Raw genomic sequence first — 57,671 nt, 5'->3', positions numbered from 1 at the left:
GTCCAGGAACTCCTCAATCGGATGAATGCCGCCGGCTCGTCCGGACGCGCCGCACCATCGCCTTCGTCTCGTGCCGCATCCGACGTGCCGTCGCAGCCGCCGGTCGGCGAACCCCGATCCTCGACCGACCGGTCCCCGGCACCTCCGTCCGACGGACCGTCGGTTCCGCCGCCGCGCCCGCGCCGCGTCCGCCCCGCCGATGCCCCCACCGAGACCATCAGCCGTGCGGTGGATCCGGGGCCGCCGTCCGATCCCGACCCACGCGATAGCCGCACCCAGGCCGGTGGGCCGCCCTCCCCGCCTGCGACCCAGCCGAGCCATCCCTTCGCGCGCACCGACCCTCCGCAACGGGACGACGACGACTCCCAGACAGAGGTCATCCCGGCCGCCAAGGACGGTCCACCCGTCTACCTGGCCGCCGATCGCGAGCCGGATCCGAACCCGTCGCACGACAGCGTGGCCGACCGTGTGCAGCCGGCGGTGGTTCCCGAATCCGGCGCGGGTACGGCCCGTGGCCGCCGACATGCCGCGGCGCCAAAAGGACGCGACCGAGCGGCGCTGACCAGAAATGCCCGGATGGGTGGCCGGGTCCTCCTCGCTCTCGCCTGCGTCATGACACTCCTGGGCACCGGCGCGGTGTGGGGCTATCAGAAGGTCAAGGACGGCAACTGGAACATCGTCGATGCCGTCAACCCGGACAACAGCGAGATCCGTGGCAAAGAACTGCAGACCGGCGACGAAACCTACTTGATCGTCGGCACCGACACCCGGTCGGGAAAGAACGGGCAGATCGGCGCCGGTACCACCGAAGACGCCGGCGGTGCCAGGTCGGACACAGTGATCCTCGTGAACATCCCGGCCGACCGCAGCCGCGTGGTCGCGGTGAGTTTCCCCCGGGACCTGCAGATCAACCGCCCCGAGTGCACAACCTGGGACAACGACAAAGGCGAATACACCGGCCAGATCGTGCCCGCCGAGACGGGCGCCAAGCTCAACACCGCCTACGGCGACGGCGGCCCCAAGTGCATCGTCGACACACTCACCGCGATCAGCGGCCTGAACATCAACCACTTCATCGCGATGGACTTCTCGGGTTTCGAAAAGGTCGTGAACAAGATCGGTGGTGTCGAGGTCTGCTCGCCGGTCCCGCTCAACGATTTCGAGCTGGGCCCCATCCTCACCAAGCCCGGTAAGCAGAAGGTCCGCGGTAAAGCTGCCCTCAACTACGTGCGCGCCCGCACCATCGACACCGAGGGCAACGGTGACTACGGGCGCATCAAACGCCAGCAGCTGTTCCTCTCGTCGCTATTGCGCGGAGCGCTCTCCAGCAAGGTCTTGTCCAATCCTGCGACGCTCAACGGCATCGTCGACACCTTCATCCAGAACAGCTTCGTCGATCAGGTGGACACCGACGACCTGCTCCAATTGGCCCAGTCGATGCAGGGGCTCGACGCCGGCCGCGTCACCTTCCTCACCGTCCCCACCTCGGGCACGGCCGAAGACGGCTCGGGCAACGAGATCCCCCGCGATGCCGACATCCGCGCAATCTTCGACGCGATCATCAACGACGAACCGCTGCCCGGGGAGAAGGAAGAGAAACCGGCCGGAACAACAACCAGCACAACAACTTCTTCGACAACCTCGCGGTCGGCAGACGTCACCGTCAGCGCGCTCGATCCGTACTCGGTGAGCATGCGGGTGCTCAACGGCACCGGTACCGCCGGAGTCGCCACCGGCATCGCCGAGAGTCTGGCCAATCAGGGCTTCGGCGTCCAGGGTGTTGCCGACGCCTCCGAGAACCGCACCGACACCGTCGTCCGGTACGGCGAGGGGCAACAGGCTGCGGCGGCCACGGTTGCACAGTTGTTCCCCGGGGCGAGCATCCAGGCGGACAACACCGTGCAGTCGGGCATCGAGGTCATCGTCGGCAGCGACTACAGCGGGAACCTGGGGTCGCCGGTTCTCGCCGGGGGCCAGATCACCGTCGCCGAACTGCCTCGCGAGTCGGGAACAGACGAGTTGCCCAACGACCTCACGGTCACGAACGCCGGGGATACGACCTGCGCATGAGTCGGACCGACGACGCCGACATCGAGCCTGTGCCACTCGTTCATTCGCAGTTCACCACCTGACCACCATTCCCACCGATCGTGGCAGTACCGTTGGCTCATGCGTAGTGCCTACATTGAGCAGATGGCCGAACTCAACGGAGTTCTGGGACAAATGTGTGCGTTGGCCGGGATTGCGATGGAGCGATCCACCCAGGCCCTGCTCCAAGCCGATCTCGCGGTCGCCGAGTCGGTGATCGGCGACCACGAGCAGTTGACGCAGTTGTCGACGCAAGCCGAAGAACGGGCATTCGCCCTCCTCGCGTTGCAGGCGCCGGTCGCCGGCGATCTGCGTTCGATCGTGAGTGGATTCCAGATCGTCGCCGACATCGACCGCATGGGTGCGCTTGCGCTGCACGTCGCCAAGGTCGCTCGCCGTCGCCACCCCGCCAAAGCGCTGCCCGAAGAGGTCAACGGTTACTTCGCCGAAATGGGCCGGCTCGCCATCACCATGGCGACCAACGCGCGTGAGGTCCTCACCAGCCAGAACCCCGAGGACGCGCTCAAGCTGCAGGACGACGACGACGCGATGGACGACCTCCACCGCCATCTGTTCACGGTGCTGATGGACCGCGAGTGGCGTCACGGCGTCGCCGCCGCAGTGGACGTCACGTTGCTCGGCCGGTACTACGAGCGCTTCTCCGACCACGCTGTGCTCATCGGACGTCGCGTGGTGTTCCAGGCGACGGGACAGACCCCGGAACAGTTCACCGAGGTCTAGTGGCTTCTACCGGGGTGCAGTTCGCCGCACCTCGGAGATCCGGTCGGCCAGTTCTGCAGCCGTCCTGAACCGATCACTGTGCGGGGCAAGGCATTCCGACACCAGGTCGCGTTCAGCCGGTGAAAGTGTCGGACTGATCCTGGGTTTGGTGGACTGCACCGTGCGGATCGCCACCAGCGGCTGCATGTCGGGCAGTTCACCGTAGAGGCCTTCACCGGTCAGCGTGCGGTGGATCGTCGCTCCCAGAGCCCAGATATCCGTTGCCCGCGAAGGTGTTTGGCCGACAAGGGTGTCGGGGTCGGCATATTCGAGTGAAGCGGACGACCCGATGCCGGTGACCGCGGTCGCCGCGGTGATCACCCGGGCCAGACCCAGATCGGACAGTACTCCTGCCGGTGATGCCGTGGTACCGGCGCCATCACCTCCCGCGATCAACACGTTCGCCGGTTTGATGTCGGAATGGACCAACCCGGCCTCGTGCATGTCGTGTGCCCCCCTGGCCGCGCATTCGAGCACGGCGAGTGCCTGGTCACGCTGCAGCGGCATCGATGGGGCCGCCATCGACCCACCCGGGAAGTAGTCCATCGCGTACATGAAGAGGTCACCCAGAGCCGCTTCGTACAGATGCACCAGATGCGGGGACCGTACAGCGGCGAAACTGCGGAGTTCGCGCACACCACGATGAAAGGCGTCCTCACCGCAGGGGTTCGAAAACACCTTCAGCGCAACGTGATCGACGTCCAGTTGCAGCCGGGCCGGAGGCACCGCCAGATAACACGTACCGTGGCTGCCCGCACCGAGCGCCCGGACTGTCCGATAATCGGCGATTGCCGGAGGCAGCCGACGAGCGTCGGTGCCCGACGTCTGGTCAACGAACATCGCTGATCCTCCCGTGCGGCGCCTCGAACAGCAACGACCGGCTTCCCACCCGCAGTTCGGAACCCGGATACAACACCGCTTCCTGCCCCCGGCGCAACGTGATCCAGCCAGGCGCGCGCGGCAACCGGACATACGTCCCGTTCACCGAGCCGGCATCCACCACCCGGACATCCCAATCCACAAGTCGCAGTTCACAATGCGCGCGCGACATCGACCCCGAGGTGTCGTTGATGCGAATGGGATCAAGCGGTCCGATACCCGTACCTGCGACACCACCCCTGGCTGCGACCATCGGCTCGGGATCACGTCCGATCATCAGGTCACCGGCCACCACATAGGTGGTGCCGTCGTCGATGACGAGTAGCCCCAACGGCGGTCGCGGCCCCTGCACCATCGCCCCCGTCATCCGGTTGATCCGAATACCGCATCGGGTACAGACCGGTGACCGCGGGTCGTTGATGTGACCGTTCTGGCACAGCAGACCCTGGATCTGCACCTGCTGTTCGCGCGCCGAGACCTTCGGATCAGATGGACGCACAGGACGATTCGCGACATCGGTCGGCGCCGATGCCAGTGCGGCATCGGCCGGTCCGACCACGTCACGCGGCGGGACCAGTGTCGGCTCGGCGATTCCCCTCCGAACCGAGGCAGCTCTGCGCCGGCCACCGACGATCGGCAACGGTGCCCGTCCGGCTGCGGTGTAGTTGTCGAAGTCGTCCAGCCTCACCGAGAGAGCCGGTGGTAGCAAAGGCGTTTCGGCTACCGCCATCGCGGTGTCGACGAGTTCGGGACTCACCACCACCGGGGCACCTGTGGGCTCGTCGGCAGCCGACGTCATCGGTGTCGCTGCCGGTACGGCATATACCGCGCTGTCGGTGGAAGGCGATGCCGATGGCCACAACACAACCCCGGCGCCGGGTGCCGCACCCTTTTCGAGCGAGAAGATCTCCGACGGGGCCAGACCACCCGACCCGATCGGTCCACCGCCCAGCGGATCGTCTTCGTCGATGGTCAGGGCCACCGCGAACACACTGCTCGGATAACTGCGCTGTACCAGGAACCCGGCGTCTGCTCCCCTGATGACCTCCGGCGTGGCGAACTCGGTGACGTACACCCTCGCACTCGCGGCACCGTAGACGAAGACCTCCAGACCCCCGTGCCGGTCGGTGGAGACCACCGCGAAGTCCGGGCTGCTGTCCTCGTTGGCCAGCAACCACTTGGTCAGCGAGCGAAGCCGCGACCCGTCGACGCGGCCGGCCTGTTCGAGCGGCTCGGTGGCGAGATGCGCCAAATCTGTGAGCGTTGCGCTACTCCGGATCGGATCGGCGTCGATGAGCAGGAGCGACGGTCCGCGGCGGAGCACGATGCCACGACCAGGCAGCACACTCACCGGATGTTTTGCCGTCACGGGGACCATTCTGGCAAGGAAACGGCCCCATGCGCAGACATGGGGCCGTTTTCTTCAGGTACTTGCGAGGATCAGCCGAAACGGCCGGAGATGTAGTCTTCCGTCGCCTTCTGCGTCGGGTTGGAGAACATCGTCTCGGTGTCACTGAGCTCGACCAGCTGTCCGGGCTGGCCGACAGCCGCCAGGTTGAAGAACGCGGTCTGGTCGCTGACGCGGGCAGCCTGCTGCATGTTGTGCGTCACGATCACCACCGTGTAGTCCTTCTTGAGTTCGGTGATCAGGTCCTCGATGGCGAGCGTCGAGATGGGGTCGAGTGCCGAACACGGCTCGTCCATCAGGAGCACGTCAGGCGACACCGCGATCGCACGCGCGATGCACAGACGCTGCTGCTGACCACCGGAGAGGCCACCGCCGGGCTTGTTCAGCCGGTCCTTGACCTCTTCCCAGAGGTTCGCTCCGCGCAGGCTGCGCTCGGCGGTCTCGTCGAGCACCTTCTTGTCGCGCACACCCTGCAGTCGCAGACCGGCCACCACGTTGTCCTTGATCGACATCGTCGGGAACGGATTGGGGCGCTGGAACACCATGCCGATCGTGGAGCGGACCGACACCGGGTCGATGCCCTTGCCGTAGATGTCGTCGCCGTCGAGCAGGACCTTGCCCTCGACGCGAGCACCGGGGGTCACCTCGTGCATGCGGTTGAGCGTGCGCAGCACGGTGGACTTACCGCAGCCGGAAGGGCCGATGAACGCCGTGACGCAGCGGGGCGGCACTTCCAGGCTCACGTCCTTGACGGCGTGAAAGGCGCTGTAGTAGATGTTCAGATCTTTGAGGTCGAGTCTTTTTGCCATTGCTTATCTCATTTCGTCTTCGGCGCGAGCAGTTTAGAAGCCAGCGCCGCGAGTGCATTCGCCAGCGCGATCACGATGACCAGGGTCAGCGCTGCACCCCAGACGCGGTATTCCCCGGCGGGATTGGGGTTTGCCAACTGGTTGTAGATGAACAACGGCAGCGACGTCATGTTGTTCTGGAACGGGTCGTAGTTCACCGAAGCGGTGTAGCCCACCAGGATCAGCACCGGGGCGGTCTCACCCATGATTCGCGCGGTGGCGAGGAACACTCCGGAGATGATTCCCGACATCGCCGTCGGGACAACAATTTTCACGATGGTCTTGGACTTGCTGATGCCCAGCGCGTACGAGGCCTCACGCAACTCGTCGGGGACGAGCTTGAGCATCTCCTCGGTGGAGCGAACAACCACCGGGAGCATCAGCAGCACAAGTGCCAGGCTGACCGCGAAGCCACTCTGAGGCAGACCGAACGTGGTCACCCACACGGTGAAGATGAACAGCGCCGCGACGATCGACGGGACGCCGGCAAGGATGTCCACCATGAACGAGGTGGGCTTGACCAGCTTGCTGTTCGGATACTCCACCAACATGATCGCGGCCATGATGCCGATCGGTACGGCGATCACGGCGGCGATCAATGCCGTGAGGATCGTGCCCAGGATCGCGTGTCCGACACCGCCGGAGAAGCTCGTCGGCCCGATCAGGAACTGGTCGCCCGACCACCACTCCGGCTTGATGATCGCTTCGAAACCCTTGCTGATGACGGTGAAGAGCACCATCACCAGGGGAATCATCGCGATCAGGAAGCACAGGGTGAAAACGATCGTGGCCGACTGGTTCTTCAGGCGCCGGGCGGGCGAGACCGGCTTGTACAGACTGCCGGCCTTGACCGGGCTGCTGCCATCGATGGTTGAGGTGCTCATCCGTTTACCTTTCCGCCGGAGAGAACCCGGGCGATGGCATTGACCACGAAGGTCAGCAAGAACAGCACCAAACCTGCGGCGATGTACGCGCCGGTCGGCAGGGGCTGGTTGAACTCGCCTGCGCCAGAGGCGATCTTGGAGGCGAATGTGTATCCACCATCGAAGAGGCTGAACCCGGACGTCGATGTCGCGGCCCGCAGGATGATGAGGACGGCAACCGTCTCACCCAGTGCGCGACCGAGCGCGAGCATCGACGCCGCGATCATTCCACTACGTGCGTAGGGGAATGAGGTCATCCGCAGCATCTCCCACTTCGTCGCGCCCAGTGCCAGGGCCGCTTCCTTGTGCAGCACAGGTGTCTGCTGCAGCACCTCACGCGAGATCGAGGTGATGATCGGAAGGATCATGATCGCCAGCACGATTCCAGCGGTGAAGATCGTCCCACTCGAGACGTTGCCGTCGGCGAAGAGGAAGAACCATCCGAGGTTGCTGTTGAGGAAGTCGGCGACCGGCTGGAGCTTGGGTCCGAGAACCGCCATGCCCCACAGGCCGAAGATGATCGACGGCACTGCGGCAAGCAGGTCGACGACGGCGCCGAGCGGTCGGGACAACCGCGCCGGTGCATACGACACGAGGAATGTCGCGATACCGATCGCGATGGGCACCGCCAACGCCAGTGCGAACACCGAGCTCAGAACCGTGACCTTGAGCAGGTCGAGGATTCCGAACCGGAGGTTCAGGGCGTTGGTGGTGTCCCACACCGAACTCGTCAGGAAGTTGACGTTGTCCACTCTCAATGAGGGGATGGCCTCGAAGAGTAGGTTCAGTGCGATCAACAGGATCACCAGGCAGACGAAGCCACCGGCTGTCAGAGCCAGCACCTTGAACGCCTGATCGTAGAACCGACTCCGATTTTGTCGGGAGTTCGACTTCAGATCCGATTGACTGTCCGAAGGCTCGGGAGCTGATGCGCTTGGGCTCACCGCGCCTACTTTGTCAGATTGCCCGACCGCGTCATGCACCGTCATCGCTTTCCTGCCCTAACTTATGAGAGAGATCAGTCACTGAATGGAATCGATGGCTGTGTTCAGTTGAGTGCTGAAGCCCTCGGGGATCGGGATGTATCCCTCGGCCTCGAGTGAGCTCTGCACGTCGGTGCTCGCGGCGACCTTGAGGAACGACTTCACGGCCTGGCCGGTGGCATCGTCCGAGTAGTTGCTGCAAACGATTTCGTAGGTGGCAAGCACGATCGGGTAGGCACCTGCGACGGACGGCTTGTAGAAGCTCGAGGTGTCGAGGACCAGGTTGTTCGAGCCCGGGTTCTTCAGCGTGGCTCCGTCGATGGTCTTGCCCACGGTCTCGACCGAGAGCGGCACAGCCTCAGGACCGGCCGAGGTGATGATGTTGGCGATGCTCAGGCCCTGGTTGGTGGCGTAGGACCACTCGTTGTAGGTAATCGATCCGGGCGAGTTCTTGATGGCGGCCGAGGTGCCCTCGTTGCCCTTCGCGCCCTCACCGACACCGCCGGCGAACGACTTGCCCGCACCCTGGGTCCAGGTGCCGTCCGATGCGGCTTCCAGGTACTTCTGGAAGTTGTCGGTGGTGCCGGACTCGTCCGAGCGGAAGATCACGATGATGTCCTGGTCGGGCAGGGACACGCCTGAGTTCTCGGCGGCGATGGCCGGGTCGTTCCACTTCTTGATGGTGCCGTTGAAGATCTTGCCGAGGGTGGGGCCCGACAGGTTGACCGCGTCGACGCCGTCGAGGTTGTAGGTGACGGCGATAGGGCCGAAGACGAGGGGAAGGTTCCATGCCTCGGACCCGCAGGTGGTCGCCGCGGCGGTGGCCTCGTCTTCCTTCAGCGGCGAGTCGCTGCCACCGAAGTTGGTGAGGCCGCCGGTGAACTCCTTGACGCCGGCGCCGGAGCCGTTGGAGTTGTAGTCGATGGTCTTGCCCTCGCACGTGGTGGCGTAGGAGTTGGCGAACAGGGTCATGGCGTTGGCCTGTGCGCTTGATCCACTGGCCTTCAGATTCGCCTGGCCTTCACACGTGACGCCTTCGACCTTCTTGGCCGTGTCGGAGTCTGATGCGGAGTTTCCACACGCCGAGATCAGCAGCGTTGAGGCAGCAAACACGCCCAGGATTGCTCCACTGTTTTTCAAGTTCACCTGAAGAAGTCCTTCGATTGGTGCATCGGCAGTCTGCTCGACACAGGTCGCAATGATTCACAGGCAGCCACGACGCCGTAGCGCATCGCGTCCTGCTGCGGTTTGGAAGCTACAGAGCGAGAGTGAAGCGATACCCCTGGAGAGGTGAACGAGAGGTGAACAGCCATGGTGACGAATCGGACATTGCGCCGGGCCGACGCCCGGGGTCGTCACTCAGCCGTACGCGACATCGATCGCGTACCGGGTGAACCCGAGCTTGGCGTAGGTGTTGAGCGCAGCCTTGTTGTCGCCCTCGACGTAGAGTTCGACCTCCGCGAGGCCACGCTGCTGGAGATGGTGCAGGCCGGCCAGGGTGAGCAGTCGCCCCAGACCTCGCCCCTGGGCGGTGGCGTCGACACCGACGATGTACACCTCACCCAGTGCGGGGGTGTCGCCCTCGGGAGGGTGCACTTTTGTCCAGTGGAAGCCCAGCAAGGTGTGAGGATCAGACGCATCGAACACGAGGAACAACCCTGCGGGGTCGAACCACTCGGCGCCCGTACGCGCGGTGATCTCGTCGTCGCTCCAACCGCCCTGCTCCGGATGCCACTCAAAGGCCACGTTGTTGACCCGCAAGATCTCCGCGTCGTCCGACGGCCCCGCGTACGTTCGCAGAACGAGGTCGTCGGGCACGGTGAGCGACGGGAGTTCGGCCCCGGCCAGAGGCCGTCGCAACTGCAGCAGCTCGCGCCGGGCAGTGAGTCCCAGTGAAGCCGCCAGCGCCTGCGCGGCAGGCAGATTCCCATGCGCCCACACCCGACGGTTGTCGGGCACGTGCTCGAGAGTTGTTGTCAGCAGCCGTTTCCCGTGACCGCGTCGGCGGTGTTCGGGGTGCACCGCCAGCTCGATCATCGCCGGTTCGCCCTCTCGGGCAGGGGTGACGTTCGCATACCCGACAACGGTGTCGCCGGACGAGACGGTGAACTCCTTGACGCCCTCGCGGCCGATGACGGCCACCGCCTGCTCGCCCATCGGCGCGACACCGTCAGTGCAGGCGGCGGCAGTCAAGAGTTCGTGGACGGGCCCGGCGTCAGCCCCCATTGGCGCTCGAACTCAGTTCCGGGTCCGGGAACTCGACCTCGTCCGATCCACCCAGATCGTCGAGATCTCCGTTGTCGGTGGAGGTCTCGCCGCCGCCGCGACCGCCCCGGCTGGGACGCACTGCCTTGTAGCCGACGTTCCGGACGGTACCGATCAACGACTCGTACTCGCTGCCGAGTTTGGCGCGAAGGCGCCGGACGTGCACGTCGACCGTGCGGGTGCCGCCGAAGAAGTCGTATCCCCACACCTCTTGGAGCAGTTGAGCCCGGGTGAAGACGCGACCGGCGTTCTGCGCGAGATACTTCAGGAGTTCGAACTCCTTGTAGGTCAGGTCGAGGGGGCGTCCACGTAGCCGTGCCGTGTAGGTGCCCTCGTCGATCACCAGGTCACCGAGGGTGACCTTTCCACTGGCCTCCTCGGCGGTGACACCTCGGGTGCGCACGACCAGAAGACGCAAGCGCGCATCGAGTTCGGCGGGACCGGTGTCGGGTAACAGGAAGTCGTCGAGGCCCCATTCGGAGTTCACGGCCACCAGGCCGCCCTCGGTCAGCACCGCGACCACAGGGACCGATGAACCCGTACTCCCGAGCAGTCGGCACAGGCCGCGCGCGGCGGCAAGGTCAGAACGCGCATCAACGATGGCTACATCTGCGTTTCCGGCTTCCATCAATGAGGACACCTCGGTGGGCGCCACTCGAACGGTATGAGCCAGCAGTGACAACGACGGCAATACAGACTCAGGGGTGGGATCGGCTGTCAGTAACAAGAGATCCACAAACCACTCCGATCTCGATTATTCGTATATGTACGCTGTCTTACCAACGTGTGCGAGATAGATGACAGAATAGCGTCATATCGGTCGCTACCCGTTAACAAGTCGCCAGCGGGAGTCTTCACCGGCGGTCGCCGGCCGCGTCGCCGGATGGACTGAGTCCATTCACAGAGGGGAATCGTTGCGCAAGCTGGCAGTCGGTGTGCTCATCACCCTCTTGGTCGCCACGATCGCCGATTTCGCATCCGCGGCCTACGCAGAGTACCGCTATTCCACCGCGTTGCGGGAGGCTTCCGACCTGGAGTTCGATCCCGAGATCACCATCTCCGGCTTTCCCTTCGTCGACCAGGCCACCGGCGACACGTACGACCAGATCGGCATCACTGCGCGGGGCGCTGACCTGGGCGATGGGCGCCGGGGCGACCTGCGGTCGAAGCTGTCCGACGTGCGCCGAGCAGACGGCGAATGGGTCATCGGACAGAACACGGAACTGACCGCGGACAAGGCCACCGCGTCCCTGAAGATCGACTCGGTCAACCTCGGCCGGTTCCTCGGCATCGTCGACCTCACCGTCACCACGCCGGCGCCCGAAGACAAGGCCGGCGGTGGTGGTCCGGGCGACGGGATCCTCTCGACCAGCAACGGCGTCATCATGACCGGGACGGTCAATGTGAGCGATCCACGTAATTCCCGTCACAGTTCCGCGCAACGTCGCGAAAAGGTGAGCGTCGCGGTTGATCTGTCCGTACGTGGCGGTGCTCTTCACATCGATGCCCGCAACCTCTACTCCGGTCCCGCCGAGCACGTGAAGTCCGACGTTCCGTCCGGGGCCGAGCCGATGGTGCTCGCCCAGTTCACCAAGACGCTGCCGGTACTGCCACTTCCGTGGTCGATGCCGGCAGTGAAGGCGGCCTCACAGGGCAGCGATGTGGTGCTCGAGGCCGAGCCCGCGCCGTTGGTCGCAACCGCCCGGGACTTCTGGCAAGGGCCATCTCGGGGTGGTCGCACGCTGCGGTAAGCTGTCGGCCATGCAACTGGGCTGTGAGTTGATGCTCACCCGCCGTCGGGCGATCGACTTCTGTCGTATCGCCAATTGTTGCTGTCTGAGCCGGTAACCGGCGGGCCGTTCCGAGATCTTCCGCGTCCCGCACGTCCGGCGTGCCCCTGGTTCGCGTTCTTCGCTCCAGCGATTCATCACGCCCCCAGCACCACCTCCCGAGCTTCATCCTCCAAGCACCACCACAGTTGTATCTACTGCGGATCGCTTCTCGATGCCGCATCCACCACGAAAGGAAAACCATGGCTCGCTCCGACGTCCTGGTCAGCGCCGACTGGGCTGAGCAGAACCTGAAAGCAGACAAGACCGTCTTCATCGAGGTCGACGAGGACACCACCGCCTACGAAGGCGGACACATCGAAGGCGCCATCCGCCTCGACTGGCGCAAAGACCTGCAGGACGGCGTTCGCCGCGACTTCCTGAACCAGGAGCAGTTCTCGGAGTTGTTGTCGGCCAAGGGCGTCTCCAACGACGACACCGTTGTTCTCTACGGCGGCAACAACAACTGGTTCGCTGCCTATGCCTACTGGTACTTCAAGCTCTACGGCCACAAGGACGTCAAGCTCATCGACGGCGGCCGCAAGAAGTGGGAGCTCGACGGCCGTCCACTGTCGACCGACGAGGTGACCCGCCCGGCAACCACGTACACCGCATCCGCGCCGGACACGAGCATCCGCGCATTCCGCGACGAGGTCATCAACGCCATCGGCAGCAAGAACCTGGTCGACGTGCGCAGCCCCGACGAGTTCTCGGGCAAGATCCTCGCTCCCGCTCACCTGCCGCAGGAGCAGGCCCAGCAGCGTGGCCACGTCCCGGGCGCGATCAACATCCCGTGGAGCACCACCGCCAACGAGGACGGCACCTTCAAGACGGACGATGACCTCGAAAAGCTGTACGCCGAAAAGGGTTTCGACGACAGTAAAGAGACCATCGCCTACTGCCGCATCGGTGAGCGCTCGAGCCACACCTGGTTTGTGCTCGATCAGCTCCTCGGCAAGAAGAACGTCAAGAACTACGACGGCAGCTGGGTCGAATACGGCTCACTCGTCGGCGCCCCGATCGAACTGGGAGAGAGCAAGTAATCATGTGTGCTGCGCCTAAACAGGGACAGAAGATGCCCGCCGGTGTCGATACCGAGAAGGAAACAGTGTTGACAGGTCAGGTCGTCGACACCGACGGCAACCCCGTTGCCGGCGCGTTCGTCCGCCTCCTCGACAACACCGGCGAGTTCACCGCAGAGGTCGTCGCCAGCGGTACCGGTGACTTCCGGTTCTTCGCCGCTCCCGGGACGTGGTCGTTGCGTGCGCTCTCGTCCATCGGCAACGGTGATGCCACCGTGAGCCCGGAGGGCCCCGGCGTGCACGAGCAGAACGTGACCGTCAGCAAGTAGAAGGTCGGATCAGACGAGCCCGGCCCGCCTCTCGAGGCGGGCCGGGCTTCTTGCTGACTGCCGTGTGCCTCCGTGCACACAACTCACCTGACCGGGGCCGGATGTGACCGCACTGATGGATCTGTGTGCACTCACGCACGCGGCCAGACTGAGGGAATCCCCACACGCACCCGCCCATCATCGCGAGCTAGAATGCTCTGGTGGTCATATTCTTCGAAGCGTTGCTGGTGCTGGCAACCATCCTGATTTCCTGGTTTGGCCTGTACGTCCTCTACCGGCTGGTCACTGACGAATCGTGACCCGTTCGGGCGACGAGGCGATCAACCAGGCGGCGATCCGCGCGCAGGAAACCGCGGCGCGTAACGTCCCGTCGCTGCCCGATCTGCCGCTGCCGGACGACACGGCCAACCTGCGTCAGGGCCCTGACCTGCATCCCGGGCTGCTGGCGCTCCTACCCATGGTCGGTGTGTGGCGCGGCGAAGGGGAAGGCTACGACCCCGAGAACGGTGACCACCACTTCGGCCAGCAGGTCATCATCAGCCACGACGGCGGCAACTACCTCGTCTGGCAATCCCGCACCTGGGTCATCGACGCGGACGCCAATTACATCGGCCCCGGTGACCGCGAGGCAGGGTTCTGGCGAATCGGCGAAGACGACGTCATCGAACTCCTCCTCACCCATGCCGAGGGCTGGGTCGAACTGTTCTACGGCAAGCCGCTCAATCAGACGTCGTGGGAATTGGCCACCGACGTCGTGATCAAAGCTGCGTCGGGTCCTCGTGCCGGAGGCGCCAAACGTCTGTACGGCCTCGTCGAGGACGGCGATCTCGCCTACGTCGAGGAACGGGTCGACGCGGACGGCGACCTCGTTCCCCGCGCATCAGCCAAACTGCGCCGCTACGCCGGCTAGATACCGACGTTCGCGGTCCGAGACCAACTGTCATCGGATCATCGAGGCGGGCTCGGCTGCCGATTCGAAGCAAACCGCCTGACCCGCCGACAAAGGAACGCCGGGGAAATGGATAGACCCCCGCACCACCCACTTCTCAGCGGGCTCTCTCGGCCTGGACAAGGCCGAGGTGCGGGGGTCCGGTGACCATTGTGGATTCAGCTGACGACCGCTGGGACGCAACTGATGTGCGGTCCCGATCGGGCCAATCCACGAAAAACGGTCGTTAGCTGATGGTCACCTCACGTGTCCAAGAATTCAACTTCAGACCACCTCCTTCCTCGTGTACGGACGAAGTTACCCCCGGTTCGATACCTCGGCAACCGCTTTTTCTCGTAGCGAATTCGCCCCCAGATCGATGACCCTGTCGGCACGATGAGAGGCCGGTAGTCGGTGCGAGACAACAACGACCGCGCGTTCACGGTCGACGAGCCCGCCACCGACATCGAGGAGTCCGGCCTGCACTCTGTCCGCATCGGCACGGTCGAGATTGTCGCCGGGTTCGTCGATGAGCAACACCGGCGAGGGGTTGATCAGGGCGCGCGCCACGAGCAGCCGCCTCCGCTGTCCTCCGCTGATGGCGTCCGCACCCCCTTCGAGGGTCGTGCCGAGTCCATCCGGCAATCCGCCGACCCAGGTGTCGAGGCCGACGGATGCCAACGCCGACATCAGCACCTCGTCGGTCGCGTCGCCGCGTGAGACGAGCAGGTTCTCGCGGACACTGGTGGTGAACACGTGACCGTCCTCCGCGAAATATCTTGGGTTCGAATCGTTCTCACTCGAAACGGCGACGCTTCCCGACACCGGCTCCAACAACCCGGCCAACGTCAGCAAGAGTGTGGACTTCCCACAGCCACTCGGACCCACGAGGGCGATCCTGGACCCCGGTTTCACGTCCAGGTCCAGGCCGGCAGACCCGCCGAACACCGCCCCGCCGGGCCACCCCCATCGCAGGCCACGGACCGTCAGGTGCCCGGTCGGCAGGGCAGTCGACCGGTTCGGGAGCGCGTTTCGGTAGTCGTGCGCGCGGTCGACGAGGGTCATGATCCGCCGGGCCGCAAGGCGACTGCGCGACAGTGTCATCGCAGCGTCTGTCATGGTGCTGGTGGAGTCGAAAGCACTCAGGGGCAGGAGGATCAGAACGCCCAGTGTCATCGGAGACACCGAATCAGCCATGCCGATGCCGATCAGCCCCGCCACGATCACCGAGACCCCGACGGCAAGTGGTGTGGCAGCCGCCGCCCATGCGCTCTGCCGGGCTCCCCGGTCGGTGGCGCTGCGGGCGTCGGCCTCGGCAGATGCCAAGTCGGTCAACACCTCTGCGCGACGACGTGTCACTGCCAGCTCTGGTCCGTGGTCAAGAAGATTCATCATCGCCTCGGCGCTGCGCGCCTGCGCCACGGCAGCATCCACTGCGGCGCGGCGAGCACCGCGCGCGGCACCCCACGGCGCAACTGCGCCGCTGATCAGCAGACAACCGGCCAAGGCGACCGCCGCCCACAACGAGACACACGCCATGACCACGATCGCGGCGCCGGACACCACCATCGACACCCCGATGGGTATGAGGGCCCGGATCAAGGCATTGCCCACCTCGTCCACATCGGCACCCGTGCGCGACAACAACTCTCCGCGGCGCAATCCCACCGAGTAACCAGACGGTCCACCCGCGAGGACGACGTACAGTCGGCGGCGCGCAGTCGACATCGCATCGAGCGCCACATCATGTGTGGCCAGCCGCTCGAGGTAGCGGAACAGCCCCCGCGAGATGCCGAGCGCTCGCACAGCTGTCACTGCGAGCGACAGATACAGAACCGGCGGCATCTGCCAGGCGCGGGTGATCAACCATGCCGACAGCGCGGCAAGCGCCAGTGCGCTACCGGCACCGAGCATTCCCAGCAGCAGCGACTTCGCCACCAACTGTCTGCGCAGGCCGAGCAGCCCCATCGCACGCCAGAGTGGATCCTCACGCACCGCCGACCACTTCTCAACGACGGACATCGACATGCGCTCCGATCTCGACCACGTCGTCGGCTGCTGCGACCAACGCCGGACGGTGAGCGACAACAACAACGGTGTCACCGGCGCGGGCGCGGGCCTGCAGCACCCGGCACACCTCGGTCTCGGCCACCGCATCGAGGTGAGTGGTCGGCTCATCGAGCAACAGCAGCGGAGCGGGCGACGCCAGCACACGGGCAAGCGCCAGGCGTTGCCGCTGCCCCGCCGACAGCCCCACTCCCCCATGCCCGAGCTGGGTGTCCCACCCCTGCGGCAAGCCGGCGACCACTTCATCGAAACCACTTGCTCGGCACGCCAACTCACGATCCGCATCGGGGACCGGCCCACCGAGGAGAAAGTTCTCCCTCACGGTGCCCGGTACCAGCACCGGGTGCTGTGGTAGCCAAGAGACCTGCTCCCACAACGCTTCCCGGTCGAAGTCGGCGACCGGCACGTCACCGATCAGGATGGAGCCGGCGTCCAGGCCTTGCAGACCCAGGATGGCTGCCAGCACAGTCGACTTCCCTGTCCCGTTGGGCCCGATGACCACGGTCAGTCGTCCCGGCCGGATGGTCGCCGTCACATCGTCCGGGGTCCAGCCGTCGCGGCCCTGGATGCCGACGCCGGACAAGGTGATGGCGGCTCCGGCGACCGGTACCGACCGGCCGACTGTTGCCGACGCGGCAGATTCCGCCTCGATGATGTCGAATATCTCATCAGCGCTGGCCGTCCCGGCCTCCGAGTTGTGGAACTGAGCCCCCGCGGCCCGTAGCGGCAGGTAGATCTCCGGTGCGAGCACCAGGGCCAGGACACCCCCGTACAGCCCCATGTCACCGAAGACCAGGCGCAGTCCGATGCTCACGGCGACCAACGCCACGCACAGGGTGGCGAGGAACTCCAGCACCGCACCCGACAGGAAGGCGATCCGAAGCGCCTTCATGGTGCTGCGCCGATGAGCCTGCCCCAACTCACCGATACGACCCGCCGGCTCCAGCTCGCGCCCCAGTGCGCGCAGTGTGGGTATCCCGGCGATGAGGTCGAGCAATTGTGACGAGAGGCGACTCATCGCCGCCAGACGGTCAGCCGTGCGATCGCGGGTCATCACCCCGATGAGGATCATGAAGATCGGTATCAGCGGCAGTGTGATGGCCACGATGATCGCCGACGTCATGTCGGCGATTGCCATCACCACGATCAGCACCGGGATCGCCACCACCGAAAGAACAAGGGCAGGAACGTATCCGGCCAGGTACGGACCCAGCGCCTCGATGCCGCGGGTCAGGATGGTGGCAAGACGCTCGCGACGGGTGAGCAGATCACGCGGTGCGGTACGAGCTGGGTCTGACACCACCGCCAGGGCCGCCTCACGCAACTCGGCGATCACCTGGGCGCCCGCGCGATGGGCGTAGCGGTCGTGGAGGTAGGTCGCGGCAACCCGCACCACAACCGACGCCGCCAGCCAGACCAGATGGGACGCTTGCGCATCGAGGCTGCGCAGCCCAGGAGATACGATCAATTCCGACACTATCGAGGCCACCATCGCCGCGGTGACGATGACGGTCGCGACTGACATCACGGCCATGAGCACCGTGATCACCAGGTAGCGGCGCGAGGTCCGTGAGTACTTCCACAGGCGCGGATCGATCGGCGGTCTGGCCCGCCGCCGCCCCGACGCGGTCATCGCGGTGCCTCGGCAGTTTTTCGTTCGCGTAGTGCCAGCCCGATGGACGGAGGAATCTGGGATGTCGAGATGCGCTGCCGGAACACCCAATACGTCCACCCCTGGTAGGCGAGCACCACGGGGGTGATGAACGCTGCCGCCCAGGTGATCACCACCAACGTGTGATGACTCGACGCACTCCCCTCGATGGTCATGTGGAAGGCCGGGTCGGTTGTGGACGGGATGACGTTGGGGAACATCGACCCGAGGATCAGTACCACCACACCGAAGATCGCGAAGCACGTGGCGACGAATGCCCATCCCTCCCTCCGCATCCAGGCCAGCGCCGTGGCGGCGACGACGGCCACCGCGGCGACCGCCAGTGCCGCCCACGTCCATCCCTTGCCGTAGGCCAGCTGGGTCCACACACCCCACACCGCGGCGACCACGGTGGTCGGAACGGCGAGCCAGGCTGCGGTCCTCATGGACTCACGCTGCATGTCGCCACCCGTCTTGAGCGCCAGGAACACCGCGCCGTGGGTGATGAACAACAATGCGGTGGCAGCGCCGCCGAGCAGTGCGTACGGCGACAGCAGGTCGAGGATGTTGCCGGTGAACTGCTCCTCACCGTCGATGGGAAGTCCGCGCACCAGATTGGCGAAGGCGACGCCCCACAGAACGGCCGGCAGCCACGAGCCGAGCCCGATACCGACGTCAGCCCACCGACGCCACCGCGGGTCGTCGATCTTCCCACGCCACTCGATGGAGACGACCCGGGTGATCAGCCCGACGAGGATGAGCAGCAATGGAAGATAGAAAGTACTGAACATCGTTGCGTACCAGGCAGGAAAGGCCGCGAACAAGGCACCGCCGCCAGTGATCAACCACACCTCGTTGCCGTCCCACACCGGGCCGATGGTGTTGAGCATGACCCGTCGCCTGGTGTCCCCGGGCACGCCGTCCTTCGCCCGGCCCAGAAAAGGCATGAGCATCCCGACCCCGAAGTCGAAACCCTCGAGTACGAAGTAGCCGAGGAACAGCACCCCGACGAGTGCGAACCAGAACTCAGCAAGGCTCATCACGTCACCTCGGCCTTTCAGTAAGCGAACGAGAGTTGTTTGACGTCATCGGCGTCGTCGTCACCGCGACCACTGCCGTCGTCGTCGGTGCCCGACCCACCGACCGGGGGCCCGGAGTCGGACGGTTGTGGACCCTCGCGGGTGTACTTGCGCAACAACGTGAACCAGATCAGGCCGAGCACTCCGTAGAGGAGGGTGAAGATGATCAACGACGTGAGGACGAGGTAGCCCGAGTGTCGGCTGACGCCCTCTTGCACGGTCAGGTGCACCTGCGACAGACCCGTCGGATTGGGTGCCACCATCCAGGGCTGACGCCCCATCTCGGTGAAGATCCAGCCGGAACTGTTGGCCAAGAACGGGGTTGGGATCATCCAGATGGCAAATGTCCCGAAGCGCTTCGAGTCGGGGATGCGGCCACCGCGCGTGAACCAGAGCGCGAGAAGCGCCAGCGCCGCCGAGCCGAGGGCCCATCCGATCATCGCACGGAACGCCCAGTACGTGACAAAGAGATTCGGCTTGTAGTTGCCGGGACCGAAGTTCGCCTCGTGCTGCGCCTGCAGGTCTTCCACACCCTGCAGGGTGGAGTTGAAGTCGTAGTCGGCCAGGAACGACAACGCCTTGGGCACCTCGATCAGATGCGTGACGGATTCGCAGTTGTTCTGGGTGCCGATGGCAAGGATGGAAAAGCTTGCACCGCTTTCGGTCTCGCACAACGACTCGGCCGACGCCATCTTCATCGGTTGTTGCTCGAACATGAGCTTGGCCTGCGCGTCACCGGTGATGGCGAGGGCCACCCCGCTGACGATCATCACCCACAGGGCCAATCGGGTCACCGGGCGGTACAGCGTCCGCGCATCGGCCTCCAGTCGGTCCGCCTCGGCACCTTCGGACCGCTTGGCCTGACGCATGTTTCGCACCATCCACCAGCAGCCGATCCCCGCGACGAAGGTGCCGGCGGTGAGGAACGCGCCGGCGATGGTGTGCGGGAACGCCGCCAACGTGGTGCTGTTGGTCATCACGTCCCAAAGGCTCTTGAGCTCTGGACGCTGCTTTTCCTCGTTCCACTGCGCCCCGACAGGGTGCTGCATCCACGAGTTCGCAGCGACGATGAACCACGCGGACGCGTTGACGCCGATGGCAACCATCCAGATCGTCAGCAGATGAATCTTCTTGGGCAGGCGATCCCAGCCGAAAATCCATAGACCCAGGAAGGTCGACTCCATGAAGAATGCGACGAGGCCTTCGAGCGCCAGCGGACCGCCGAACACGTCCCCGACGAATCTGCTGTACTCGCTCCAGTTCATCCCGAATTGGAACTCCTGGACGATGCCGGTGGCGACGCCGAGGGCGAAGTTGATCAGCAGCAACTTCCCGAAGAACTTGGTGGCGCGATACCACTGCTCGCGGCCGGTGACGACCCACACGGTCTGCATCACCGCAACCATCGGAGCGAGTCCGATCGTCAGCGGTACCAGGATGAAGTGGTAGACGGTGGTGATCCCGAACTGCCACCGCGAGACGTCAAGAGCGTCCATTTTTGCCTCATTCGCCGAGTCGCTACTACGAGAGGTAGTAGATGCAGCGTACGCCCGGGCGCAGATGACGAACAAGCAAAATAGGTGTGGCGCCGGGCACCATCACCGATGTCGAACGGCGGGTCGAATCAGCCGATTGCGCGGTCTACCAGAGCCGAAAAGTCATGTGGGCGAGCAGGAGTCGTCATCGAATAACCGTTGAGCTCGATGACGCGGGTGGCCAACGTGATGCTGGACACCAACCACACCGATTCGGCGCAGATGAGGTCTGCCGGCCGCAGGGCGTGAACTTCGGTCTCCCAGCCGTCCTTTTCGGCCTGGGCGAACAGGGCCTGCTGGGTGGTGCCACTGAGGATGCCGATCTCGGGTGGCGGTGTGATCAACCGTTTTCCTTCGACCGCGATGACCGTGGACCGCGGGCTCTCGAGCACATAGCCCTCGCTGCTGGTGTAGATGACGTCGTCGGCGCCTTGCTCGGCGGCGTACCGCAGCGCAGCCATGTTCGTGGCGTAGCTGAGCGTTTTGGCACCGAGCAACTGCCACGGGGCCACCGCGGCGAGATCGACCGAGTATCCACGGGGAGCGGTGATGACCTTCACCCCGTTCTCGCGGACCTTCGCGGCCCGTTCGGCAACGGGTCCGACGGTCAGATATTCGGTGGCCGCGTTCGCCTCACGGGTGAGCCCGGTCTCGTCGCGGTCCCGCGGAGGCGCAGCGTCGACGGGCGCCGACTCCCGTCCGCGTGAGTAGACCAGCCGCATGAGTCCCTCGGCGTTGCCGTTGGCCTCCGCCCAGACCCTGGCACCAGTCGCAATCGCATCGGCCCATTTCTCCTCGTCGGGAGCAGGCAGATCGAGCGCCTTGGCGCTGCGCGAGAGCCGCTGCAGATGCAGATCGACCACGCGCGCCCGCCCATCACGGACGAGCAGGGTTTCGAAGATGCCGTCGCCTCGGACCGCAGCAAGGTCGTCCGCATGCAGGATCGGCACGTCAGGGTCGAGTACCGCGCCGTCGACAGTCACCAAGATCGGTTGAGCCATGACGGCAAGAGTAGCGAGCACGCTCGTACGATGATGACGTGACTGTTTTGTTGGATTCATTACGCGCCTCAGGCGCAGTCGGTGGCCTGGAAAATTCCCCAGACGAAGCAGTGGCGTGGCACTTCGGTGACCCGTTCGGTGAGCAACGCGCCGCGACCACCTCTGCGGTGGTGATCGACCGTTCGCATCGCAGCGTCATCGCCCTCACCGGCGACGAGCGGCTCAGTTGGCTCAACACCATCTCCAGTCAGTTCGTCACCGACCTCTCGGACGGACGCAGCGCAGAGAACCTCAACCTCGACGGCAACGGCCGGATCGAGGATCACTTCATCCAGACCGACCTCGACGGCACCACGTGGATCGACACCGAGGCGCATCGCGGCGAGCCGTTGGCCGCGTTCCTGACGAAGATGATCTTCTGGGCGAAGGTCGAGGTCGCCAGACGCCCGGACATGGCGGTGCTGAGCCTGCTGGGACCGCAAACCCGCGGGGGTGCTGTCGCACAGTTGCTCGGCGTACCTCCGACGGCATCGGTCTACGACGCGGGGCCGTTGGCCGACGGCGGGTTCTGGCGCGTGATGCCGGCTCTCGGTGAGCATGCCTCCGTCGAGGCCATCGACCTGGTCATCCCGGTCGGTCAGCTGATCACGTGGTGGTCCAGCCTGACCGCGGTCGGCGTGCGCCCGACAGGTTCCTGGGCTTACGAAGCTCTTCGGGTCGCCGCACTGCGACCCCGACTGGGCATCGACACCGATGACCGCGCGATCCCTCATGAGGTGAACTGGATCGGGTCGCCGGATGAGATGGGTGCGGTGCACCTGAACAAGGGGTGTTACCGGGGGCAGGAGACGGTTGCCCGCGTGCACAATCTCGGTAAGCCTCCCCGGCAACTGCTCCTGCTGCACCTCGACGGCAGTGCCGACAGCCGTCCCGTCACCGGTGATCCCGTCACCGCGGGTGGACGTGCAGTCGGGCGGATCGGCACCGTTGTCGAACACTTCGAGTACGGGCCGATCGCGCTTGCGTTGGTCAAGCGGGGCGTGCCTGCCGACACGGCCCTCGAGACCGGCGGCACCACCGCGGCCATTGATCCCACTTCGGTACCAGCTGATGACCGAGTGCAGGCCGGACGGGCAGCGATCGAAAAATTGAGGGGCAGATGATGACGGTGAGCACCTGCCTGGTCGGCCGGCACAGCGAAAAATTGAGGGGCAGATGATGACGGTGAGCACCTGCCTGGTCGGCCGGCACAGCGAGAAATCGAGGGGCAGGTGAGCTTGGCCGAGGGCACGGTGCTGGCCGTGTGCGCGGTGCACGAGGAGCATCGCCTGGCGGGTGGTGTCGGGATCAGCGCCATCGACAAGCGGGCGATCGACGGTCCGGTGGATGTGAACGAGAACGGCCTCGACATCGATCACGTCTGCGACGTCAAACACCACGGCGGAGTGGATCAGGCTGTTTACGCCTACAGCGAAGACGAGGCCCGGCGATGGGCAACGGAACTGGATCGAGAGTTGCCCTATGGATGGTTCGGCGAGAACCTCAGGATCGCAGGCGTGGCCACGACCGATGCAGTGATCGGAGAGCGCTGGAAGGTCGGTGACACTCTCGAACTGGAGGTCACGATTGCGCGTACCCCGTGTCGCACCTTCGCCGACTGGGCGCAAGAGGAGAACTGGATCAAGCGCTTCAATGCCCAGGCCGACGTGGGCTGTTATCTCCGTGTGGTCCAGCCGGGTGCCGTGACGGCGGGTGATGTGGTCAGGGTCATTTCCCGGCCAGATCATGGGGTTCTGGTCCGGCATCTGATCACCGGCCCCGACCGTGATGCTCTGGTGGAACTACTGGCCGCCGACAGTCTTCCGCCGAAGGTCGTGCGGGACGCAGAGCGGTGGCTTCGCAAGAAGAGCAGGTAAATTCCGCGGGCCCCCGACGAGCCGGTCCGCATCACGCTTGCGAGCACGCTAGACTGTGTTTCACGACCATATTTGTAAACACAGAATGGGGCCGCCACGTGTTTGGCCGCCCCTTCATTGCGCGAGGGGGTCCCCTATGGGCCGCGGCCGGGCGAAGGCGAAGCAAACTAAAGTTGCTCGTGAACTTAAGTACAGCTCACCGAACACCGACTTCGACAGCTTGCAGCGAGAGCTGTCGGGTGGCGATTCCGCTGAACCGAACGATGGGTTCACGGACGATCGGTGGTCCGATGAGGAGAGTTGGCGGCGAGCCTGACGGCGAGCCGGGGGTTCGGGCCATCTGGTTCGAACCACCACTCTTGACAACCCCCTGAGGCGACTCCGGTCAGGGCGGGCCACTCGGCATATCCGTGATCGGGTCGCAATCCTGATCGGGCACATCCCTGATCAGGCCGCAGCTCCCATTCAGGTCTAGAACCGCGGGTGCTCGCCCATCAGCTCGGCAACCCCGGTCTTCTTCTTGTGATCTCCAGGGCTTGTCGTGTGGGACTTCTTGATCGATCCCAGCACCCAGCAATCCAGGTGGCGAGCAGTCAGGACGGCCAATGCGCGGTCGGTGTCTTCGGGCGCCACCACGGCGACCATTCCGACGCCCATGTTGAAGGTCCGTTCCATCTCGATACGTTCCACGCGTCCGCGCTGGGCGATCATCTGGAAGATGGGTGCCGGCGACCAGGTGCCGCGGTCGAGTTCTGCGACCAGGCCGCTGGGGATGACGCGGGCCAGGTTGTCGGCCAACCCGCCCCCGGTGACGTGTGAGAACGTCCGGACGTCGGTCTCCGCAGCCAGGGCAAGGCAGTCCTTGGCGTAGATACGAGTGGGCTCCAGCAACTCTTCGCCAAGGGTGCGCTCGAACTCTTCGACGTGCCCACCGAGGTCCATGTGGCCCCACTCGAGCAACACCTTGCGCGCCAGTGAGTATCCGTTCGAATGCAAGCCACTGCTGCCCATCGCGATAACGACGTCACCGGGCCGCACGCGGTCCGGCGAGAGCACTGCGTCGGCCTCGACGATGCCCACGCCGGTGGCAGACAGGTCGTAATCGCCCTCTGCCATCAAACCCGGGTGCTCGGCCGTCTCGCCGCCGAGCAGCGCGCACCCGGCCTCGACGCAACCATCGGCGATTCCCTTGACCAACTCTGCGACGACCTCGGGCACAACCTTGCCGACGGCGATGTAGTCCTGGAGGAACAGCGGTTCGGCACCGCAGACGACGAGGTCGTCGACCACCATCGCCACGAGATCGCGACCGAGCGTGTCGTGCTTGCCCATGGCCTGTGCCACCGCGATCTTTGTCCCCACACCGTCTGTGGACGACGCGAGAACCGGCTCGCGGTAGCCACCCTTGAGCTTGAACAGGCCGGCAAAGCCTCCGAGTCCACCCATGACCTCGGGACGCAGCGTGCGCTTGGCATGCGGGGCGAACAGCTCCACCGCTCGCTCACCGGCATCGATGTCCACTCCCGCCGCAGCATATGAGGCGTTGCTGGGCTCGTTGTCGGTCATCGGCGTGTGGTTCCCGTTCTCGAAGTCCGGCAGCAGGGGCTGCCGTGGTGGCGAATAATCCGGTCTCACGCTACCCGAGGTGTACCCGATGAGTTCTGGCGACGTGCATTGCCTACATCGGCGGACAACGGGGAACTGCGCAAGGCAGACCCTCGACGGGTTACCGAGTCATCCTCACGCCATAGACGACTCGCGACCGAGAACGGTGACTGCGGCCTAGGGCCGGCGGATTGCGCTCACGTTGTCGTTGTCGGCGAGCACGTCGGAACCCGTCGCGGCATTCTTGAGCATCGTCTCGAGAACCGCCTTGCCCATGGACGTCTCCTTGGGCAGCTCGATCGGGTACTCACCGGTGAAGCATGCGGCGCAGAGGTTGTCGGCGGGCTGCTCGGTGGCGGCGATCATCTCGTCGGTACTGATGTAGCCCAGGGAGTCTGCCCCGATGGCGTGCCGGACGCCTTCCACGAGATGTTCTTCGGAGTCCGTGCCGTTGGCGATCAGTTCGGCGGGCGACGCGAAGTCGATGCCGTAGAAGCACGGCCAGCGCACGGGGCTCGATGCGATACGCACGTGCACCTCGGCCGCACCTGCCTCGCGGAGCATTCGGATCAACGCGCGCTGCGTGTTACCGCGGACGATCGAATCGTCCACGACCACAAGCCGTTTCCCGCGGATGACCTCTTTGAGAGGATTGAGTTTGAGTCGGATGCCCAGCTGACGGATGGTCTGCGACGGCTGGATGAAGGTGCGACCCACGTAGGCATTCTTCATCAGCCCCTGCCCGTAGGGGATCCCCGATTCCTGGGCGTATCCGACCGCGGCGGGTGTGCCCGATTCGGGTACGGGGATGACGAGGTCGCCTTCGGCCGGGAACTCGCGCGCCAGCCGGCGACCGATCTCCACCCGGGTGGTGTGCACCGAGCGTCCGTTGATGACGCTGTCGGGCCTGGCGAGGTAGACGTATTCGAAGACGCACCCCTTGGGCGTGGCCTCGGCAAAGCGTGAGCTGCGGACGCCGTCGGCGTCGATGGCGAGCAGTTCGCCCGGCTCGATCTCACGGACGTAGGACGCGCCGACGATGTCGAGGGCTGCGGTCTCGGATGCGACGACCCATCCGCGGTCGAGACGGCCGAGGCAGAGTGGCCGAACACCATGAGGATCACGCGCCGCGTAGAGCGTGTGCTCATCCATGAACGTCAGGCAGAACGCACCCCGAAGGGTCGGGAGCAACTCCATCGCGGCCTGCTCGATGGTCGAGTCCGCCGCGCCGTGGGCCAACAGCGCCCCGACGACGTCCGAGTCCGAGGTGGCGCCGCCGGCGCGCCGTGAATCCATCAGACCGAAATCGCGAGCCTTGCTGGCCAGGTCGGAGGTGTTGACGAGGTTTCCGTTGTGACCGAGCGCCACGCCTGTGCCTGCGGCGGTGGTACGGAAGATGGGCTGGGAGTTCTCCCAGGTGGTGGAGCCGGTGGTGCTGTAGCGACAGTGGCCGATGGCCACGTGGCCCTGCATGGCGCCGAGGGTCTGCTCGTCGAACACCTGCGAGACGAGCCCCAGGTCTTTGAACACCAAGACCTGCGAGCCGTCGGCCACGGCGATGCCCGCTGCCTCCTGGCCTCTGTGTTGCAAGGCATACAGACCGTAATAGGTGAGCTTTGCAACATCCTCACCGGGTGCCCAGACACCGAACACGCCACATTCTTCGCGTGGCTCGTTCTCAGGCTCGTCGGCGTCTAACAGGTTCTTGCTGTTGATCGACAGCTCGGTCACTGGCACTCCCATGAGGTGGGCTGGTGGAGGGCGTGGGCTCAAGTCTACGGGCAGCCGAATCGCGTTAGCGAATCGCCGGAGTGTGTGTCTGTCACAACTGTCTCACCAGCACCGGAATCTAGACGAGCGGTAGCCAGTGATTGATCTCCCTGGCGCGACTCCCCGATGCGGTGACCATCCCCGAGTCGATTGCGTCGACGAGTTCGAGCTGTCCCGTCACCAACAACAGCCAAGTGCGCGAATTTGTTTCCACCACATTCGGCGGCGTGCCCCGGGTGTGTCGAGGTCCCTCGATGCACTGCACCGCGACGAACGGGGGAACCCGCACCTCGACCGATGAACCAGGTGCGACCTGAGCGAGGGTGCGGGCAGAGGTTCGCACGGCATCGGCCAGTTCGGCTCGTGTCGGCTCGGCGGCCGCGGGATCGTTCAGCCACGGTACGACCAGCGCCACCGCGGCACGCATGGCTGCCGGGTCGACCGGCTTACGAGAAGGCACACCCAATCGTGGCACGCCCACCGATGCACGTGTCCTTGCCCCTTCTAATTTATAGCGCACCCAGGGGCTTGCGGCAAGGCCCGGTAGAGGGCGCAAACTCACTGTCCACGGCCAACTTTCGGCCCTTCCGTGCAGTGGCAGCAAGCCGTCGCGATGCGGAGCCGTCAGAGGAGATGAGCGCTTGAACCCGTTGTCCACCAGTGTTTTCGACCTACCCCACCACCTGGCACGCAAGGCCGACCCCGTACTGATCGCGGACGATGAGCACCATTTCACCCACGTCGCGAGGAGTTTGGAAGAGACGATCTCGAACCTGCGGGATCGCATCGACGCCGAACGGAAGGCGCCGGGAGGCGAGGGCCGGGCGGCCATGGACCGGGACATGGAGGTCCACCGGCTCACTGCGCGCCTGCGCACACTGCGGCGGTTCGGCGTCGACCTGTGTCTCGGGCACATGGTGGGCGCGGACGGTTCAGAACCGGTGTATGTCGGGCGACTGGGACTGACGGACAGCTCTGGGCGGCAACTGATGGTCGACTGGCGCTCCCCCGTCGCCGAGCCGTTTTTCGGTGCCACCCATGCCGATCCGATGGGCCTGACCCGCCGCCGTCGCTACCGATGGTCCGGCGAGAAGATCACCGACTACTGGGATGAGGTCTTCATCATGGAAGGTCAGGGGGTCGCAGACGCGGAACGCAGCGCAGCGCTCGATGACCAGTCGGCGTTCATCGCAAGTCTGGGACAGAACCGATCGGCCAAGATGCGCGACGTCCTGGGCACGATCGCGGCGGATCAAGATGCCATCATCCGTGGCGGATCGCGCGGTGCACTCGTCGTCGACGGTGGACCGGGCACCGGCAAAACCGTTGTCGCACTGCATCGAACGGCCTACCTCCTCTACTCGGACCCGCGCCTCGGCCATCAACGGGGCGGCGTTTTGTTCGTCGGTCCACACGAGCCCTATCTGTCCTACGTCGCCGATGTCCTGCCCAGCCTCGGAGAAGAGGGGGTGCGGACGTGCACCTTGAGAGACCTCGTGCCGGAGGGGGCGACGGCTCAGGTCGAAGCCGACCCGGCGGTGGCGCGACTCAAAGCATCGGTGGACTTGGTGAACGCCGTCGAGGTGGCCGTCCGATTCTACGAGAAGCCGCCGCTGAAGGGCATGACCGTCGAGACCGACTGGAGCGAGACCTGGCTGAGCGCCGAGGACTGGGCGGCGGCTTTCCGGTCACCGGACCGCGGCACACCCCACAACGAGGCACGCGAGGCGATTCTGGAGGAACTGATCGAGATCCTGATCGACAGGTACCGGGGTGACGTCGGAACCGATCAGGTTCGAAAGTCGCTGCGGCAGAATGAAGATCTACGCGCCGCGCTGAATCGGGCCTGGCCGATGGTGGACGCCGCCGACCTCGTCGGGGATCTGTGGTCAGTTCCCGCCTACCTCCGCATGTGTGCGCCCTGGCTCGACTCCGAGGAGGTCGCTGCACTGCAACGTCCTGATCCGCGGGCGTGGACTGTCTCTGACCTGCCTCTTCTCGACGCCGCCCGACACCGACTGGGCGACCCGGAGGCAGCCTCACGCATCCGCCGCCGACGTGCAGACCTGCGGGCCGAACACGAACGCCGATCCGGGGTGGTCGACGACCTCATCGCATCCGACGACTCCGAACTGCGCGTGATGTCGATGTTGCGCGGCCACGATCTGAGCCAGGCTTTGGTCGACGACACCGACCGGCAGGACGACTCGGGCGATCCCCACGCGGGCCCGTTTGCCCACATCGTCGTCGACGAAGCCCAGGAGTTGACCGACGCCGAATGGCAGATGTTGTTGCTACGGTGCCCTTCTCGTAGTTTCACCATCGTCGGCGACCGCGCGCAGGCACGGCACGGCTTCACGGTGACCGACCCCGGAACGTCTGAGGTTCGGATGGAGTCCTGGCGGGAAAGACTCGAACGCGTCGGACTCGACCGCATCGATGTCGCGACGCTCGGTATCAACTACCGCACGCCCGAAGAGGTCATGACCGAGGCCGAGCCTGTGATCCGGGCCGTGGTGCCCGATGCCAACGTGCCGATGTCGGTCCGTCGCAGCGGCTTCCCGGTGGAGCACCAGTCCGTCACCGACCTCGTCGCGATCATTGAACTCGGCCCCATCATCGAGCCCTGGCTGGCGGAGAACCCGGACGGCACGGTCTGTGTCATCGATGACGACGAGGTGGACACAAGCAGATTCGGGGAGCCTGCGCGCGTCCGATGGTTGACGCCACAGCTGTCGAAGGGGCTCGAGTTCGATCTGGTCATCCTGATCGACCCGGAGTCGTTCGGTGTCGGTGTCGAGGGCGCGGTGGATCGCTACGTCGCGATGACCCGCGCGACGCAACGACTGGTGGTGCTCACCGGTTCGTGACGGCACGACCGGCGGAACCGGGCCGCCGCGTCGAGGCGATATCCTGCGGACAGCCCAGAATCCGAGAAGGAGCGTCACCACCATCAGCGCCACCCTGCATGCCGCCGGACTGTCCGCAGGTCACGGTGAGCGGACGTTGTTCTCCGATCTGGATCTGACCGTTGCGGAGGGCGACGTGTTCGGGCTGGTCGGCGCCAACGGTGCCGGCAAGTCGACGCTCCTGACGCTGCTCGCCGGCCAGGGCACAGCCGACTTCGACGGCACCATCACCCTCAGTCCCCCGGATGCCGAGGTCGGCTACCTCGCCCAGGAGGCCGAGTTCGTCTCCGGGGAGTCGGTCCGGCACTTCCTGTGCCGCCGGGTGGGGGTGGCGCAGGCGCAATCGGCGATGGACGAGGCCGCCGCCGCACTGGCGGACGGCGGCGACGACCTGTATTCGCCGGCGCTCGAACGCTGGCTGCACCTGGGTGGGGCGGACTTCGACGAGCGCGCCGAACAGGTCACCTCGGAGCTGGGCCTGACGATCGACCTGGACGCACCGATGACCACCCTGTCGGGTGGACAGGTGGCCAGGGTCGGCTTGGCGGCGTTGTTGTTGTCCCGCTACGACATCCTCCTTCTCGACGAACCGACCAACGACCTCGACCTCGACGGGCTCGATCAACTCGAGATCTTCGTCCGCGGTGCTCGCACACCGCTGGTGATCGTCAGCCACGACAGGGAATTCCTGGCCCGGACCGTCACGGGCATCATCGAGCTGGACCTCGCGCAGCAGCAGGTGTCGGTGTACTCCGGCGGTTACGAAGCGTTCCTCGTCGAACGCGAGGTGGCCCGTCAGCATGCGCGCGACGCGTACGACCAATACGCCGACACCAAGAACGCGTTGACCGAACGCGCACAGATGCAGCGCGGCTGGATGGAGCACGGTGTGCGCAACGCGCGCCGTAAGTCCAAGGACAACGACAAGATGGGTCGCGCGGTCCGGTTGGAGTCGACCGAGAAGCAGGCGGCCAAGGCCAGGCAGACGCAGCGCCGCATCGAACGCCTCGACGAGGTGGCCGAACCCCGGAAAGAGTGGGAGCTGCGGATGGAGATCGCCACCGCTCCACGGTCGGGCACCGTGGTGGCCACCCTCAACGACGCGGCTGTCGTCCGCGACGGCTTCACACTCGGACCCATCAGCACACAGGTCAACGTCGGCGACCGCATCGTGATCACCGGAGCGAACGGTTCAGGCAAATCGACACTTCTCGGGCTACTCCTGGGCACCGTCACCCCTGACCAGGGCACGGCTGTATTGGGCGCCGGAGTCCTCGTGGGCGAGGTGGATCAGGCACGTGCGTTGTTCACCGGCGAGACCCCACTGGCCGACGCCTTCGCCGTGCAGGTCCCCGATCTCACCGAGGCCGACGTGCGTACCCTGCTCGCCAAGTTCGGTCTGCGCGGTCACCACGTGATGCGGCCGGCCGATTCGCTGTCGCCCGGTGAACGCACCCGCGCCGCCCTGGCGCTGTTGCAGGCCCGCGGGGTGAACCTGCTTGTGCTCGACGAACCGACCAACCACCTGGACCTTCCGGCCATCGAACAGTTGGAGCAGGCAGTCGAGTCGTTCTCCGGGACAGTCCTGTTGGTCACGCACGACAGACGGATGCTTGCCACGGCGCGCTCGACACGCAAATGGCGCCTCGACGCGGGCCGGTTGTCGGAGACTGTGGCCTGACCGGCAGTTCTGCACAGGCCCCCGTCGGGGAGAACATCACGGGAAGTCCGTGACACCATGAGTCAATGGGCACGGATGTGAACACCCAAGAGTTCAGCCGCGAGGACCGCCGACTGTTCCGCGAACAGGTCGGGCGATGCACAGAGGCTGTCGCCCGGATGCTGGCGGACGGACTCTTCACCGATCAGGGCAATCCACCGCAGCCGTTACTCGGCATGGAGGTCGAACTCAACCTGGTCGATCGGGCGATGAACCCGGCGATGTCGAATGCCACTGTGCTCGAGGCGATCGCCGACCCCGACTACCAAACCGAGTTGGGCCAGTTCAACATCGAGATCAACGTGTCACCCCGCCCATTCGTCGGCGGCGACACCGTGTCGCTCGAGCAGGCTCTGCGCGATTCACTGAACCGCGCGGAGGAGCGCGCGGCCGGCACCGACAACCACTTGGTGATGATCGGCATGCTGCCGACGTTGCGCCAGGAACACTTTGCGCATCAATGGATCTCGGCCAATCCGCGGTACGATCTGCTGAACCAGCAGATTTTCGCCGCCCGCGGCGAGGACATCGAACTCGACATCACCGGAGTGCCACTGGCCCCGGGTGGCGAATCCGAACGGCTGCACACCTCGATCGACTCGATCTTGCCCGAGGCGGCCTGCACGTCACTGCAGCTGCATCTGCGGGTGGCACCTGAGGATTTCGCGGATCACTGGAACGCGGCACAGGCCATCGCAGGTGTCCAGGTGGCACTGGCCGGCAATTCGCCTTTCCTGGCTGGCCGGGCACTCTGGCACGAAAGCCGCATCCCGGTGTTCCAGCAGGCCACCGACACCAGGCCGCAGGAACTCATCAATCAGGGCGTCCGTCCCCGCGTGTGGTTCGGGGAGCGTTGGATCACAACGATCTTCGACCTCTTCGAGGAGAACACCCGGTACTTCCCGTCGCTGCTGCCGGTGGTCTCCGACGATGACCCACTCGAACAGCTCGAGGCGGGCACGATCCCCGAGCTGACAGAGCTGCGCATGCACAACGGCACCGTCTATCGCTGGAACCGTCCGGTGTACGACGTGGTCGACGGTCACGCGCATCTGCGCATCGAGAACCGGGTGTTGCCTGCAGGACCGACCGTTGTCGACATCATGGCCAATGCCTCGTTCTATTACGGCGTGCTGCGTGGCCTGGTCGACGCCGAACGGCCGCTGTGGTCGCAGATGTCGTTTGATGCCGCAGCCGAGAACCTGCAGGCGGCCTCACGTGACGGGATCGACTCGCAACTGTATTGGCCGACGCTCGGCTGGGTACGACCCGACGAGCTCGTTCTGCGAAAGTTGTTGCCGCTGGCCGACGAAGGGCTACAGGCGTTCGGTGTGAGCGCCGACGCCCGCGACCGTTATCTCTCGGTCATCGAGGGACGTGCCCTCAACCGGCAAACCGGTTCGGTGTGGCAACGTGCCTCGGTGCAAGCGCGCGAGCAGGCCGGCGACAGTCGCGAGGAGGCGCTGGCCGGGATGCTGCGCGAGTACATAGAACGGATGCATGACGGCGCGCCCGTGCACACCTGGGATCTGTAACGGTCGCGAGCCTCGGCCACGTGTCTCGGCCCGCGTTGTCTACCGTGCCGCGTTCTTGATGAATTCCTCTACGCCGGCAGCAGGTTTCACGCCGCCGAAGTAACCGCCGCGCACGTGCCTGCGCAGCGCGGCATCGTCGGTGGCCCGGGCTGCGGAATGCCACAGGTAGGCGTCGTGCAAGATGATGTCGCCGCGTTCGGCGTAGACGCCCACCTCACCGCGGATCTTCTCGAATCCGAGCGGCATCTCGAACGGTGGTGTGCGGTCGGTGCGGCCGCCCGAGGGTCGCGCCGTCGACGGCACCGACACCCCGTTGGCATTGCGATACGGCGCAGGGGTCGCCCACAGGTGACTTCCCGGCACCACCCGCAGGAATCCGTTCGCCGGGCTGGTGCCGTCGATGTGCACGGTGAAGGCGGTGCTCGGCCAGACATCGAGACTGGGGCTCGCCTGCCAGTCGGAATGCCAGCCGATACGCGTGTAGCCCGACTCCCTTCCAGGCCGGGCATCTTGGTACACCACGCCGTTCTGTTCGTGGGCCCGGATCCAACATGATTCGCCGACAAGCTGTTTCATGATGTCGATCAGCACGGGGTGGGTGATCGCGGCGTCGACCGCCGGCGACAGTTCGCTGATGTACTCCACGTAGTTGGCGAACTTGTCGGCCTTGGCAGCCTCATCGAGGAACACCGTCGAGCCGTAGCGGTCGTCGAGTTCCCCGGACACCACCTTCTGCTGGGCGTCGACGCACTCCGATTCGATGGCCGCGGTGTCGGCTTCGGCGAGCATCCCCCGCAACACGACGTAGCCGTGCATGTCGTAGAACCAGAGGAGACCCTCGATGTCGTCGGGTCCGTATACGCCGGGGCCTGCGGTCACAATTGTCATTCACAAGACGTTAGCCCTGGTCAGGAGTTCTTTCAGGGCGAGCGTGTCCCGTCGTCGAAGTTGTCACGTGGTCTTAATACGAGCCCCGCGACCAGTCCCCTCACCCATGCGACGTAACTGGACGGTTCATCAAAACTAGAACATGTTCTAGTGTGGTGCCGAACCGCCGGCGAGTGGCCTGAAGCCGAGCCCGGCCACAACGAAAGTGATCGTCATGAAAGCAGCAGTCACCGGAGCCGCAGGATTTGTGGGTCGCAATCTCGTCGACCGTCTGGTCGCCGACGGTCATTCCGTCGTCGCCATCGACAGGCACCACCCCGTCGATGCCGCCGACCACGGTGCGGTCGCCTGGGTGAGCGCTGACATCCTCGATCCGGAGTCGATCACCGAGGCACTGACCGGAGTGGACGTGGTGTTCCACCTGGTCGCGGTGATCACGCTGCGCCACACCGACGACAACGCCTGGCGGATCAACACCGAAGGTGTCCGCACTGTCGCAGAAGCAGCGCTGGCCGTAGGCGCCCGGCGTATGGTGCACTGCAGTTCGATCCACTCGTACGACCAGTACACCTGCGGTGGTGTCATCGACGAGACATCGAGCCGGTCGGACAACGCCGAGCTGCCGGTCTACGACAGGTCGAAATGGGCAGGTGAACAAGAGCTGCGCAAGGTCATCGACCGCGGACTGGACGGGGTGATCTGCAACCCGACCGCCGTGATCGGCCCGGTGGACCACACCCCGTTCTCACGCATCAACGGGATGCTGCTGGATTCGGCGCGTGGCCGCGTGCCCGCACTGGTCACCGGAGGATTCGATCTCATCGACGTGCGTGATGTCGCGGCCGGCCTGATCGCCGCGGCCGAGCACGGCCGGACCGGTGAGAACTATCTGCTCACCGGGCAGATGGTCACCATGCTCGAGGCGTTCCAGATGGTCGCCCGAGAAGCAGGGCGTCGCGGGCCGGCATTCGCGTTCCCGATGAGCATGGTGAAGGCCATCCTGCCGGTCGCCGAGCCCATCTGCCGACTCTTCAAATCCGATCTGATGTCGAAGGCGGCACTCGGGTCCCTCGAGGCCTCCCCGGTGGTCGATGGCACCAAGGCCCGAACCGAGCTCGGCCACTCGCCGAGGCCGGTCGCCGACACGATGCGTGACTTCGTGACCTTCATGGTGGCGGAGGGGCAGCTCAAGGTCGCCGGGAGCAAGGCTTCGGCCGACTCCGGCGCCACACCGGCGGCCATCTGATGGTCGCCGGTGGTCACCTCAGTCCTTGGTGACCAATCCCCGACCGGTGATCTGCGGGAGGTCCAACGCGGTCAGCAGACCGGGCTGGGCCTCCACCACGGCCTGGACAGCGTTCACCAAACGCATTGCGGTGACCAGCATTCCGGAATCGTTGTGATCGCCGTTCTCGCCGTGGTGCACGAAGTCGACCGTCATCACCGGATCGCCGGTGATCTCGATGCGATAGCAGCCGTCGCCGTGACTGGGGATCGGCCACTCGGGTTGGGCATCGGCCTTCGTGCGGGTGACGTGTTCGAGAATGATGCGCTCAGATCCGTTGACGGTGCCGATCACCTCGAACCGCACCGCAGCCATCGTCCCCTTGGCGATGTGGCACGACGCGATGTCGTAGTCCTCTTCGGCAGGTCGTCGGTCGATCCGCTCCAAGAGGGGCTCATCCAGGGTGAGGTCGAGGCCGGCGGCGAGCTGGCGCACGACGGGACCCCACGCCAGCGACAACACCCCCGGCATCCAGAGCATCGACTGATGGTCCATGGGTTTACCGAAACCGAACAGCTCGGTCATCGTCATGGGCTGGTAATACGTGGAGTAGTCGGCGATCTCGGCCACTCGCAGTTCGTCGATCCGCTTGGACAACGACGTCATCGCCAACGGCAGGACGTCATTGGCGAAACCCGGATCGATGCCGTTGACGTGGAGACTGGCGTTGCCCGCTCGCGCTGCCGCGCGTATGCGCTCGTTGAAGTCGTCGGGGAACACACCGTCCGGATAGACCAGCGCAACCGGTCCGGACGAGACCACGTTGACCCCTGCTTCGAGGAAGCTGATCAGGTCCTCGACCGATTCCATGATGCGGTCGTCGGTCATGGCTCCGTGCACGATGCAGTCGGGGCGCAGCGCCAGCAGTTCTTCTTTGTCTCCGCTGGCAGCGATTCCCAGTTCGCGGCCCAGGCCGGCGAGCTCGCCGACGTCCTTGCCCACCTTGTCGGGATTCGACACCCAGACCCCGACGAGTTCGAGTTCGGGGCGGGCGAGCACACCCGCTATCGCCAGCTTGCCGATCGTGCCGGTTGACCAGACCACTACACGTAACGCCACTTCATGACCTCCAGGACAGAAACTAGAACACGTTTCACCCTAGACCCCGCCCACCCCGAAAGTGGTGGGTTTGGGTGAGCAAACCTGCTGGTCGCCGTCGCCGCAACCCACCATTTTCGGGTGGTGGAAGACGACTACATCTCTTCGGCGCCCACCAGCGCGGCTTCTTCGAGACGGCGCTCGGTGTCGGCGGCGGGCTCCGGCTCCGATTGCGTTCCCACCACTGCGATCGCGGCGACCGCGATCACGCAGTAGCCCACGGCGAACCAGTAGGGGGCTGCATTGGTGCCGAACCACTCCGCGAGATGAGCTACCAGGAGCGCCGACACGGCCGCCCCCATCCAGCGCAAGAAGTTGTATCCGGCACTCGACACCGAACGCGGACCGGTTCCCGCCGCCATCGCCATCCCGGTCAGCGCAGTGTTCAGCACACCGGACGGGATCCCCGAGACGATGATCGCGGCCATCACCAACGGCTTGAGGTCACCGGCCGTTCCGATGGCCGCAACAGCCATCACCACGCCGAAGACACCAACAGCAGTGATCACGCCGAGCCGTTCGCCGAGGACCTCGACCACCCGGGGCGCGAGCGTCACGCCGCTGAGCGCGACGCAGAGGCCCCATCCGACAAACACCAGCCCCAGGAAGATCGGTCGCATGTCCAGAACGATCGGCGCCCAGGCGATCACGGTGAAGAATCCGGCCGTATAGAACGCCGAGCCGATGCCTGTCACCAGGAGCCTACGATTTCGTAACGCGCGCAACGGATCTGCGATACCCACCTTGGGACGCGCTGTGGCCGGACCATCCTTCGACAGCTTCATCGCGCAGAGCAAGGCGCCGATCGCCATGAGCACCGCTGTACCCGCAAAGGGGGCGCGCCACGTCCATTCGCCGAGGATCGCACCGAGCAGCGGCCCGACGGCAAGCCCCAGCCCGAGGGCTGCCTCATAGAGCAGGATCGCACCGTGTTGTCCGCCGCGGGCCGATCCCACGATGAAGGCGAGTGCTGTCGCCATGAACAGGGCGTTGCCCAACCCCCACGCCACCCGCAGGGCGATCAGCTCGCCGATGCCATTGGCGGTTGCCGAAACACCCGCTGCGACAACGATGAACGCGAGTCCGGCGATGAGTGTGCGTTTGGGGCCGAAACGGTACGAGCTGTATCCGGTGATGAGCATCGCGAACACCTGCACACCCATGTACACCGCGAACAACAAAGTCACCTGGTCGGCGCCGGCATCGAGTTGCTTGGCGATCTCGGGCAGGATCGGGTCTACGAGACCGATACCCATGAAGGCGATGACGGCGGCGAATGCCGTCGCCCACACCGCAACCGGCTGCCCGCGGACCGCATCCAAGAAACCCGGATGGTCAGCGGCATGTGGCGGATCGGCTTGTTGGGTCGTCATATTCACTCCTTGTCTGATGTGGTGAGAGCACTCGACTCATCGAGCGTCTCCAGTTGTGCGCGCAGCGACCTCAACGCAGGGACAGCGGCTCGGAGGGCTCGCAATTCGTCATCGGTCATGCCCGCCATCGCTCGGGCGAGCACCTCATTGCGCGCCGACTGTAGCTGCGCCATCTCGCGACGCCCGTCGTCGGTGATGCTCACCTGCACGGCCCGTCGGTCATCGGGATCGGGGTCGCGACGCAGCAGCCCGTGACCGACCAGCACGTCGACGGCGGCTGTCACGGTCGGCATCCGCACGCCCTCGCGGCGGGCCAACTCGCCCATCCGCATGGGTCCGTGCTCCGCCAGAGTGGCCAGCGTCGAGCCCTGCGCGGCGGTGTACTCACCGAACGGCGACCGCCGTCGGATAGTCAAGTAGACCCGCGCCATCGTTGGACGAATGGCGTCGGCCAGGTCAATCAGATCGATCTCGAACACTTAGCAAGGGTAATACTTAGGACCTCGAACTATCAAGAGAAACGCCTCCCCAGTCCTCATTTTGGTGGGTTAAGGTGACCGAAACCGCAGGTCGCGGCCGCCAGAACCCACCAAAACCGGGCTAGGCGAAGAGGGCTGGAAGTGTCGCTTCGAACGTCTCGCGCAGTTCGGCGAGAGGAATCGAGAACTGATCCTGGATCTCGACCGAATCGCTGCCCTGATCCACCACGCCGATGCGGGTCCACGGCATCTGCCGAGCGTCGAGCATGCCGGTGAACCGGGTCTCCTCGGTACGCGGCACCGCGACGAGCACGCGGCCCGACGACTCGGAGAACAGCCATTCGAACGGGTCAGCGCCTTCGGGCAGCAAGATCCGGCAACCGGTTTCGCCCGCGAGTGCGCCCTCTACGACGGCCTGCGCAAGGCCACCCTCGGACAGGTCGTGCGCAGCCGACACCAGGCCATCGCGAGATGCCGCAGTGAGGATGTCAGCCAGCAGACGCTCGCGCTCGAGGTCGACAGCGGGCGGCGTGCCACCGAGGTGGTCGTGCACCACCTGCGACCAGATCGACCCGTCGAACTCGTCGTGGGTCTCGCCGAGCAGGATCAACGTCTCCCCCGGCTCGGTACCGAAGCCGGTCGGGGTGCGACGACGCACGTCGTCGATGACACCGAGTACCCCGACGACCGGCGTCGGCAGGATGGGCGTTGCGCCGGTCTGGTTGTAGAAACTCACGTTTCCGCCGGTGACCGGGATACCCAATTGTGCACAGCCGTCAGCCAATCCGCGCACGGCCTGCTGGAACTGCCACATCACGGCCGGATCCTCGGGCGACCCGAAGTTCAGGCAGTTGGTGACGGCCTTCGGGCTCGCGCCGCTGACGGCGACGTTGCGGTAGGCCTCGGCCAACGCGAGCTGCGCGCCGCGATAGGGGTCGAGGTAGGTGTAGCGACCCGACGCGTCGGTGGACAGCGCGATTCCGCGGCCCGACGACTCGTCGATCCGGATCATCCCCGAGTCCGCATGTTCGGCCAGGACAGTGTTGCCCCGGACGTAGCGGTCGTACTGCTCGGTGATGAAGCGGCGGCTGCACAAGGCAGGCGAGGAGATCATCTGCAGCAGGGTCGAGCGCAGTTCGTCGGCGGTTGCCGGACGCGTCAGATCCTTTGTTGTGTTAGCGATCACGTCGTCCTGCCAGTCCGGCCGGGCGAGCGGGCGGTTGTACACCGGACCTTCGTGCGCCACCGTGCGCGGTGGTACGTCGACAACGGTCGCGCCGTGCCAGGTGATCTCGAGGTGCTCACCGTCGGTGACCTCGCCGATGACCGTCGCCAGCACGTCCCACTTGGCGCAGACCTCCATGAACGCGTCGACGTTCTCCGGCGCCACCACGGCACACATGCGTTCCTGCGACTCGCTCGAGAGCACCTCGGCCGGGGTCATCCCGGTGGCCCTCATCGGGACCTTCTCCAGCTCGATGCGCATGCCACCGTCACCGGCAGCAGCCAATTCGGAGGTCGCACAAGACAATCCGGCACCACCGAGGTCTTGGATGCCGATGACGATGCCGGCCTTGTACAGATCCAGGCAGCACTCGATGAGCACCTTCTCGGTGAACGGATCGCCGACCTGCACAGCGGGCAGCTTCTTCGGGCGGCCACCGCCACTGTCGTCGAAGGTTTCCGACGCGAGTACCGACACACCGCCGATCCCGTCGAGACCGGTGCGGGCGCCGAACAGGATGATCTTGTTGCCCGCTCCGGAGGCGAAGGCCAGGTGCAGATCCTCGACCCGCATGACGCCCGCGCAGAGCGCATTCACCAACGGGTTCCCGGCGTACGACGCGTCGAACACCGTCTCACCGCCGATGTTCGGCAGACCCAGGGAGTTGCCGTAGCCGCCGACACCACGCACCACGCCGTCGACCACCCGCCGGGTGTCCGGTGCGTCGGCGGCTCCGAACCGCAGCTGGTCCATGACCGCGATCGGGCGTGCACCCATGGCCATGATGTCGCGGACGATGCCGCCGACCCCGGTGGCCGCGCCCTGGTACGGCTCGACATACGACGGATGGTTGTGCGATTCCACCTTGAAGGTGACCGCCCAGCCGTCACCGATGTCGACCACACCGGCGTTCTCCCCGATACCGGCGAGCATGGAGGACCGCATCTCGTCGGTCGTGGTTTCGCCGAAATACTTCAGATGCACCTTGGATGATTTGTACGAGCAGTGCTCGGACCACATCACCGAATACATGGCCAGTTCGGCGGCGGTCGGTCGGCGGCCCAAGATCTCACGGATCCGCTGATACTCGTCGTCCTTGAGGCCCAGCTCACGGAATGGCTGGGGCTGGTCGGGGGTATCGGCGGCGACGGAAACGGTATCTACGTCTGCACTCACGGTGACAGTCTAGGCGGAGCCCAGCGGGCGGGGTGATCTCGTCCACTCGCGGCGATGTCGGGGCGGTAATGTCTCGGGCAGCGCAGCGGGAGTGGGAACTGTGCGCGGGGGGCCAGACCAGCTGATTCGTCGTTCGGCTGGTCGGTACACAGGGGAAAACGACCATGATCGACACAGGGCAGTCGCGCTCGTCTGCCGCCAAGGCACGCCAGTTGTTCGACTTCGCGGTCCGGTCGTCGGGGATACCGATCGACGGCGAGCAGTATCCGGCCGATCCGGCCAAGGCCGCGCTCGCCTTCACCCGGGCCACCGAGTGGGCGCCCATGATGGCCGACGCGTGGCTGGGGCGGGTGGCGTCCGGGGACAACTCTGCCTCCGTGGTGCTCCAGCTGTACCGCTGCCGGGCGACGATCGGCGCCGAGCAGCGTCGGCTGGGGCTTCCGCCGCGAACGTTGTCCGGCCGCTTCTCCACCGGCCTGTACATCGACTACCCGCTGGCCGACCGGACCGAGGCCATCGTGGCGTACGCGGCCACGCTGATCGCCGGCGCCGACTATCAGGGAGCCGAGGATGCCCTCGACGAGGCGGCCGACGAATGCGCCGGCCGGGGCCGGCCACCGATCGTGGACTACCTACGGGCCAGCCTGCACTTCCGCACCCAGCGCTGGACAGACGTGCTCACCGCACTGGCTCCGTCGACCACGTGGACGGACGAGTACATGAACGCCGGCGCCGACCTGATGGCCGGATCGGCGTGCGTTCAGATGGGCCTGTTCACCGAAGGTGTACGGCGACTCGAAGCCGCGGCGAATGGGCCGATCCCCGCCGCGGCGACGGCGGCGATGTTCACCCACGGGCTGGCCCTGCGCGAACAGGGCATGGAGGCGCCGGCTCGCGAACGGTTCGAGGCCGTGTATTCCCGTGACCCCTCGTTCGCGGCCAACTCCAAGGCCCTCTCGGATCAGCGTTTTCGGTTGGTGATCACCACCGCCGAGATGATCGACTCTCGTAGCGACCGCTGGGACCCGGCCACTGCAGCAGAGACGGCCGCGGCCACGACGTCTGCTCCGGACGACTCCGAGGGAAGTCTGCTCGCGGCGGCACAGGCCGAACTCGCCGAGCAGATCGGCCTCGAATCGGTCAAGAGCCAGGTGACCAAGCTGCAGTCGGCAGCCACCCTGGCGAAGATCCGCTCGGACAAGGGTCTCGCGACCGGCCCACGCAGTCTGCACCTGGCATTCACCGGTCCACCCGGCACCGGCAAAACCACCATCTCGCGCATCGTCGCCAAGATCTATTGCGGGCTCGGTCTCATCAAAACCGATGCAGTGGTGCAGGTCTCACGTCGTGACCTGGTGGGCGAACACCTCGGTAGCACGGCCATCAAGACATCGGAGGTGATCGATCGTGCGATGGACGGGGTGCTGTTCATCGATGAGGCCTACACGCTGGTGCAGAGTGGCCTCTCCGGCGGCGACGCGTTCGGTCGCGAAGCCGTCGACACCTTGCTCGCGCGGATGGAAGACGACCGCGACCGGCTGGTGGTGATCATCGCAGGCTATGACGCAGAGATCGACCGGCTACTCGCCGCGAACGAGGGAATGTCGTCACGATTCTCCAAGCGCATCAGATTCGACTCCTACAGTCCCACCGAACTCGCCCAGATCGCAGATCTACTTGCCCGCAAACGTGATTCGTTGTTGTCAGCGGAAGCGCTCCGTGAGCTCGAGATGGCGTGCGCTCCCCTGTGTCATCAGGTCGAGCTCGACGAGTTCGGCCGTGAGCGTCGCATGATCGACCTCGCGGGCAACGGGCGCTTCGTCCGCAACGTGGTCGAGAGCGCCGAGGAAGAACGCGAACACCGTCTGACAAGCGGCACCATCGAACTGGCCGACCTCGACGACGACGCACTCATGCGCATCGAGGCCTCGGACATGCAGGCCGCATTGGCCGGTGTGCTCGGCGGATTGCGGGGCGGACCAGGTCGGGTCTGATAGGCCGGCCCCGCGAACCCTCAGCCGGCAGCTCGGGTCACGTTCAGGATCGACTCGGCGAGTTCAGGCCTGCAGATGACAAGATCGGGTAGATAGACGTCGCGCTGGTTGTACTCCAGCGACAGCCCGTCGATTCGACTGCACCACAACCCTTGTGACTTCGCCACAGCCACCGGCGCGGCCGAGTCCCACTCGTACTGTCCACCGGCGTGCACATACGCGTCGGCTTCACCCCGAACCACTGCCATCGCCTTGGCGCCTGCCGATCCCATCGGGAGCAGCTCACCACCGATGGCCGTGGCGACCGACTCGGCGAAAGCCGGAGGCCGTGAGCCGCTGATGACCACCCGCGGCTTGTCGCCCCGCGGTGTTCTCGCCAGACCGGTGGTGGGTGGGACCGGCGTCCCATCGTTGACGTAGGTGACGCCGAGCCCCGGCAGCGAGACCGCGCCGACCGTCAGCCCCAACCCCTTTTCCCACAGTGCAACGTGCACAGCCCAATCGGTGTGGTCGTCCAGACCGTATTCTTTCGTGCCGTCCACGGGGTCCACGATCCACACGCGGTCGGCGTCGAGCCGGGACAGATCGTCGGCCGATTCCTCGGACAACACAGAGTCGCCCGGCCGTTCGCGTGCGAGCGCTTCGAGCAGGAACTCGTTCGAGCGCAGATCACCGGCCTTGCCGAGTTCTTTGCCGTTCAGGGATGGGTCTGATCGGAGTTCGACCAGCAGACTCCCGGCCTCGGTGGCAAGACGACCGGCGAGCTCTGCATCGGATGAGGTCACAGTCACACGCCCAGGTTACGGCGAATGGCCTCCGCGACGTCGGCAGGCGCACCGTCACCGGGGGTGATCACGACGTCGGCCGCTTCCGGTCGCTCGTAGGGCGAACTGATGCCCGTGAAGTGCGCGACCTCGCCGCGACGTGCCTTCGCGTACAGCCCCTTCGGGTCGCGTTCCTCGCACACCTCGAGCGGCGTGTCGACGAACACCTCGAAGAAGGGCAGGCCGCGCTCGGCATGGACTTCCCGAGCCCGCTCGCGTTCGGCGGCGAAGGGGCTGATCAGCGAAACGATCGCAACCGCACCCGAGTCCGCGAAGAGTGCTGCGACCTCGGCGGTGCGCCGGATGTTCTCCCGGCGATCGTCGTCTCCGAACCCGAGATCGGAGTTCAGCCCATGGCGGAGGTTGTCACCGTCCATCAGGTAAGCCGGACGGCCTTCGGCCACCATCGATCGTTCCAGTTCCGATGCGATCGACGACTTGCCGGAACCGGACAGTCCGGTCAACCAGATGGTCGCCCCACGATGGGAGCGCTGCTCCCTGGTCACCGACGAGCTGTGCCAGACCACGTGGGAGTCATTGCTGACCGGCCCGTTGATCATCCCGGCGCCGACGGTCTTGTTCGTCGCCTCGTCCATCAAGATGAAGCTACCCGTGAAGCGATGCTGGCGGTACGAGTCGAACATCATGGGTTGCTGGGTGCGAAGACGGACGCGCCCGATCTCGTTGAGCCGCAACTCCTGTGGCCCCTCTTCACGATGGAGGGAGTTGACGTCGAGCCGATAGGTGAGGTCGCCGATCACCGCCTTCGACTCGCGGGTCGAGCTCTGGATGGTGTAGCGGTTGCCCGGCTTCAACTCGGTGTCCTCGGAGAACCAGCACACCATCGCATCGATGTCACGGCCGACGTACGGTCGATTGTTGGGACGGGCGAGCATCTCTCCGCGGGTGATGTCGATCTCGTCGGCGAGCGAGACGGACACGGCCATCGGCGCGAATGCCTCGTCGAGCTTGCTGCCGCCGGGTCCCCATATTTCGGCCACGGTGGTGCTGAACCCGCTGGGCAGCACCACCACTTCGTCGCCGGGCTTGAACGTTCCGCTGGCGATGGTTCCTGCGTAGCTGCGATGGTCCGATCCGTCACTGACCTGGGGGCGGATCACATACTGCACCGGCAACCGGGCGTCGATGAAGTTGCGGTCCGAGGCGATGTGGACGTCCTCGAGGTGTCCGAGCAGCGAGGTACCCCGGTACCAGGGCATGTGCACCGACGGGTCGACCACGTTGTCGCCGAGCAGCGCCGACACCGGGATGAAGCTGAGGTCGGTCACGTTGAGTTTGCTGGCAAATGCGCTGAACTCGTCCTTGATCTCGGTGAATCGTTCTTCCGACCAATCCACCAGGTCCATCTTGTTCACGCACAAGACGATGTGCGCGATGCCGAGCAACGACGACAGGAAGGCGTGCCTGCGGGTCTGCTCGAGCACACCTTTGCGGGCGTCGATGAGAACGAGTGCCACGTCGGCGGTGGATGCCCCGGTCACCATGTTGCGGGTGTACTGCACATGCCCGGGGGTGTCGGCGATGATGAACTTGCGCTTGGGTGTTGCGAAGTACCGGTACGCCACGTCGATGGTGATGCCCTGCTCGCGCTCTGCGCGAAGGCCATCGGTCAGCAGCGCGAGGTTGGCGTATTCGTCGCCGCGTTCGGAGCTGGTGCGCTCGATCGATTCCATCTGGTCGGTGAAGATGCTCTTCGAGTCGTACAGCAGCCGACCGATCAGTGTGGACTTGCCGTCGTCGACGCTTCCGGCAGTTGCCAACCGCAGCAACTCTTTCCGTCCGCGCCGCACGGGCTCGCCGATGATCAGTTCCTGGTCGACGGTCATCAGAAGTATCCTTCTTTCTTGCGATCTTCCATGCCGGACTCCGAGATTCGGTCGTCGGCTCGGGTTGCACCGCGTTCGGTGAGTCTGGTGGCGGCCACTTCATCGATGACCTGCTCGACAGTGACGGCGTCACTGAGCACGCATCCGGTGCACGTCGCGTCGCCGACCGTCCGGAACCGCACCTGCTCGGTGTGCACCGTCTCGCCCGGCGCGAGTTCCACGTACGGCGTCTTGGCCAGCAGCATCCCGTCCCGGGGCACCACTTCGCGCCGATGGGCGTAGTAGATGCTCGGCAGCTCTATCTCTTCGGCGGCGATGTACTGCCAGATGTCGAGCTCGGTCCAGTTGCTCAGGGGGAACACCCGGATGTGCTCCCCTTTGTTGTGGCGGCCGTTGTAGAGGTTCCACAATTCGGGTCGTTGCGCTCGTGGATCCCACGCGCCGAACTCGTCTCGGAAGCTGAAGACCCGCTCCTTGGCGCGTGCCTTCTCCTCGTCGCGTCGCGCGCCACCGAAGACCGCGTCAAAATTGTTCTCCCGGATCCCGCGTAGCAGCGATGTGGTCTGCAGCCGGTTACGACTGGCACCGGGGCCGGTCTGCTCCACCACCCGACCGGCGTCGATGTCGTCCTGCACACTCGAAACCACCAGTCGGACACCGGTTTTGTCGACAACCCGATCCCGGTAGTCGATGACCTCGTCGAAATTGTGTCCGGTGTCCACATGCATGAGCGGGAAGGGAACGGGCGCAGGCCAGAACGCCTTGCGTGCCACGTGGAACATCACCACCGAGTCCTTGCCGCCGGAAAACAACAGCACCGGCCGCTGCGCCGTCGCGGCGACCTCTCGAAAGATGTAGACCGATTCCGCCTCGAGCGCGGCCAGATGGGTGAGCTCGTACCCCGTTGTCAGCACCGTGAGAATCCTCTCGCGTCGTTCGCCTCGCCAGGACTTGACCTGTCGAGTATCCGACACTAGTGTTTGAAAATATGACAGTGACGGTAGGCGACAGCATGCCTGTGGGTCAACCCTCGCCACCCACGCAGCGTGTGGTCCGGGTGATCGAATTGCTGGCCGAACAGACCGGCGGCCGCCTGACACTGGCGGAAATAGTCCGTCGCACAGGGTTTTCCAGAGCCACCGCCCACGCGGTGCTGACGCAACTCACCATCGACGGGTGGGTTTCGCGAGAAGACGGCCAGTTCGCGATCGGTGCCGGCTTCGTCGCCCTGGCGCGGCAGGCCGAACGTGGCTATCCGTTGCGGCGTTTGGCAGCTCCGATGATCCACGAACTCGCCGTGGACCTCGACATGCCGGCGTTCCTCGCCGAACGCGTGGGTGAACAGATCACTGTCACAGAACTCGTCGGGGTGCCTGACATGCAGTGGATCAGACCCGGCCGGCGCATCGCGCTACGCCCACCCGTGTGCCGAGAGTTCGTCGCGTGGGCTCCTGAAGCCGAACGGCAGCGGTGGATCGACTCGGCACCGCCGGGTGCCCGCGACCGACTTCACGACGTGCTGGAAGTGATCTGCGACCGCGGGTACGCGGTGGAGCGCCTCACCGGTGACCATGCCGAGATGATCGACGCGCTTGCGTCACTGCGAGATTCACCGGTCTCGGACACGGTGCGCTCACGGGTGGCGGGGTTGCTGGCCGAACTGACCACCATCGACTATCTGCCGGAGGAATCCGTGGGAGTTGTCGCGGTGGTCACGATCGGCGCCCCGGTCATCGATTCCGAGGGCACTGTCATCGCGTCGATCGTCGTGTGCCCCAACCGCGAGATGAGTGCGGACGAGATGGCGCACCTGGGCACGTCCGTGGCGGTTGCCGCTGATCGCGTCGCCCACGCGCTCGCACGCTGAATGCATCTGACGCGGCCCTCGGCGCACATGACGGGCCCGTTCAGCCGGCGAGCATCCGTTTCTTCGCCAACGCCACCTCACGCTCGCCGACCGGAGCCTCTGAGAGCTCCTCGGACCCTGACCGCAGTCCGGCGATCACCATCGAGAGATGCCGCCGCCATGCCGTGTCACTGACACCCCGCGTGGTCTCGACGACGCCCCTGACCCCCCAGAAGACGAGGTCGAGGTCGGTGACGGTGACGTCGGGACGAATCCGTCCGGCATCTTGAGCAACGGCCAGCAGCTCGGTCAGGATCGTGCGGAACTCGTCCCTGAGCAACGCCGTGTGCTCGTCGTTCCACATCCGCGACACACAGCCGCGGTGCGATGCCTGGATGGCACCGGTGCCGAAGAGCAATCGTTCCAGACCAGAACCGTCGGTCACCTCACGCGCGGCCCTGGCCATCGCCACCAGATCGACGAGCAACTGCCGTACGAGTTCGCTGATCAAGGCGTCCTTGGTGGCAAATCTCCGGTACAGCGTGCCCATCCCGACGCCGGCCACCCGGGCGATCTCCTCGACCCCGGCATCGAGCCCGCGCTCACTGAACACCGTCGCCGCCGCGTCCAGTAGTCGTCGCCGATTCTCCGCAGCGTCACGCCGCAGCACTTTCCCACCGTCTGCAGTGGCCTGCACACCCATGGCCGACCTCATTCCGACTTGTCACCGGAGAGGGTACCGCCGGCAACCATCGCGAGTTCGGCGTGTGCGAGGTCTGCGGTCGCGTCCAACGCCGCCCCTCCACGTTTGACCGACGGGATGAACAGTGTGGCAACAGCTCCCAGGCACACGGCGACCCCCAGCATGATGAAGCCGTGGGTGTAGCCCGATTCCTTGGGCAGTCCCGACGGTGTGGCGCCCGCGGTGACCACAGTCCCCATGAATGCTGCGCCCAGCGAACCGCCGATGGTCCTGATGTTGGCGTTCATGCCGCTCGCGACTCCGGTTTGATGGGGTGGCACCGCCGCGACGACGACGTTTGCCATGGCGGAGAACGCAAGTCCCATACCGATACCCGACAGACACATGGCGGCGAAGATGTCCGTTTCGCTGGAGTGACGGAAGGCGACGAGGAAATATCCGGCGGCGCTGACGAGGGTCCCCACCGTCAACAGATTCTTCGAGCCGAAGCGAGCAGACAGGCGCCCGGCGCCGAGCCCGAGGATGAACATCAAGACCGAATTGGGCAGCATCATCAAGCCCGACTCGCTGACCGATGCCCCGAATCCGTAGCCCGCGGATGTCGGGGTCTGCACGAACTGCGGGAGAAACCCGAAACCGGCGTACATCCCGATGCCCATCATCAGCGCAACCAGATTCGCGGCCCAGACGGTGCGCATCCGCATCATCTTCATGTCGATGAGCGGGTTCGCCGATCGCGCTTCGGCAACGATCCACACCACCAAGAAAAATGTTGCGGTCACGAGCAATCCGACAACTTCGAGCGATCTCCAGCCCCACTTGGGAGCCTGGCTGACACCGAGCAGCAGAGCCACCAGCCATGCTGACAGCAACAACGCGGTGACCCAGTTGACCCTGCCCCGTGCCCGGCCCTTCGACTCCGGGATGAAGACGTAGGCTGCCACACCCGCGATGGTGGTCATGATCAGCGGAATCCAGAACAGCCAGTGATAGGTGAGTACATCGACGATCGGCCCGGCCAACACCACACCCAGGCCGGCGCCCAGCGATGTCAGTGCCGCGACCATCCCGACGGCGCCGGGCACCTTCTTCTCGGGAAATTCGTCACGGATGATCCCGAAGGCCAAGGGCAGGACGCCGCCACCGACACCCTGGATCACACGTGCGACCACCATCACCGACAGCGACGCCGCCAGCGCAGCCAGCAACGAGCCGATTCCCAGCGCGGCCAGCGCAACCACGAACAGCAGCTTCTTGCCGTACATGTCCCCGAGGCGACCCATGATGGGCGTGAACACCGACGCAGAGAGGAGGTAGGCGGTGAGCACCCAGGTCACGTCGGTCTGCGTCGTCCCGAGGGACACCTGGATCGTCGGCAGTACCGGTATCACCAGGGACTGCAGCAACGCGAACGCGGCCACGCCCACGGTGATCACGGTGAACGTGACCCGATGGTGCGTCCGCTTGGGTGCGATGTCCATACAGCTCCTGAGCTCGAACCGGAGAGACCACTCCGCATGCTGCTCTGAAGCTAGCACCACAAGCGGAGTCAAGACTCCGGATATCCACTCAGCGAGACACCGTCACCCGTCCACGACGGGCGGCTGTCCGGTCAGTCGAAGGCCTCGTTCACCTCGGCCTCGGTGAGGCCGTAGTCCTCCAAGGAGTACTTGTGGACGGGTTTGCGGTCGCCCGACTTGCTCTCCTCATCGAGGGCTCGCATCGCCGACGCCGCATCATCGGTGAGGTCGAGTCCGAACGTGCGATAGATCGTTTCGATCGTGCCCATGGGATCGGTGCGGAAGTCGCGGAAGTCGATGTCGATGAACTGATCCGGGTTGTACTTGGACCGTGCCGCATTGAATGCGTGCAGCCCTCGCGACCACAACTCGAGTTGCGTCTTGCCGATCAGTTCACCCGTGAACACGGTCGACCATCCCTCGCCCGCATGCTCGGCAAGACTGCACATCGACGGGATGATCGTGGCGGGTGGCCGGTGGGTCTGGATGATCAACGCGTCCGGGTAGACGGCCATCAATTCATCGAGCGCGAACAGATGACTGGGGTTCTTCAGCACCCAGCGACGCTCTGGCTGATTCAGCCCGATCAACTGGAGGTTCTTCTTGTGCCGCGTGTAGGCGTTGGTCCAGTCCTGCTTCTGCAGCCACTGGGAGTAGGTCGGCAGGTACGACAAGGATTCGTAGGAAATCGACTTCATGGTCTGGCGCAGGAGCTGCCAGCACTCTTCGACGTCGGAGGCACTCATGTAGTGCAGACCCATGAATTCCGGATTCTCCACGTGGTGCTGTTCGAGTCCGGCCTGGATCTGCTGGAAGACCGGATTCGCCTCCCAGGTGTCACGCGGAGGCCGGGGCTGCGGGAACTCGGCAAGCCACATCTCCAGACCCTGATGGCCCGGATCGGCGGTGAGCAGCCGGTGCAGGGCGGTGGTTCCGGTACGGGGCAACCCGGTGACGAATATGGGGCGCTCCACCGGCGCGGAGACATACTCGGGATTGGCTTTCCACGATGCCTCGCTGAGCAATCGGGCGACCAGCGCACCCCGTAGAAAGAAGCGGTTCATCTTGCTGCCGAGCTCGGTGAGTCCCGCATCGCGCTCGTACGACTCCAGCAGGACACCAAGAGCCTCGGTGTAGTCATCCTGACCGAAGTCGTCGAGTCCACACGCCTTCGTCGCCGACGCATGCAGATCCTCGACCGTGCCCACATTCGTTCTCGGAATGGTCATCTCGCTCCTCAGGTGTGGTACTCGCCGCAATTGACGTCCAGCGTCTGGCCGGTGATGGCGCTGGCCCAATCCGAGGCGAGGAACACCACCGCCCGAGCGATCTCATCGGGCTCGGGCAGACGTTTGAGGTCGGACTTGGACGCGGTCTGTTCGTAGACGGCCTCCGGCGTGATGTCGTACTTCTTGGCGACCTCACCGAAGTACCACTTCAGCTGGTCGTCCCAGATGTAACCGGGTAGCACGCTGTTGACACGAACGCCCTTGTCGCCCAACTCTGTGGCGAGTGTCTGCGACATGGCGAGCAGGGCCGCCTTGGCGAGTTTGTAGCTGCCGTACCGCGGCTCCGAGTGCCGCAGGACCATGGAATTGATCATCACCACAGAACCGGACACCTTGGCCAATTCGTCGGTGAAGGCCTTGGTCATGCGCAGGCCGCCGAGGACCGTGAGGTCCAGGCTCGACCGGATGTGGTCGAAGTCGGTGCGTGCCAACGACTTCATCGAAGGCAGCGAGAAGGCGTTGTTCACCAGTACGTCGACACGGCCGTACTCGGCAACCGTTGCCGCGACGAGGGAATCGACAGCCGCATCATCGGTGATGTCGGTGGGGACCTGCAGCGCGACGCCGCCGGCGGCATCGATCTCCTTGGCCACCTCGGCGAGCCGGCTCTCGGTCCGGGCCGCGAGCACCACCTTGGCGCCGGCAGCTGCGGCTTGCACGCTGATCGAACGGCCGAGACCCGGCCCCACTCCCCCGACCACTACGACCTTGCCCTCGAGCAGGCCGGTGGACACGGTGGCGGTCATCCCAGCATCCTCTGCGCGAACCCGCGCTGGCGTGCGGCTATCCGGTCACGCCAGCCTGGCTCGTCGATGGTGTTGGACTCGAAGTGCGGCAGGTGGTCGGGCACGTCGGCCACGTTGACGATCGCGACGGTGGGCCCATCGGACTCGGTCAGCTCGCGGTCGACCCGCTGCCACCGGAACTGTGCAATACCCCGCTGTTTTCCGGTTGTCTCGATCCAGTTGGCGATGCCCGGATTCTGCCTGCTGACCACCAGGCGGATCATCCCATCCGGATCCACCTGCGCCTGAGCAGAATTGAGGCTCGTCTGGTGATTGACGTAATCCAGCGAGATGTACCACATACTGCCCAGCTGGAAACCCTGGTACGGCGCATCGGATTTCGGCACCGTGATCACCATCGCCTCGTCATCGGCGAGGTCGTAGTGACCCACCGATGAGTACTGCGTGCTCAGCCCACCGGGCGTCAGACGAGGCGCGGTCAAGGTGTTCACCGGCAGGTCCAGGTAGAACCACTTCGGAAAGTTGAACCAGGTGTTGATCCGCGACAGCAACATCTTGCCTGCCACCTGGTAGCGGCGGGTGATCTGCGCGAGGTCGGGCTCCACCGGCGCGCTGCCCACTGTGTCGACCCGCTCGATCCGGATCTGTCCCTTTTCCTGCATCCAGTCGCTGTACACCTCGCGCACCGCGAGCATCGACGACCCTTCGCCGAGAACGAAGTAGTTGGGCCCCGGGTCGGCCTTGGGTGGTCCGAAGCGGAGCGTGTAGGTCCCGTCCGCTTCGATCGTCAGTCGACGGTCGTCGAAGGCGTCGTCGCCACCCGGAACGTCGGTGGCGGTGTAGTCACCCTTGAGAACCTGAAAGCTGAGATCTGCTGTGTTGCCGCGCTTTCCGGTGATCAGATACTCCGCGTCGGCCTGCACGTTGGCGTGGTAGTACAGCGTGTCGGGATTGTCCAGCCCCATCTTCGTGTAGGGGCCCGTGGACGTGACGAAGAACGGGTGGGTCTTGCCATACGCCCATGCCATCTGCAGGCTCGCGCGGATGCTGCCGCCGAGGTAGTCGTATCCCTCGGCCAGATCCTGCTCGTTGCGAATGAAATCTGCAGAGGCGATCAGCTTCTCGGCGTCGGCGATGGCCGCGGCGAAAGGGGCGGTCACATCGTTCGTGACGGTTGTTGTCATCTCACTCCCTTGTGATGGCCGGAACTACAGCCAGGTGTCCCCGCCGGTCCAGGTGAGGAAGTTCTCGAGCTCCGCCTGGGCCGGAGTGACCCGCGGATGTTCGGTGGACAGATAACCACCACGGTAGAACAGCAAAGGCTTGTCTTGCAGCACTTCTCCCAAAGTCTGCACCCGGCCTATCGCGATGAAATGGTCGCCGCCGTCATCGACGCGCTCCAGCGTGCAATCCACCCATGACAATGAGTGCCGGATGACGGGCAGGCCGAGAGGCGATGGATCCCAGTCGATCCCGGCGAACTTGTCATCACCCGGTGCGCCGAATGCGGCGCTGACGTCCTGTTGGTTGGTCGACAACACGTTGACGCAGAACTTTCCGCTCTGCTCGATGACCTTCCAGCTGCGGGAGGTCTTCATCGGGCAGAACAGCACCAGTGGCGGATCGAGCGACAGCGCCGCAAACGACTGGCAGGCGAACCCCACTGGGACGTCATCGGTGGCCATCGTGGTGATCACGGTGACCCCGGTGCAGAACTGACCCATGGCCGTCCGGAACTGCCGCGGGTCGAAATCATCTGAACCGCGTGGATGAGGGGACATGTCAGGCGTTCTTGAATCCGATGGAGAAGTCGTGCCCCCAGAGACTGACCGCCGTGCTCTCGCGAGCCACCCAGTCGGTGTCGTCGACTTGCCTGCCCTCGCACCCGAATTCGACGTCGAATCCGCCGGGCGTCTTCATGTAGAACGAGTACATCAGGTCGTTGACGTGGCGGCCCAGCGTGGCCGACATCGGGACCTTCTTGCGCAACGCCCGGTCGTGGGCGAGGCCCACGTCATCGGTGTTCTCCACCTCGATCATCAGGTGGACGATGCCGGTGTCGTTCGGGATCGGCAGGAACGCCAGGCTGTGGTGGCGTGGGTTGCAGCCGAAGAACCGAAGCCATGGCGGCTCGTCGCCCTGTTCCCGCCCGACCAGTTCCGGCGGCAGCCGCATCGAGTCGCGCAGACGGAAACCGAGCACATCGCGGTAGAAGTGCAGCGAGGCTGCGTCGTCGTCGGTGGTGAGCACCACGTGTCCCAAACCCTGCTCGCCAGTCACGAACTTGTGGCCATAGGGGCTCACCACCCGGCGATGTTGCAGTGCCACACCATGGAACGCCTCGAGAACGTTGCCGCTCGGATCCTCGAAGACCACCATCTCCACGACCTGACGGTCGGCCAGTTCTTCGTCCTTGCCTTCGCGGAAGACCACACCGGCTGCCGACAATCGATCTCGGACTTCCTGCAGTGCAGCGGCGTTGGCACATTCCCAGCCGGACGACACCAGGCGGTCGTGCTCTCCTGGCGTGATCACGAGACGTGCGGGAAAGTCGTCCATGCGCAGGTACAGGGCGCCGTCGGTGGGGCCACTGCCCTCGGGCATACCCAGCACCTTGAGACCGTAGTCACGCCAGGCCGGCATGTCGGTGGCCTCGATACGCATGTAACCGAGTGAACGGATCGGGCCAAGGGTTTCGGTCATCGTCGATCTGCTCCTTTGCGAGATGTAGGGGTGAACTCAGACCATCGTGTCCGCGTCTGATCGCTTGCGGGTCAGGCTTTCGGTGTCCTGACCGCTTGCGGGTCAGACCATGGTGTCACCGATGGGGATCCCAAATTCGCCGTTGCCGTAGGCGACGTAGGCCCGTTCGGCATCGTTGGCCGCGTGGACACGGCCGGCATGTGCGTCACGCCAGAACCGCTGGATGGGTGTGTCGTTGTCGAGGGCGTGGGCGCCGGAATTCTCGAAGAGCCGGTCGATCGACGCGATGGCCCGGCCGGTCGCGCGGACCTGATCGCGACGGGCCTTCAGCCGGAGTTCCATCGGGACTTCCTGTCCCGCGAGCAGCAGATCGTATTCGGCCTGGAGGTTACCCGAGAGCTGAGTCCACGCCGCGTCGATGTCGCTGGCCGCCTCGGCGATGCGAACCTTGGCGAACGGGTCGTCCTTCGCCTTCTCACCGGCGTAGGCGGCGCGGACGCGCTTACCCTGGTGTTCGACGTGCGCGGCGTAGGCGCCGTAGGCCATTCCCACGATCGGCGCCGAGATGGTGCTCGGATGGATTGTGCCCCAGGGCATCTTGTAGACCGGCGCGGTGTTCTTCTCCAGGCCCGGAGCCTCGCCGGTACTCATCGCCCGGAAGCTGAGCATCCGGTGGCTCGGTACGAACACGTCCTTGACGTCGATGGTGTTGGACCCGGTGCCCTTGAGCCCGACCACGTTCCACACGTCGCGGATGGCGTAGTCCTCGCGCGGGATCAGGAAGCTCACGAAGTCGACAGGCTTTCCGTTCTTGATCACCGGTCCGCCGAGGACAACCCAGCTCGCGTGCCCTGAACCCGAGGACCATGCCCACGAACCGTTGACCTTGTAGCCGCCTTCGACTACTTCACCCATACCCATCGGGGCGTAGGACGAGGAGATACGGACCGAGGTGTCCGTGCCCCATACGTCCTCCTGCGCCTGCTGCGGGAAGAGAGCCAGGTGCCAGTTGTGGATGCCGATGATGCCCGAGACCCATCCGGTGGAGCCACACGCCGAGCCGATCCGACGCACCGCCTCGTAGAACGTCACCGGGTCGACCTGGTAACCGCCCCACTGCTCGGGCTGCATGAGCTTGAAGAACCCGATGTCCTCGAGCGACGCGATCGTCTCGTCGGGAATCTGACGCAGATCCTCTGCTTCCTGTGCCCGCTGTTCGATCTCGGGCAGCAGTGCGCTGATCTTGTCCAGTACCTGCGCGCCCTCTTGGCTGCGGTCGCTCATCGCGCGATTCCTAACTCTCGTTCCACAAAGTCTTCTCCGGCAAGACTAGAACACGTTCTCATTTATGTCGAGTACTGCAGGTTTACCCCGATTCATGCCGTTTTGATCACTTCCCTGGCGAGTACCTGGCAAGTTTTGTAACATGTTCTAGTAAGCGGGAACGCTTAAACCACGCGGCCCGGCACATGCCGACCCACAGCCGGCATCGATGAACTAGGGAGCAGACATGACGAGTACGGAGTCGGAGTTGGAGCAGGGGGCCCGCCTGACAGCGGTTGACACCAGCGCAGACGGTGGCGCGGTGCGCGAGATCGACACCGGCACGCCGCCGACCCGATTCGCACGCGGTTGGCACTGCCTCGGCCTTCTCGCCGACTTCGACGACGGCAAGCCCCATCCGGTCACCGTGTTCGGCACCAAACTGGTCGTCTGGGTCGCCGACGGCGAACTCAAGATCCTCGACGCGTACTGCCGGCACATGGGCGGCGACCTGTCACAGGGCTCGATCAAGGACGGCAACGTCGCCTGCCCGTTCCACGACTGGCGATGGAAGGCCAATGGACGTTGCGCCGGCGTCCCCTATGCCAAGCGGGCACCCAAACTGGCCAAGACCCGTTCATGGCCGGGCATGATCCGCAACGCGCAGATCTTCGTCTACAACGACCCCGAGGGCAACCCGCCCCCCGACGACGTGATCATCCCCGAGCTCGACGAATTGAACAGCGACCAGTGGACCGGCTGGACGTGGAACAAGATCGTCATCGAGGGTTCGAACTGTCGCGAGATCATCGACAACGTCGTCGACATGGCGCACTTCTTCTATGTGCACTACTCGTTGCCCGACTACTTCAAGAACGTTTTCGAAGGCGAGACCGCTGCGCAGTACATGAACTCGCATGGGCGTCCGGACGTCGACATCATGACGGCTTACGGCGACACCAAACTCGAGTCCATCGCCGCCTACTACGGTCCTGCCTACATGCTCAATCCGATGGTCCAGTATTACGGCGGCTATGCGATCGAGACGATCCTGACCAACTGCCACTACCCGATCGACAACAACTCGTTTGTCCTCATGTACGGCGTCATCGCGAAGATCCCCGAGGGACTCACCGCCGACCAGGCCGACAAGATGGCGACGAAGATCACCGCCGGTATCGAGGTGGGGTTCTTGCAAGACGTCGAGATCTGGAAGCACAAGAGCCGCATCGACAATCCGCTGCTGGTGGAAGAGGACGGTCCGGTCTACCAGCTGCGCCGCTGGTACGAACAGTTCTACGTCGACGTCGCCGACGTGACCGAGGAGATGACACAGCGCTACGAATACGAGATCGACACCACCAAGGCCGTCGAGAACTGGAACATCGAGGTGCAGGAGAACATTCGCCTCAAGGCCGAGCGCGAAGCCGCAAATGCCTCGACGCCCGAGACGGCTTCGGCCACGTGATCGCCGACCCGTCATGAGCATCAGTTGGTCGAAGGCTCCGGATCTCAGCAAGGATCCGGAGCGCGGCCCAGCGGTTCGGGAAGCGACGTCGAGAGACAAAGAGCACTACCTACGGGGTGGGCTGCGGGAGATCGAGTGCCGCACCTGCCACGCCTGCGTGATGGTGAAGAAGTACAGCCCCCACCACACGAGTGTCCAGTGGACAGCACAGGCACGAGAGCAATGTCCTGAACTCACCCGGATCCGGGCGGAAGGGGGAAACCCCGCAATGTTGCCGACATGCCCGCGGCTCTCGGCCAGCATCGATCACGGTGTCAGCGAAGGGATCATCCCCAAGGAATCACCCGATGTCGACCCGGACGGCTACTACTGACCCTGGCAACTCGTAGAAACAAGAACACCACTCGCGATCGATCGCGAGTGGTGTTCCTTTGTCGTGACCCTCACTGTCCGTACGGACCGGGCCTCTGATTGCCCGAACCGGGTGGGCCGTAGTACGGCCCGGGCGCTTGTCCGTAGCCCCCGGCCTGTCCGCCGGGAGTACCGAACTGTTGCGGCGGTGGACCGTAACCCTGCGGCTGACCATAGCCCGCTGTCTGCTGCGGTCCGGGCCGACTCCCCTTACCCGCCGCCAAGGCCAAATAGGTGGCGACGCCGGCGGCGATCAAGGTGATGAACGCGCCGAGGACCACAAGCCACAGTGCCCACCCCGCGTCCACCTCAGAGGTGTCGCCGGCATCGCCGTCGATGACAACACTGCCCGGGTCGGCGATGAACACAAGGGACACGATCACCGCTACCAGTCCCAGAACCGTCCCGGCGATGGCCGCTATCGCGGGATACCTGTTGATGATCAACGGAACAGCAGCACCGG

Annotated in this window: 50 protein-coding genes (2 of these 50 running past the window's edge); 17 read left to right on the top strand and 33 right to left on the bottom strand. The window is 64.9% G+C overall.

Annotated features, from left to right (window positions below; translation table 11 throughout):
- On the top strand, positions 1-2,070 hold the 3' portion of the coding sequence (locus CSW57_RS03335; RefSeq protein WP_099381427.1) for an LCP family protein. It extends 144 nt beyond the left edge of the window; 2,070 of the gene's 2,214 nt are visible here — the last part of the coding sequence; its start codon lies beyond the left edge, outside the window; the stop codon is at positions 2,068-2,070.
- 99 nt (positions 2,071-2,169) lie between these two features.
- Positions 2,170-2,829: a phosphate signaling complex protein PhoU gene (gene phoU, locus CSW57_RS03330; protein WP_099381426.1), complete on the top strand. Its 660-nt coding sequence runs from the start codon at positions 2,170-2,172 to the stop codon at positions 2,827-2,829.
- A gap of 6 nt (positions 2,830-2,835) precedes the next feature.
- Here phoU and CSW57_RS03325 read toward each other — a convergent pair whose 3' ends face one another.
- The 8 genes from CSW57_RS03325 to CSW57_RS03290 form a co-directional block, all read right to left on the bottom strand.
- Positions 2,836-3,708 carry a protein kinase domain-containing protein gene (locus CSW57_RS03325; RefSeq protein WP_099381425.1) on the bottom strand — a complete coding sequence of 291 codons (873 nt, stop codon included), beginning with the start codon at positions 3,706-3,708 and terminating at the stop codon, positions 2,836-2,838.
- Positions 3,698-5,116, bottom strand: a complete 1,419-nt coding sequence (locus CSW57_RS03320; RefSeq protein ID WP_189339119.1) for an FHA domain-containing protein — start codon at positions 5,114-5,116, stop codon at positions 3,698-3,700. Before CSW57_RS03320 ends, CSW57_RS03325 begins: the two co-directional genes overlap by 11 nt.
- 71 nt (positions 5,117-5,187) lie before the next feature.
- Positions 5,188-5,964, bottom strand: coding sequence for a phosphate ABC transporter ATP-binding protein PstB (gene pstB / locus CSW57_RS03315; protein WP_023957280.1), 777 nt, complete (start codon positions 5,962-5,964; stop codon positions 5,188-5,190).
- A gap of 8 nt (positions 5,965-5,972) precedes the next feature.
- On the bottom strand, positions 5,973-6,887 hold the full coding sequence (gene pstA / locus CSW57_RS03310; RefSeq protein ID WP_023957281.1) for a phosphate ABC transporter permease PstA: 915 nt from the start codon (positions 6,885-6,887) through the stop codon (positions 5,973-5,975).
- Positions 6,884-7,915, bottom strand: a complete 1,032-nt coding sequence (pstC, locus tag CSW57_RS03305; RefSeq protein WP_023957283.1) for a phosphate ABC transporter permease subunit PstC — start codon at positions 7,913-7,915, stop codon at positions 6,884-6,886. Before pstC ends, pstA begins: the two co-directional genes overlap by 4 nt.
- A 33-nt stretch (positions 7,916-7,948) precedes the next feature.
- On the bottom strand, positions 7,949-9,055 hold the full coding sequence (gene pstS, locus CSW57_RS03300; protein WP_030173918.1) for a phosphate ABC transporter substrate-binding protein PstS: 1,107 nt from the start codon (positions 9,053-9,055) through the stop codon (positions 7,949-7,951).
- A 213-nt stretch (positions 9,056-9,268) separates the two neighbouring features.
- Positions 9,269-10,135: a mycothiol synthase gene (gene mshD / locus CSW57_RS03295; RefSeq protein ID WP_099381423.1), complete on the bottom strand. Its 867-nt coding sequence runs from the start codon at positions 10,133-10,135 to the stop codon at positions 9,269-9,271.
- The gene (locus CSW57_RS03290) at positions 10,125-10,910 is read right to left on the bottom strand and encodes a winged helix-turn-helix transcriptional regulator (protein WP_023957288.1); all 786 of its coding nucleotides are present in this window, start codon (positions 10,908-10,910) and stop codon (positions 10,125-10,127) included. Before CSW57_RS03290 ends, mshD begins: the two co-directional genes overlap by 11 nt.
- Positions 10,911-11,088: 178 nt before the next feature.
- On the opposite strand from CSW57_RS03290, the gene CSW57_RS03285 reads away from it, so the two are divergent.
- From CSW57_RS03285 to CSW57_RS03265, 4 genes are all read left to right on the top strand, one after another.
- Positions 11,089-11,925, top strand: coding sequence for an LmeA family phospholipid-binding protein (locus CSW57_RS03285; RefSeq protein WP_189339118.1), 837 nt, complete (start codon positions 11,089-11,091; stop codon positions 11,923-11,925).
- Between the two features lie 281 nt (positions 11,926-12,206).
- Positions 12,207-13,046 (top strand): sulfurtransferase, encoded by an 840-nt coding sequence (locus CSW57_RS03280; RefSeq protein ID WP_099381421.1) that lies wholly within the window; start codon positions 12,207-12,209, stop codon positions 13,044-13,046.
- Between the two features lie 2 nt (positions 13,047-13,048).
- Entirely contained in the window at positions 13,049-13,354 is a 306-nt protein-coding gene (locus tag CSW57_RS03275) for a DUF1416 domain-containing protein (RefSeq protein ID WP_023957291.1), read from the top strand.
- A gap of 295 nt (positions 13,355-13,649) precedes the next feature.
- Positions 13,650-14,264: an FABP family protein gene (locus CSW57_RS03265; protein WP_099381420.1), complete on the top strand. Its 615-nt coding sequence runs from the start codon at positions 13,650-13,652 to the stop codon at positions 14,262-14,264.
- Positions 14,265-14,600: 336 nt separating this feature from the next.
- Here the strand turns inward: CSW57_RS03265 and cydC are convergent, their stop codons facing one another.
- The 5 genes from cydC to CSW57_RS03240 form a co-directional block, all read right to left on the bottom strand.
- The gene (gene cydC, locus CSW57_RS03260; RefSeq protein ID WP_099382011.1) at positions 14,601-16,304 is read right to left on the bottom strand and encodes a thiol reductant ABC exporter subunit CydC; all 1,704 of its coding nucleotides are present in this window, start codon (positions 16,302-16,304) and stop codon (positions 14,601-14,603) included.
- Positions 16,291-17,982, bottom strand: a complete 1,692-nt coding sequence (gene cydD, locus CSW57_RS03255) for a thiol reductant ABC exporter subunit CydD (RefSeq protein WP_099381419.1) — start codon at positions 17,980-17,982, stop codon at positions 16,291-16,293. The genes cydC and cydD overlap by 14 nt, the downstream gene beginning before the upstream one ends.
- A complete protein-coding gene (gene cydB, locus CSW57_RS03250) occupies positions 17,979-19,040 on the bottom strand; it encodes a cytochrome d ubiquinol oxidase subunit II (RefSeq protein WP_099381418.1) in 1,062 nt (353 codons plus the stop codon). Before cydB ends, cydD begins: the two co-directional genes overlap by 4 nt.
- A gap of 17 nt (positions 19,041-19,057) precedes the next feature.
- A complete protein-coding gene (locus CSW57_RS03245) occupies positions 19,058-20,575 on the bottom strand; it encodes a cytochrome ubiquinol oxidase subunit I (RefSeq protein WP_099381417.1) in 1,518 nt (505 codons plus the stop codon).
- 128 nt (positions 20,576-20,703) lie between these two features.
- Positions 20,704-21,615, bottom strand: coding sequence for an aminodeoxychorismate lyase (locus CSW57_RS03240; protein WP_099381416.1), 912 nt, complete (start codon positions 21,613-21,615; stop codon positions 20,704-20,706).
- Between the two features lie 38 nt (positions 21,616-21,653).
- Between CSW57_RS03240 and ygfZ the strand changes: the two genes are divergently transcribed.
- The 3 genes from ygfZ to CSW57_RS03225 all read left to right on the top strand — a co-directional run bounded on the left by ygfZ (position 21,654) and on the right by CSW57_RS03225 (position 23,847).
- A complete protein-coding gene (ygfZ, locus tag CSW57_RS03235) occupies positions 21,654-22,778 on the top strand; it encodes a CAF17-like 4Fe-4S cluster assembly/insertion protein YgfZ (RefSeq protein ID WP_370623886.1) in 1,125 nt (374 codons plus the stop codon).
- A gap of 114 nt (positions 22,779-22,892) precedes the next feature.
- On the top strand, positions 22,893-23,531 hold the full coding sequence (locus CSW57_RS03230) for an MOSC domain-containing protein (RefSeq protein ID WP_099382010.1): 639 nt from the start codon (positions 22,893-22,895) through the stop codon (positions 23,529-23,531).
- A gap of 136 nt (positions 23,532-23,667) precedes the next feature.
- Complete coding sequence (locus CSW57_RS03225) at positions 23,668-23,847, top strand: DUF3073 domain-containing protein (protein WP_081729715.1); 180 nt, start codon at positions 23,668-23,670, stop codon at positions 23,845-23,847.
- Positions 23,848-24,002: 155 nt separating this feature from the next.
- Here CSW57_RS03225 and purM read toward each other — a convergent pair whose 3' ends face one another.
- From purM to CSW57_RS03210, 3 genes are all read right to left on the bottom strand, one after another.
- Entirely contained in the window at positions 24,003-25,097 is a 1,095-nt protein-coding gene (gene purM / locus CSW57_RS03220) for a phosphoribosylformylglycinamidine cyclo-ligase (protein WP_023957310.1), read from the bottom strand.
- A 216-nt stretch (positions 25,098-25,313) separates the two neighbouring features.
- Positions 25,314-26,867: an amidophosphoribosyltransferase gene (gene purF, locus CSW57_RS03215; protein WP_030173945.1), complete on the bottom strand. Its 1,554-nt coding sequence runs from the start codon at positions 26,865-26,867 to the stop codon at positions 25,314-25,316.
- 118 nt (positions 26,868-26,985) lie between these two features.
- Positions 26,986-27,366, bottom strand: coding sequence for a sterol carrier family protein (locus CSW57_RS03210; RefSeq protein ID WP_099381414.1), 381 nt, complete (start codon positions 27,364-27,366; stop codon positions 26,986-26,988).
- A 181-nt stretch (positions 27,367-27,547) separates the two neighbouring features.
- Between CSW57_RS03210 and helR the strand changes: the two genes are divergently transcribed.
- The 3 genes from helR to CSW57_RS03195 all read left to right on the top strand — a co-directional run bounded on the left by helR (position 27,548) and on the right by CSW57_RS03195 (position 33,070).
- Positions 27,548-29,776 (top strand): RNA polymerase recycling motor ATPase HelR, encoded by a 2,229-nt coding sequence (gene helR / locus CSW57_RS03205; protein WP_099381413.1) that lies wholly within the window; start codon positions 27,548-27,550, stop codon positions 29,774-29,776.
- Positions 29,777-29,858: 82 nt separating this feature from the next.
- Positions 29,859-31,496, top strand: a complete 1,638-nt coding sequence (locus CSW57_RS03200; RefSeq protein WP_099381412.1) for an ABC-F family ATP-binding cassette domain-containing protein — start codon at positions 29,859-29,861, stop codon at positions 31,494-31,496.
- 65 nt (positions 31,497-31,561) lie between these two features.
- Complete coding sequence (locus CSW57_RS03195; protein ID WP_099381411.1) at positions 31,562-33,070, top strand: glutamate-cysteine ligase family protein; 1,509 nt, start codon at positions 31,562-31,564, stop codon at positions 33,068-33,070.
- 39 nt (positions 33,071-33,109) lie between these two features.
- On the opposite strand, the gene CSW57_RS03190 is transcribed toward CSW57_RS03195, so the two are convergent.
- Positions 33,110-33,958, bottom strand: coding sequence for a phytanoyl-CoA dioxygenase family protein (locus CSW57_RS03190; RefSeq protein ID WP_189339117.1), 849 nt, complete (start codon positions 33,956-33,958; stop codon positions 33,110-33,112).
- A gap of 214 nt (positions 33,959-34,172) precedes the next feature.
- On the opposite strand from CSW57_RS03190, the gene CSW57_RS03185 reads away from it, so the two are divergent.
- A complete protein-coding gene (locus CSW57_RS03185; protein WP_099382008.1) occupies positions 34,173-35,204 on the top strand; it encodes an NAD-dependent epimerase/dehydratase family protein in 1,032 nt (343 codons plus the stop codon).
- Between the two features lie 18 nt (positions 35,205-35,222).
- On the opposite strand, the gene CSW57_RS03180 is transcribed toward CSW57_RS03185, so the two are convergent.
- The 4 genes from CSW57_RS03180 to purL form a co-directional block, all read right to left on the bottom strand.
- Entirely contained in the window at positions 35,223-36,302 is a 1,080-nt protein-coding gene (locus tag CSW57_RS03180) for an NAD(P)H-dependent amine dehydrogenase family protein (protein WP_099381410.1), read from the bottom strand.
- Positions 36,303-36,436: 134 nt separating this feature from the next.
- Entirely contained in the window at positions 36,437-37,714 is a 1,278-nt protein-coding gene (locus tag CSW57_RS03175) for an MFS transporter (RefSeq protein ID WP_099381409.1), read from the bottom strand.
- Positions 37,715-37,716: 2 nt separating this feature from the next.
- Positions 37,717-38,193, bottom strand: a complete 477-nt coding sequence (locus CSW57_RS03170) for a MarR family winged helix-turn-helix transcriptional regulator (RefSeq protein WP_223249008.1) — start codon at positions 38,191-38,193, stop codon at positions 37,717-37,719.
- Between the two features lie 121 nt (positions 38,194-38,314).
- Positions 38,315-40,594 carry a phosphoribosylformylglycinamidine synthase subunit PurL gene (gene purL / locus CSW57_RS03165; RefSeq protein WP_099381408.1) on the bottom strand — a complete coding sequence of 760 codons (2,280 nt, stop codon included), beginning with the start codon at positions 40,592-40,594 and terminating at the stop codon, positions 38,315-38,317.
- A 164-nt stretch (positions 40,595-40,758) separates the two neighbouring features.
- On the opposite strand from purL, the gene eccA reads away from it, so the two are divergent.
- Positions 40,759-42,588: a type VII secretion AAA-ATPase EccA gene (gene eccA, locus CSW57_RS03160; protein WP_099381407.1), complete on the top strand. Its 1,830-nt coding sequence runs from the start codon at positions 40,759-40,761 to the stop codon at positions 42,586-42,588.
- A 20-nt stretch (positions 42,589-42,608) separates the two neighbouring features.
- Here the strand turns inward: eccA and CSW57_RS03155 are convergent, their stop codons facing one another.
- From CSW57_RS03155 to cysD, 3 genes are read right to left on the bottom strand one after another with little or no spacing between them, the layout of a single operon-like run.
- The gene (locus CSW57_RS03155) at positions 42,609-43,379 is read right to left on the bottom strand and encodes a 3'(2'),5'-bisphosphate nucleotidase CysQ (RefSeq protein ID WP_099381406.1); all 771 of its coding nucleotides are present in this window, start codon (positions 43,377-43,379) and stop codon (positions 42,609-42,611) included.
- The gene (cysC, locus tag CSW57_RS03150) at positions 43,376-45,259 is read right to left on the bottom strand and encodes an adenylyl-sulfate kinase (RefSeq protein WP_023957339.1); all 1,884 of its coding nucleotides are present in this window, start codon (positions 45,257-45,259) and stop codon (positions 43,376-43,378) included. The genes CSW57_RS03155 and cysC overlap by 4 nt, the downstream gene beginning before the upstream one ends.
- Entirely contained in the window at positions 45,259-46,173 is a 915-nt protein-coding gene (cysD, locus tag CSW57_RS03145; RefSeq protein WP_099381405.1) for a sulfate adenylyltransferase subunit CysD, read from the bottom strand. Before cysD ends, cysC begins: the two co-directional genes overlap by 1 nt.
- Positions 46,174-46,247: 74 nt before the next feature.
- On the opposite strand from cysD, the gene CSW57_RS03140 reads away from it, so the two are divergent.
- Entirely contained in the window at positions 46,248-47,126 is an 879-nt protein-coding gene (locus CSW57_RS03140) for an IclR family transcriptional regulator (RefSeq protein ID WP_099381404.1), read from the top strand.
- A gap of 40 nt (positions 47,127-47,166) precedes the next feature.
- On the opposite strand, the gene CSW57_RS03135 is transcribed toward CSW57_RS03140, so the two are convergent.
- The 8 genes from CSW57_RS03135 to hsaA all read right to left on the bottom strand — a co-directional run bounded on the left by CSW57_RS03135 (position 47,167) and on the right by hsaA (position 55,350).
- A complete protein-coding gene (locus CSW57_RS03135) occupies positions 47,167-47,808 on the bottom strand; it encodes a TetR/AcrR family transcriptional regulator (protein WP_099381403.1) in 642 nt (213 codons plus the stop codon).
- Positions 47,809-47,816: 8 nt separating this feature from the next.
- Positions 47,817-49,289, bottom strand: coding sequence for an MFS transporter (locus CSW57_RS03130; protein WP_099381402.1), 1,473 nt, complete (start codon positions 49,287-49,289; stop codon positions 47,817-47,819).
- Positions 49,290-49,420: 131 nt separating this feature from the next.
- Positions 49,421-50,557 carry a sulfotransferase family protein gene (locus tag CSW57_RS03125; RefSeq protein ID WP_099381401.1) on the bottom strand — a complete coding sequence of 379 codons (1,137 nt, stop codon included), beginning with the start codon at positions 50,555-50,557 and terminating at the stop codon, positions 49,421-49,423.
- Positions 50,558-50,565: 8 nt separating this feature from the next.
- Positions 50,566-51,363 (bottom strand): SDR family oxidoreductase, encoded by a 798-nt coding sequence (locus CSW57_RS03120; protein ID WP_023957350.1) that lies wholly within the window; start codon positions 51,361-51,363, stop codon positions 50,566-50,568.
- Entirely contained in the window at positions 51,360-52,547 is a 1,188-nt protein-coding gene (locus tag CSW57_RS03115) for a hypothetical protein (RefSeq protein ID WP_099381400.1), read from the bottom strand. The genes CSW57_RS03120 and CSW57_RS03115 overlap by 4 nt, the downstream gene beginning before the upstream one ends.
- Before the next feature lie 24 nt (positions 52,548-52,571).
- On the bottom strand, positions 52,572-53,144 hold the full coding sequence (gene hsaB / locus CSW57_RS03110) for a 3-hydroxy-9,10-secoandrosta-1,3,5(10)-triene-9,17-dione monooxygenase reductase subunit (protein ID WP_099381399.1): 573 nt from the start codon (positions 53,142-53,144) through the stop codon (positions 52,572-52,574).
- A 1-nt stretch (position 53,145) separates the two neighbouring features.
- Complete coding sequence (hsaC, locus tag CSW57_RS03105) at positions 53,146-54,066, bottom strand: iron-dependent extradiol dioxygenase HsaC (RefSeq protein WP_099381398.1); 921 nt, start codon at positions 54,064-54,066, stop codon at positions 53,146-53,148.
- 102 nt (positions 54,067-54,168) lie between these two features.
- Entirely contained in the window at positions 54,169-55,350 is a 1,182-nt protein-coding gene (gene hsaA / locus CSW57_RS03100; RefSeq protein WP_099381397.1) for a 3-hydroxy-9,10-secoandrosta-1,3,5(10)-triene-9,17-dione monooxygenase oxygenase subunit, read from the bottom strand.
- 226 nt (positions 55,351-55,576) lie between these two features.
- Between hsaA and CSW57_RS03095 the strand changes: the two genes are divergently transcribed.
- Positions 55,577-56,797, top strand: a complete 1,221-nt coding sequence (locus CSW57_RS03095; RefSeq protein WP_099381396.1) for a Rieske 2Fe-2S domain-containing protein — start codon at positions 55,577-55,579, stop codon at positions 56,795-56,797.
- Positions 56,798-56,810: 13 nt separating this feature from the next.
- Positions 56,811-57,170: a hypothetical protein gene (locus tag CSW57_RS03090; protein ID WP_099381395.1), complete on the top strand. Its 360-nt coding sequence runs from the start codon at positions 56,811-56,813 to the stop codon at positions 57,168-57,170.
- A gap of 70 nt (positions 57,171-57,240) precedes the next feature.
- Here the strand turns inward: CSW57_RS03090 and CSW57_RS03085 are convergent, their stop codons facing one another.
- On the bottom strand, positions 57,241-57,671 hold the 3' end of the coding sequence (locus CSW57_RS03085) for a hypothetical protein (protein WP_143696460.1). 484 nt of this gene lie beyond the right edge of the window; only the last 431 of its 915 coding nucleotides appear in the window; its start codon lies off the right edge, out of view; its stop codon occupies positions 57,241-57,243.

This window comes from Williamsia muralis, assembly GCF_002735905.1.
Classification (GTDB): Bacteria; Actinomycetota; Actinomycetes; order Mycobacteriales; family Mycobacteriaceae; genus Williamsia; species Williamsia muralis_A.
This window is presented reverse-complemented; position numbering and strand designations above follow the sequence as displayed.

Coding starts and splice junctions, on each gene's coding strand:
- phoU (WP_099381426.1), top strand. CDS start 2,170: ATGCGTAGTGCCTACATTGAGCAGATGGCCGAACTCAACGGAGTTCTG.
- CSW57_RS03325 (WP_099381425.1), bottom strand. CDS start 3,708: ATGTTCGTTGACCAGACGTCGGGCACCGACGCTCGTCGGCTGCCTCCG.
- pstB (WP_023957280.1), bottom strand. CDS start 5,964: ATGGCAAAAAGACTCGACCTCAAAGATCTGAACATCTACTACAGCGCC.
- pstA (WP_023957281.1), bottom strand. CDS start 6,887: ATGAGCACCTCAACCATCGATGGCAGCAGCCCGGTCAAGGCCGGCAGT.
- pstC (WP_023957283.1), bottom strand. CDS start 7,915: ATGACGGTGCATGACGCGGTCGGGCAATCTGACAAAGTAGGCGCGGTG.
- mshD (WP_099381423.1), bottom strand. CDS start 10,135: ATGGGGGCTGACGCCGGGCCCGTCCACGAACTCTTGACTGCCGCCGCC.
- CSW57_RS03280 (WP_099381421.1), top strand. CDS start 12,207: ATGGCTCGCTCCGACGTCCTGGTCAGCGCCGACTGGGCTGAGCAGAAC.
- CSW57_RS03275 (WP_023957291.1), top strand. CDS start 13,049: ATGTGTGCTGCGCCTAAACAGGGACAGAAGATGCCCGCCGGTGTCGAT.
- cydC (WP_099382011.1), bottom strand. CDS start 16,304: ATGTCCGTCGTTGAGAAGTGGTCGGCGGTGCGTGAGGATCCACTCTGG.
- cydD (WP_099381419.1), bottom strand. CDS start 17,982: ATGACCGCGTCGGGGCGGCGGCGGGCCAGACCGCCGATCGATCCGCGC.
- cydB (WP_099381418.1), bottom strand. CDS start 19,040: ATGAGCCTTGCTGAGTTCTGGTTCGCACTCGTCGGGGTGCTGTTCCTC.
- CSW57_RS03245 (WP_099381417.1), bottom strand. CDS start 20,575: ATGGACGCTCTTGACGTCTCGCGGTGGCAGTTCGGGATCACCACCGTC.
- CSW57_RS03240 (WP_099381416.1), bottom strand. CDS start 21,615: ATGGCTCAACCGATCTTGGTGACTGTCGACGGCGCGGTACTCGACCCT.
- CSW57_RS03225 (WP_081729715.1), top strand. CDS start 23,668: ATGGGCCGCGGCCGGGCGAAGGCGAAGCAAACTAAAGTTGCTCGTGAA.
- purM (WP_023957310.1), bottom strand. CDS start 25,097: ATGACCGACAACGAGCCCAGCAACGCCTCATATGCTGCGGCGGGAGTG.
- CSW57_RS03195 (WP_099381411.1), top strand. CDS start 31,562: ATGGGCACGGATGTGAACACCCAAGAGTTCAGCCGCGAGGACCGCCGA.
- CSW57_RS03190 (WP_189339117.1), bottom strand. CDS start 33,958: ATGACAATTGTGACCGCAGGCCCCGGCGTATACGGACCCGACGACATC.
- CSW57_RS03185 (WP_099382008.1), top strand. CDS start 34,173: ATGAAAGCAGCAGTCACCGGAGCCGCAGGATTTGTGGGTCGCAATCTC.
- CSW57_RS03175 (WP_099381409.1), bottom strand. CDS start 37,714: ATGACGACCCAACAAGCCGATCCGCCACATGCCGCTGACCATCCGGGT.
- eccA (WP_099381407.1), top strand. CDS start 40,759: ATGATCGACACAGGGCAGTCGCGCTCGTCTGCCGCCAAGGCACGCCAG.
- cysC (WP_023957339.1), bottom strand. CDS start 45,259: ATGACCGTCGACCAGGAACTGATCATCGGCGAGCCCGTGCGGCGCGGA.
- CSW57_RS03140 (WP_099381404.1), top strand. CDS start 46,248: ATGACAGTGACGGTAGGCGACAGCATGCCTGTGGGTCAACCCTCGCCA.
- CSW57_RS03135 (WP_099381403.1), bottom strand. CDS start 47,808: ATGGGTGTGCAGGCCACTGCAGACGGTGGGAAAGTGCTGCGGCGTGAC.
- CSW57_RS03130 (WP_099381402.1), bottom strand. CDS start 49,289: ATGGACATCGCACCCAAGCGGACGCACCATCGGGTCACGTTCACCGTG.
- CSW57_RS03125 (WP_099381401.1), bottom strand. CDS start 50,557: ATGACCATTCCGAGAACGAATGTGGGCACGGTCGAGGATCTGCATGCG.
- CSW57_RS03120 (WP_023957350.1), bottom strand. CDS start 51,363: ATGACCGCCACCGTGTCCACCGGCCTGCTCGAGGGCAAGGTCGTAGTG.
- CSW57_RS03115 (WP_099381400.1), bottom strand. CDS start 52,547: ATGACAACAACCGTCACGAACGATGTGACCGCCCCTTTCGCCGCGGCC.
- hsaB (WP_099381399.1), bottom strand. CDS start 53,144: ATGTCCCCTCATCCACGCGGTTCAGATGATTTCGACCCGCGGCAGTTC.
- hsaC (WP_099381398.1), bottom strand. CDS start 54,066: ATGACCGAAACCCTTGGCCCGATCCGTTCACTCGGTTACATGCGTATC.
- hsaA (WP_099381397.1), bottom strand. CDS start 55,350: ATGAGCGACCGCAGCCAAGAGGGCGCGCAGGTACTGGACAAGATCAGC.
- CSW57_RS03095 (WP_099381396.1), top strand. CDS start 55,577: ATGACGAGTACGGAGTCGGAGTTGGAGCAGGGGGCCCGCCTGACAGCG.
- CSW57_RS03090 (WP_099381395.1), top strand. CDS start 56,811: ATGAGCATCAGTTGGTCGAAGGCTCCGGATCTCAGCAAGGATCCGGAG.